Origin of the sequence: Actinomadura sp. 7K507 (assembly GCF_004348425.1) — a bacterium.
Lineage (GTDB): Bacteria > Actinomycetota > Actinomycetes > Streptosporangiales > Streptosporangiaceae > Spirillospora.
The window spans coordinates 1-45,486 of record NZ_SMKK01000046.1; the positions used below are offsets into that span (position 1 = coordinate 1).

Here is a 45,486-nt window from a genome sequence, read left to right on the forward strand (position 1 = left end):
CCCCTGCCCGGCTCCGGCGCCGCCCCCGCCGGCCCCCTCGCCGGCGTGCGCGTCCTGGAGTTCACCACCGCCTGGGCAGGGCCGTTCGCCGGACGCTGCCTGGCCTACCTCGGCGCCGACGTGATCAAGGTCGAGGCTCCCGGGCATCCGGACTCCTGGCGGGGCCCCCGCAGCGGCGGCGCGCCGATCTACTACCCCGACTCGGTGCCGGGGCCGGACCCGCAGAACAGCAACATGCTCTTCAACTCGCAGAACATCGACAAGCGGTCGATCGGGCTGGACCTCAAGCAGCCCGGTGCCATGGACGTCATGCACGACCTGGTACGCCGCTCCGACGTGCTGCTGGCGAACTTCACCCCCGGAGTCCTGGACAGGCTCGGCGTCGGGCGCCGCGACCTGGCCCGGGTCAACGACCGCATCATCGTCGTGGAAATGCCCGCCTTCGGGGAGGGCGGGCCGTCGTCCTCCCACCAGGGGATGGGCAAGACCATGGAGCCCGCCGCCGGCATGACCTCGCTCATGGGGTACCCCGACGGCACCCCCGTGCTCACCGGACCCGCCATCATGGACCCCACCGGAGGGCTGAACGCCGTCGCGGCCGTCGTCTCGGCCCTGGAGCTGCGGGAACGCACCGGGCACGGCGCCGGAGTGGTCGTGCCCCAGGTCGAGGCCGCCGCCTCCTGGATCGGCGAGTACATCCTGGAGCAGGTCGAGACCGGGTCGACCTGGGTCCCCGACGGCAACCACGTGGCCGACGCGGCCCCGCACGGGGCCTACCCCTGCGCCGGTGACGACGAGTGGATCGCGATCGCGGCCCACGACGACCGCCAGTGGCGGGCGCTGTGCGCCGCCCTCGGCGCGCACGGCCTCGCCGAAGACCCCGCCTTCCACCGGCTCACCGACCGCCAGGCCGCCCAGGAACTGCTCGACGACGTCCTGTCCGAGCTCACCGGCGCGCACGACAAGACGACGCTCGCCGAGCGGCTCCAGGCCGCGGGCGTGCCCGCCGCGCCCGTCCTCGGCGGCGACGAGATCGCCGGGAGTCCGGCGATGCGGGAGTGCGGGATGCTGGTCGACCTCGACCACGCCGCCGTCGGCCGGCGCACCTACGGCGCGCTCGGCTTCCGGCATTCGCGCAGCGCCGGCTCCCACCGCCGCGCCGCCCCCCTCTTCGGGGAGCACAACGACGAGGTGCTGCGGAACCTGCTCGGCTACGACGCCGAGGACCTGGCCGCGCTGCGCGGCGCCGGTGTGGTCGCCGACGCCCCCACGGCCGATACCGACACGCCGCGCGTCTCCCGGGTCGATCCCGCGGCGGCGGCCGGAGAGGAGACGCGCTCATGACGGCACCCGGTCCGGACGTCTCACCGATCGAGTACAGCGGCACGGCCCTGGAGTTCCGCGACGAGATCCGGGACTGGCTGAAGCGCAACGCCCCCGACGACCTGCGGGGAGTGCCGGTGCCGCGGGTACCCGATCCAGAGCTCAAGGCGCACCTCGACCGGTGGGGGGACGCGCTCACCGACGCGGGGCTCATGTGCGTCGCCTGGCCGGAGGAGTACGGCGGGCGCGGGCTCTCGGGCGTGGAGGTCGCGCTGATGAACGAGGAGTTCGCCCGCGCCGGCGTTCCCCGCCTGACCCGCGGGATGGGCGAAGGGCTGGTGGGGCCCGCCGTCATCGCGCACGGGACCGAGGAGCAGAAGCGGCGGATGCTGCCGCCGATCATCAGCGGCGAGCACGACTACTGCCAGGGCTTCTCCGAGCCCGACGCGGGCTCGGACCTGGCCGGGCTGCGCACCCGCGGCGAGGTCGACGGCACCGACCTGGTCATCAACGGCCAGAAGACCTGGACCTCGGGCTATTACAAGGCGAACTGGATGTTCTGCCTCGTCCGTACCGATCCCGCCGCGCCGAAGCACCGGGGCATCAGTTACGTCGTGCTCCCACTCGAGGTCGACGGCGGCCCCAACGGCGTGGAGTTCCGGCCCATCATGCGGATGACCGGCCAGGCGCTGTTCGGCGAGAGCTACCTCACCGACGCGCGCACCCCGCTCGGCAATGTCATCGGCGGCCTCAACCAGGGCTGGAAGGTGGCGATGACGACCCTCGGCAATGAGCGCGGCGGCAGCGCCACCACGCAGCACGTCGCGTTCGAGGCACAGTTCTGGCGGCTGGTGGAGGAAGCGCGCAAGCGCGGGCTGCACGACGACGTCCGGGTGCGCGAGCAACTGGCGTGGGCCTGGTCGCAGATCCAGGTCATCAAGGCGACCGGCCTCGGACTGGTCGCCGACCTCGCCGCCGGACGCTCCGGCGAGGGGCTGGCCAACGGCTCCACCAGCAAGATCCGCTGGTCGGAGTTCCAGCGCCGGCTGGCGGAGATCGCGATGGACCTGCTCGGGCCGGACGCCCTGCTGACCGGCGCCGGCTACGAGCTCAGCGAATGGCAGGACGAGTTCCTGGCCACCCGCTCGCACACGATCTGGGGAGGCACCGCGGAGGTGCAGCGCAACATCATCGGGGAGCGGGTCCTCGGCCTCCCGAAGGAGCCCAAAGCCGCGAAGGAGGCCGCGCGATGAGCCTGGCCACCACCCAGGAACAGCACGCCCTCCAGAACACGACCCGGCGCTTCCTCGCCTCCGCGAGCCCGCTGACGCGGGTGCGGGCGGTCATGGACACCCCGACCGCCTTCGACGCGGAGCTGTGGGAACGGATGTCCACCGAACTCGGGGCGGCCGGCCTGGCCGTGCCCGAGGAGTTCGGCGGCGCGGGCCTGGGCTACCAAGAGGTCTCCTACCTGGCCGAAGAGGCGGGCCGCGCGCTGGCACCGAGCGCCCTGCTGGCCACCGTGGGTCTCGCCGTACCCGCCCTCATGACCGCACCGGACGAGGCCCGCGCCGCGCTGCTGCCGAGGATCGCCGACGGGTCGGCCGTCGCCACCGTGGCGTGGCAGGCCCCCGGCGACTCGTGGTCCGCGTCCACCACCGCGGCCCGGGCGACCGCCGGCACGCGCGGATGGACGGTGTCGGGCGCCTTCTCACCCGTCCTCGACGGTGCCGCCGCCGCCGTGCTGCTCGTGCTGGCCGAGGCTCCCGGCGGCCCGGCGATGTTCGCGGTGGAGGCCGGCGATCCGGGCGTGCGGATCCAGCCGCTCGCGGCCCTCGACCAGACACGGGGTCTGGCCAGGGTCGATCTCGTCGATGCGCGGGCGACGCTCGTGTCGTCTCCCGGGGGAGGCCGCGAGGCGCTCTCCGCCGCGCTCGCCCATGCCGATGTCGTCCTGGCTTCGGAGATGGTCGGCGGAGCCCAGGCCAGCCTGGACATGAGCGTGGCGTACGCCCGGGTGCGCGAGCAGTTCGGCCGCCCGATCGGGTCGTTCCAGGCCGTCAAGCACAAGTGCGCCGAGGCCCTGGTCGAGATCGAGGGGGCGCGTGCCATGGCGAGATACGCCGCGTGGTGCGCGGAGGCAGCCCCGCACGAACTGGAGCAGGCGGCGGCGGTGGCGAAGGCGACCGCGGCCGAAGCCTACTTCCGCGCCGCCGGCGACAACCTCCAGATCCACGGGGGCATCGGCGTCACGTGGGAGCACGACGCCCATCTCTACTTCAAGCGGTCCAAGGCATCGCTGATGCTCTTCGGCGACGTGGGCGCCTACCGGCGGCGCATCGCCGACCTCATCGGCATCTGATCAAGTCCCCTGATACAGGAGGAAGCATGACAAGCGCTCCCGAACAGACCTACGAGTCGATCCTCGTCGACAGCGACGGCCCGGTCGGCACCATCACCCTCAACCGGCCCGACCAGCTCAACAGCTGGGACTGGCTGATGTCGGCCGAGATCGGTCACGCGCTGGGACGCTTCGACGCCGACGACGGCATCCGGGCGATCATCCTGACCGGCGCGGGCCGGGCGTTCTGCGCGGGTGCGGGCCTGCTTCCCGCCGGCCGCACGTTCGACGGCTCGCTGACCCGGGAGGAGGCCGAGGCCAGGTACCCCGGCCCGCGCCGTCCCGCCGACCGCATCCGCACGCCCGTCATCTCGGCCGTGAACGGGCACGCGGTCGGGGCGGGGATGACGATGGCGCTCCGTGCCGACATCATCGTGGCGGCCGAGGAGGCCAAGCTCGGTTTCGTCTTCAACCGGCGAGGCGTGATCCCCGACGCCGACCTGCTGTGGAGCCTGCCACGGCTCATCGGCTACTCCCGCGCCATGGACCTGCTCCTGACCGGCCGCATCTTCTCCGGGACGGAGGCGGTCGAGCTGGGCATCGCGTCACGGGCGGTGCCGGCCGCGGCGGTGGTGGAGACCGCGAACCGGATCGCGGCCGACATCGCGGCGAACGTCGCACCCGTCTCCGCCGCAATCACTAAACTGGTGGCGCGGCACTTCCTCGAAGAGACCGACCGGAACGCCGCGCTCGAACTCGAGCGGGATCTCTTCAGATGGGCGGGCCGGCAGGCGGACGCCCCTGAAGGCGTCAACGCATTCCGCGAGAAGCGCGACCCCCGGTGGACGTTGTCCAAGACGAAGGACTTCCCCGTCGACCTCTTCGACGACCGCATTTGACCGCGGCAGCCCGTCCGGGCCGGCGGGGGATGCGTGCATCCGCCGCCCGCCATCCAGTTGACCAGAGCGATTCCCGCAGGAGGTACGGCGACATGAGCTCGCGGGAGGAAGCCCCGCCCGGGCAGGTCGCCGACGGCCGGACGTTGAGGTCGCGGCGGACCAGGGCCTCGATCGTCGACGCCAACATGGCGCTGATGATGGAAGGCAACCTGCGGCCGACCGCGGCGCAGGTCGCCGAGCGTGCCGGAGTGTCCCTCCGTACCCTGTGGAGCCATTTCCCCGACCTCGAGCACCTCTTCGCGGCCACGGGGGAGAAGACTCTGGAGATCCAGTACGCCCACCATTCGGTCATCCCGGCCGCTCAGCCATTGCAGGAACGGGTGCGCGCCTTCTGCCGGCAGCGGGCCATGATGCTCGAGTCGATCGCCGGCGCCTCCCGCGCGGCGCAACTCCGGCTCCCGTTCTCGGCGCAGCTGAGGCGGAACCGCAGACGGCACAACGAGCGCCTGCGCACCGACATCGGGCAGACGTTCGCGCCGGAGATCGCGCTCGCCGGGGCAGACGCCGAGGAGCTCGTGAGCGCACTGCTGGTGGCCTGCACCTGGCCCGCGTGGATGGGCAGCCGCGACGACCTCGACCTGTCCTTCGACGAGGCCGCGCGCGTCATGGAACGCACGGTGAAAGCGATCTTCATGGATATCCCGGGCATGGCGGACGAATGACCCGGCAACCGGTCCCGCGCCACCGGCACGCGCGCGAGAACCACCTTGATGCCCCGCCATGTCAGGTGGAACGCCGGTAGTCGTCGACTTCGCGCGCTGGAGGTCTCTTGCGGAAGGGTCATCCGCTCATCGAAGCGGCCAAGGCCGGGGATCTGGATCGGGTCGCCGAGGTGCTGGACGCCGAACCGGAATCGGTGAACGTCCGGGGGTGGATGGGCATCACTCCGCTGATCGCCGCCGCGTGGTACGCCGACTCCGCGCCGATCGTCCGGCTGCTGCTGGAACGCGGCGCGGATCCGCTCGCGGTGCGGTCGGACGGAGACGGGGCCCTGCACTGGGCCGCCGGCGGCGAGGTGGCGGAGTTGGTCGCCACCGCCGCCGGTACGGCCGGGTTGGCGGCACGGTACCTGTTCGACCGGACACCTCTGCACGTCGCGGTCGAGAACGATCGCGTGGACGTGGTGCGGGCCCTCCTCGCGGCGGGCGCCGAAACGACCGCGCGCCATTCGCGCGGGCGGACACCGCTGGACGTGGCCGATGACCCCGGCATCGCGCGGCTCCTGGTCGAGGCCGGGGCCCCGCTTCGGCCCGGCCTGCCGGCCAGGCCGCTTCACCACGCGAGCGAGCGGGCCGCTCTCGATGACGACTGGGTACCGGTGGTCGATCTGCTGCTCGAACGCGGCGCCGACCCGGGACGGCGCGACTGGTCCGGTGCGTTGCCATCGGATCTGATCGGTGACGGCGGTCCACGCGAACTGCGAGAACGGCTGGTCGCCCACGTGGAGGCATCCGGCCGTCCGGTGGAACTGACTCTGGAGGAGGTCGCGCGGAGCCCGCAGGGCCGCGTCGTCGTCCACCCCGAGTCACCGGAGGCGCTGACGACCATGTTCTCCGGCACGGTCCTCGTGCGGTGGCGGCTGGTGCCGTCGATCGAGCCTGTCGAGGTCATCCGTGTGAGCAGGCGGACGGCCCTCGACGGGCCCCACGGCGGGGGCCCCGGCTTGGCCTTCTCCGGCGGCGACTCGGTGTGGTTGCGTGATTGGGCCGACCTGCGGCAGGCCCGTGAGGTGGCCGCGGAGCTGCTTCCCGACGGCCTCTACGCCAACCCGGTGCTGTCGCCCGACGGGCGCCGGCTGGTCGTCGCCTCGTGTGAGCGCCTCCGCCTGATCGACCTCGATCGCGGCGAGGTGGCCGGCGAGAAGGAAGGCTTCGGCGACTGGAGCGTGGTGCCGCGGTTCGCCCCCGGCGGGACGGCGCTCGCGGTCGGGAACTCGATGCAGGGCTCCTGGTGGCTGACCATGCTCGATGCCGACGGGGACGGGCTCCGGCTCCGCTACGAGCGCGAGACCGGGCTCCCCGCAGGCCCCCGGTCCGGCATCGTCACCGATGTCGCCTTCGCCCCGGACGGCCGCAGGTTCGCCACCTGGGTCCGTCCCGACCACGGCCACCGCGGCCTCCACGGCTATCGCGGCCTCGTCGCCACCACCTGGACGCACTCCGGCGAACCCGCCTGGCATCAGCACATCGACGACGACAACGACGGCACTCGGGATCACGGCGCGTCGGCGTCCCTGTGCTTCACTCCCGACGGCTCCCGGCTGGCGGTCGGCCTGGACTCAGGTGTCGTCTGGCTGGACGCCGAGACCGGCCGGCCCCTGGACCGGGACCACGCCACCGGAGCGGTGAACGCCCTGACGCCCCATCCCACCGCCGGGATCCTCGCCGCCACCGACCGCGGACTGCGCCTTCTTCCACCTCCCGGTCCGTGACCGCGCGCCAGCCGACCGCCGTCGGGGTTCTCTGTTCTGTCACCCAAGCACGTCCGCCACTCCACCGAGCCCAGGCCGTGATCGCCGGCTCCGGCGATCGGGCGGCACCGGCCGAGGCGCCGCACGGCGGCGACGGGCGTTCACCGTGCTGCCCGCGATCCCCGCCGCCGGGGACGCCGAGCATCGCCGGCCGGCCGTCAGTCCCGGGAACCCGGCAGGCTCAGCCCCAGCGGGTGAGCTCTGCGGTCGCCGCGAGATCATCGGTGACGCTGAGCAGGTTGCGCTGCACCGGTCCGTCGGATGTGGGCATCCAGGCGACGACGGTTTCGGTCTGATCGCCGGCCAGTGGTACGAACACCACCCCGGTGCGGCGGACGCTGTCGGCCGAGAGGGCCAGCCGGGTCACGCCGACCCCGGCGGCGACGAGCCCGAGCAGGTTCGCCACCCCGGTGGCCCGCTGGACGACCCTGGGGGTGAAGCCGGCGGCGGTGAAGTCCCGGTCGTACTTGTCGTGCCAGGGCGGCCACGACGCTCGCGGCGAAAGTACCCAGTCGTCCTCGGCCAGGTCGGCGAGGCGGAGTTCGGCCCGAGCGGCGAGCCGGTGCCCGGCCGGCAGGACGGCGCAGACCGGTTCGGTGGCGAGCGTCCTGGTGGCCAGGTCGGCGACGAGTGGCGGCCGGGTGAACGCCGCGTCGAATCGTCCGCCGCGCAGTCCGGCGACCAGTTCGTCGATCTGCACGTTGTGGGTGGTGAGTTCGAGGCCGGGGAGACGTTCCCGCAATGCCTTGACCACAGGCGGCAGCATGTAGTTGGCGGTGGAGGTGAGGAACGCCAGGTCGAGGCGGCCGATCTCGCCGCGGGCGGCGCGTTGCGCGACGACGGCGGCGGCGTCGGCGCGGGCGAGAACGGCGCGGGCCTCGGGCAGGAACACCCGCCCCGCTTCGGTGAGACGGGTCCCGCGGGTATCGCGGTCGAACAGGCGTACCCCGAGATCGCGTTCGAGCGCACCGATCTGCTGCGACAGCGACTGCTGGGCGAGGTGAAGGTGCTTTGCGGCGCGGCTGAAGCTCAGGTGGTCGGCGACGGCGACGAAGTACCGCAGATGACGCAGCTCCATGGTCACAGGATCTGACTGTAGCCGCCGGAAGAAGCGTGTGTTGGCCAGGGCATGGCCGCCCCGGCCAGGGTGGAGGCGACGGTGCGCAGACGAACCGGACAAGGGGTGCGGGCAACGATGACGGAGACTGGTCGCGTGTGGTTGATCACCGGTTGCTCGACTGGATTCGGCCGGGAGCTGGCATTGGCGGCGCTGGCACGCGGCGACAGGGTGATGGCGACCGCGCGGCGGCCGGACCGGCTCGCCGATCTCGTCGCGGCCGGCGGAGGGCGGGTGCGGACCGCTCGGCTGGACGTCACGCAGGAGGAACAGGTGACCGCCGCCGTCGCGCAGACTCTCGCCGAGTTCGGCCGGGCGGACGTGGTGGTCAACAACGCCGGACACGGCAGCGTCGGCGCCGTCGAGGAACTGGACCTGGCAGACCTGCGGGCCCTGATGGACGTCATGTTCTTCGGAGCCGTAGCGGTGACCAAGGCCGTCATGCCGCTCCTGCGCGCACAACGCCAAGGGGCGATCGTCCAGATCAGCTCGATGGGCGGGCAACTGAGCATGCCCGGCTTCGGCGCCTACTGCTCGGCGAAGTTCGCGCTCGAAGGTCTCTCCGAGGCACTGGCGGCCGAGGTCGCCCCATTCGGCATCCGCGTGTTGATCGTGGAGCCCGGCTCCTTCCGCACCGAATTCGGTGGCCGGCGGATGCACCGGTCGCCGGCCATCGAGGAGTACGCCGCCGCGACAGGTCCGACCCGCGCGGCCGTCGACGGGATGGACGGCACCCAGCCCGGCGACCCGCGCAAGGCGGCCCAGGCCATCATGCGAATCCTCGACAGCCCCGACCCGCCACTGCGGCTGGCGCTGGGCAACGACGCCGTCGACCACATCGCCGCCCACCACGAACTGCTCCGCGCCGATCTGACCCGGTGGGAGAAGCTAAGCCGCTCCACGGACCTGGACTGAAGCCCCGTCACACCGGACCCGGCACCCCTGCAGTCCTGGAACGACCGTCCCGAGAGCAATCGAGACCGGTATGGACGACGCCGGGCGAGGCGTACTTTCATGCCGCGGACGGGGTGTGGGTGGCCCTACGTCGAGCCAACCTGGGCGTATTGGACGGAGGGACGGCGTCGGTGGTGCCGCCAGGGCCGGTCGGCGGGTCTCGAACGCCATCTGGCAAACGACGAGCGAACACGCTCAGGCAGAGCCGGCACGCAATTGGGCGCGGCCCCTTTGTGAGGGCCGGCGTGCCGACGCACGTCGTCATGCCCGCCGCGTCCGGCATGTGAACGCCGACGCCGCCCGGCGCGCCGGGCGACGGGAAACAACTGGCCAACTGCCGCCAGCGTGATGCCCCCTGCCCGGACCGAGGCTTCGTGACTCGGCGGCCGCGAGATCGTGCCGCGGATCCGAGGTTGCGTCTGCGCCGCTTTATTGTGATACTCCAAGTATCTGAGACTCAAAGTCTCAGATGAGACCCGAGCGTCCAGACCGGACTCGTCCACGCTGATGAGCGGGTGAGTCGCCAGACGTTGGCCAACGGGCGTCGCAAACCTTCCGAAGGGATCGCCATGTCTGTTTCCGCAGATGCCGGTGTTGACAGTGAGGTGTTGGTCGTAGGGGCGGGGCCGACGGGTCTGCTGCTGGCGGGGGATCTGGCCATGGCGGGGCTGTCGGTACGGTTGATCGAGCGGCGCCGGGCCGAGATCAGCAATCTTTCGCGGGCCCTGGTGGTGCATGCCCGTACGCTGGAGCAGTTCGATGCCCGGGGTATCGCCGACGAAGTCGTGGCCGGCGGGCATCGCGTCTCCGCGTTGCAGCTGTTCCAGCGGGTGCGGCTGGATCCGTCGCGGCTGCCGACGCGTTTCCCTTTCGTGCTGTTCACGCCGCAGTACGAGGTGGAGCGGGTGCTGGAGCGGCGGGCTCGTGAGGCCGGGGTGGTCTTCGTGCACGACACCCGGGTGGCGGATGTGGAGCAGGACGACTCGGGTGTGCGCGCTCATGTGACCACGGGGGAGGGGACGGGTGCGGGAGCGCCGTCCTCGTACCGTGGATTGTTCCTGGTCGGTACCGATGGGGTGCGCAGCTCCGTGCGGGAGTCCCTCGGTCTTCCGTTTCCGGGGACGACCCTGCTGAGTTCGCTGATCCTGGCCGATGTGCGTCTGGCGCGGTCACCCGAGCGGGCGTTCACGGTGAACGCCGTCTCGGACGGTTTCTGCCTGCTCACTGAGATGGGGCAGGGCTGGTACCGGATCACCGGATGGAGCCGCCGCCACCAACTTCCCGATGATGCTCCGCTGGACCTGGCCGAGGTCAAGGAACTGCTGCGAACCAACTTCGGCACCGACTACGGGCTGTCGGAGTGCCGGTGGAAGTCGCGTTTCCACAGTGATGAGCGCCAGGCTCCCGCCTACCGTGCCGGCCGGGTGTTCCTGGCCGGCGATGCCGCACACGTGCACTCTCCGGCCGGTGCCATGGGCATGAACACCGGGTTGCAGGATGCCGCCAACCTGAGCTGGAAGCTGGTGGCTGTCTTGCGTGACGGGGCCGATGACCGGCTGCTGGACACCTACGAGGGGGAACGGCACGCGGTCGGCAGAGTCGTACTGCGGATGAGCGGCATGCTCGTCCGGGTGGGCGTCCTGCGTGCAGGGCCGGCACGGCTTGCCCGCTCGGTGCTGGGCGCGGTGCTGACGCGCGTCCGTCCCGCCACCGACAGGGCCGCTTCCATGATCTCGGGGATCGGTTTCGCCTACCGTGCGGAACGCGGCTCCCACCGCCTGGCCGGAAAGCGCGCCCCCGATCTGGAACTGGCGGAGGGGCGCCTGTACGAACTGCTCCGCGGCGGCAAATTCGTCCTGGTCACGCCTGATGGCGGCCTGCCGGACACACTCGCGGTTCCCGCGGGTGTCACCCGCGCACGCTGGAGCCGCGACCCGGAGTCCACCATCGACCGGCGGGCCGCCATCGACAGGCGCACCACCGTCCTGGTCCGCCCCGATGGATACATCGCCTGGGCCACCGGCAAACCCGACACCGATGCGCTGCGCACCGCCCTGATCGCCTGGACCGGAAGCAGCGCCTAGGACGACGCACCTGTCCCGGCCGACCTCGGCCCTGCTCAGCACGCATTGGTCCCGCATAGACGAAGGAGAGGTAAAGAGATGAGTGCGGAGACGGCGGTTGCCGCGAGACAGAGTAAGCGGCTTTCGTTGGACAAGCGCGCGCTGACCCGGCGGAGCGGTCTGTCGTTGCCGGCGGCGTTGCCGTTGGGTTCCTGGGTGGACATCGGGCGGCAGATCGCTGTGATCGCGGATGCCTCGGCGTGGTGGCTGGGGGATTGGCTGCTGTACGGGCAGGAGTGCTATCCGGATCGGTACCAGCGCGCCATCGATCAGACCGGGCTGTCGTATCAGACGTTGCGGAACTACGCGTGGATCGCGCGGCGGTTCGCGGTGTCGCGGCGGCGGGACGCCCTGAGCATGCAGCACCATGCCGTGGTCGCGGCGTTGAGCGATGAGGAGCAGGAGGTCTGGCTGGATCGCGCCGAGCGTGAGGGGTGGCCGGTGAGCCGGTTGAAGAGCGGGGTGCGTGCCGCTCGCTCGCGTGCGGCGCCGGTGAGTGATCCCGTCGTCGTCTTGAAGATGCCGGTCGATCCGGGGTGCCGGCGACGCTGGGAGCAGGCTGCCGAGCAGGCCGGAACCGATCTGGCGTTGTGGGCCTCGCAGATTCTCGACCAGGCCGCGCTGCGCGTCCTCCAGCCGCCGCCTGACCCGGGTTGAACCTGCGAGAGACCGGCCGTGCGGGCGAAAGCGGCGCGCAGGGAGCAGACCGCCACCCTCGGCGAGTCCGGTGCGGGTCTGTCGCCGTGGCCGAACGCGTCACGCGCGCTGGACGCGCTCGGCGTGGGCGAGGTGGCCCGCACCGCCGGAGCCTCGGCTGTCTCACGGGGCGGGCTGCGCCGTCCGTCCGGGCGGTGGCTGCGGCACCCGCGTCCGGACGACATCGCGGTGCTGATGGTGCATCGCGCCGACCTGTACCGGACGCTGCTCGACGCGCTGCCGGCGGGCCGGGTGCGCACCGGCGCTCTGGTCATTCGGCATCGAGGAGACCGCGCACGGCGTCACCGTGACGTACCGCACCGGCGACGGCGTCCAGCGGACGGACGCCGAAGTGGTCGTCGCCGCCGATGGTGTGCACTCCGCGATCCGGCGGCAGTTGTGGCCCGGGAGAATGGGGCCGCGCTTCGACGGCCGCTCCGCCTGGCGCGGGGTCACCGAAGGTGTCCTCGCACCGGGGGAGGAGGGCATCACCTTGGAGCGCGAGCAGCAGTTCGGGCTGCTGCCGCTGCCCCACGGCCGCCTCTACTGGTGCTCGCCCTGGGGCTGCCACGGCGCCGGATCCGGTCCTACGTCGGGGCGATCGTGCTGGAGTCCTGCCTCGGCTTCGCCGCCGCCGGCTACTTCCTCGTCACGCTGCCGCGACCGCACTGGTCCGCGATCATCCATGTGTTCGTTCTGGGGAGTGCGCTCCTCACGGTGTTCTTGCTTCTGTCGGCGCCGGCGCGGACCTTCTTCCACAGGGGCTGACCGGAGCCGCGGACCCGCGGCGGGGCCTGCGGCTCCGGCCGCGGTGCGGCCGGGCAGATCGGCGAGCGGTGGCGCCGCTTCCTGCGGGGGTTCGAGCCGTCCGAGTCGGGTCCGGTGGGCGGCCAGTGCGGGTGCGTCCGGTGAAGCCGAGGCCGGAACGCGAAGGAATTCACCGGCGAGGCCCATCATTCGAGTCTGAATCGACCAGCATCGATGATCTATGCCATGGGTCGAATGGTAGGGATCCCCGCAATTCAGAAGCGAAAGTGCGGCGTCCCCGGCATGTTGCTGTTTCCTCCGGAATATCGCGTCGATGGGGCAACGCCGCGCTCGTCGTCGCCTGCGGCGATCTGCCGCCGCTCGTAGAACTCCCGGTTGTCGGGCACATAGGACTGGGTGACGGCGCCGTCGGCTTCGGGGTGTACAGGGCTTCCAGACCGGAATCGCCGTTCATGCGGCGGCCGGTGCGGAATCGATCGTCGAACCCGTCCGGACCCGGGCGGCGATGGCGCCCACATGCGCGCTCTACGTGGCCGGTGATCGAACTTCTGCGAACCCGATGACGGGTACTCTCGGGTCGAACCTATTCTGAGACTGGCAATCTAAGATACTTGGACTATCAGTATGACGCCCCGTGGACGCAAACCCGATCCCGACCTCGACGCACGCATCGAACAGGCTGCGGTGAGCCTGCTGGCCAGCAAGGGGACCTCGTTCACCATGGACGAGGTGGCAAGCGCCGCCGACGTGGGCAGGGCCAGCGTCTTTCGCCGCTACGCCACCAAACGCGACCTGTTCCTCGGCGCGCTCACCGTGGCCATGGATGCCCAGGTCCCGTTGGCCCCGGATACCGGGTCTCTCGAAGGCGACATGCTCGTGATCGTCACCGAGACGCTCGCCGTCTGGAACTCGCCCGAACTCGCCGAACAGACCCGGCAGATCTTCGGGGAGGCGGGACGGGACCACGCTGTCGCCGAGATCATCCGCACCGCCATGCGCGACCGGACGGCACGCGGCGGCGCGATCTTCGACCGTGCCGTCGCAAGAGGCGAGCTGGCCCCCGACGCCGACCTGATGCTCTTCAGCGACCTGCTCGTCGGCCTCACCATCTACCGCGGCCTCCTCGACATCCCGCAACCGGACCCGGCGAAAGTGCTCCGAGCACTCCTGCACGGCTTCCTCCGATGAGCGCCCAACAAGGCTCCTCGTCGGCGGTGTGAGGGTCCGGGGTCGCGTTTCCGAAGCGGCGTCGTGATACCGCAGGTATCAGGGATTGCCAGTCTCGAAATCGTGGCGACCGGGCGGGCGAGCGGGCGGAGTAACCTGTATTTGACGCGGTAGGGGTTACTCCATGCGATGCCGGCGCTCAGGTCGCCTGGCAAGGGGAGGGGCGCGGTCACCGCATGGACGAGCCATCACCAGGGGAGGGTGACCGCGCATCTCGGCCCTGCCGGATTGGACGGTGCAGCGATGAACAAGACCAGCGAACGATCGGCGTCCGGCTCCCTCGCCGTCAGAGAACTCACCGAAAAGACCTGGAGCGACTTCGAGGCGGTCCTCGGGACCAACGGGGGCGCCCGCGGGTGCTGGTGCATGCACTGGCGGCTCTCCATCGCGGAGTGGATGGAAGGAAAGGGCGAGGGGAACAAGCAGGCGATGAGGGACCTCGCCCAGGGCGATCCGGCTCCCGGCGTGGTCGTCTATCAGGACGATGCGCCGGTGGCATGGTGCGCACTCGGGCCACGCGCCTCGTTCCCGAGACTGGAGCGCTCGCCGATGCTCGCGAACCTCGATGACAAGCCGGTCTGCGCGATCACGTGCGTCTTCGTCCCGAGGAAGCACCGTGGTTCCGGGCTGCTTCCGGGCATTCTCGAAGCCGTCTGTGAATATGCCGCGTCCTCCGGTTACACGACCGCCGAGGGCTATCCGGTCGAGCCCGGCCCTGGAAAGCGCGCGGGCCCGGATACGGCGATGACCGGAATAGCGAGCGGCTTCCTCGATGCCGGATTCTCCGAGGTGGCCCGCCCGCGTAAGGATCGGCCGATCATGCGGCGGACGCTTCGCAAGGCCGGATGACGTGAAGCGGAGCGGGCGGTAGATCAGCGTCGCGTTCGAGTCCGGCGGTGCCGGCTCGCCTTCTCGCGATTCCCGCAGGTACTCATACTGCACCAGCGGCGACGCCCACCGCGCGAGGAATCCAAGAACAACCAGCCGCACCTGCCGCATTCCCTGATCCGGTCCGGCGGAAGGGTGTAGAGCGCATGAACCGCCAGCAGTGCCAGGACCGCGGGAATGGCTGCCGGAGCCGTCCAGTCCGCGGTGAAGTGGTCGAGCGGAGAATCGGGCCGCTGAACGTACCCGGCCCGTACGCCCGTCCCCGCACGTTCGAGAAGTGCGCCGAAGGCCTCGGCCGGGACCGCCGAATCGCGTGCGACCGCGCTGAACACGGCCCACGCCTGCTCGCGAACGGCCTGAACCTCTGCCACGAGGCCGTCCGCCTCCGCGAGAGGCGGAACCCGATCGAAGAGGCCCGCGGACGCGCACCACGTCAGGACGTCCGAGGGCGTCTCCAGCAGCTCGCCGTCCTCCGTCGGGTGCGCCCGGTCGAAGACGGCGTTCGTGAGGTCCAGGACCGGGTGGCCGCCGATGAACTGGGCGTCCTGCCAGGGCGGCCGGGCCTTGGCAGGAGTGGACGTAACCATTGAAACGATGTTATACGGTTTCCTGGTCCGCCGCCCCTCCTCGGCGCCGTTCGTGCCCGCAATGCTCGTGGCGATCAGCCTCGTGTGCGGAGGCCCGGTGACATGGAGCTGTTACCGCGGATGGACTCCCGGAAAAGATCTTCTGGTCGGTACCGTTGGGTGCGTCGGAACCGCGAAGGAGATCCGGGATGCCTGAAGTGAGCGGCCAGGCCGCCGTGATCTCCCAGATGGTCGCCGAGGCGCTGGGGCGTCCCGCCCTGCCGGAGGAGAACTTCTTCGAGGCGGGGATGGACTCGCTCGCCCTGGTGGAGATGCACGAGCGGATCACCGAGCGGCTGGGCCTGGAGTTCCCGATCACCGAGCTGTTCGCCAACCCCAATCTGGCGGCGCTGCTCGGGTTCGTGGGCGCCGCGGGGCGGCCGCCGGACGCCCCGCGGCGCGGCGACACGGCGGCGCGGCGCAGGCGGTCGGCGTCGTCGCGCCAGGCGCGGTCGCGGAGCCGGCGCGGGGACGCACGCTGAAGGCGGGGAGCATGGACGGTCACGCGCCGGAACCGATCGCCGTGGTGGGCGCGTCCTGCCGCCTGCCCGGCGCCCCGGGGCTGCGGGAGTTCTGGGAGGGCCTGAGCGGCGAGCGGGAGGCCGTGACCGCACTGGCCGACGGCGATCTGCTGCGTGCCGGGGTGAGCCCGGAGGAACTCGCCGACCCGTCCTACGTGCGGGCGGCGGCGCTGATGCCGGACGCCGCCGGGTTCGACGCCGCGTTCTTCGGCATGACGGCCGGGGAGGCGCGGCGCTGCGACCCGCAGGCGCGGGTCTTCGCCGAGCTGGCGCATTCCGCCCTCGAAAGCGCCGGTCTGGACGTCTCCGCGGTGGGCGAGCGCACCGGGGTGTTCGCGGCCTGCGGGACGGGCCGCTACCGGGACCTGCACCTGCGTGACGATTCGCCGGGGCCCGATCCGGCCGCTTCGGTGGCGGCGCTTCTCGGGCTGACGGGGCCCTGCGTCGGCATATCGACCGGGTCCCTGGCGGCCGTGCATCTGGCGTGCGAGGCGCTGCGGTCGGGCGACTGCGACATCGCCGTCGCGGGCGGCGGCCATATCCGCATGCCCTACGGTCACGGCTACCGGTGGGCGCCGGGCTCGCGGTACGCGCCGGACGGCCGGTGCCGCCCTTTCGACGCCCGCGCGGCCGGGACGGTCCCCGGCAGCGGCGCCGGCGTCGTGGTGCTGCGGCGGCTCTCGGAAGCGATCCTGGACGGTTCCCGGATCCTCGGGGTCGTTCGCGGCGGGGCCACGTCGCACGATCCGGCCGGGCCGTCCCGTTGCATCGCCGAAGCGCTGGACGCGGCCGCCGTCGACGCGGACGCCATCGGGTACGTGGAGGCCCACGGATCCGGCGTACCGGCCGAGGACCTCGCGGAGCTGGCCGCGCTGGGCGAGGTCATGGAAGGGCCGGTGCGGCTGGGGTCGGTGAAGTCCGCGGTGGGCGACCTCGCGTCGGCCGCGGGCGCGGCGGGGCTGCTCAAGGTCCTGCTGTCACTGGAACGGGGCAGGATCCCGGCGACCGTCAACGCCCGCACCCCGCATCCCGCGATCCGGTCGGGCCCGTTCGACATCGTCGGTGAGAGCCGCGCCTGGCCGCGCGCGGACGGCACGTCCCGGCAGGCCCTGGTGTGCGACCGGGCCACGGGTGACGTGCACGCCTGCCTGGTCGTCGCGGAGGGACCGCCCGCCCCCGCGCCCCTGCCGGATCGCAGGCCGCGGCTGGTGGTCTGGTCCGGGCACGACGCCCGCGCGGCGGACGAGGTGCGCGCGGGCCTGGCCCGGCACTTCGCCGGAGGCGCCGGGGACTTCGAGGACGCGGTCGCGACCTTGCAGCAGGGCCGGGCGACCCGTTCCCATCGCGGCGCCGCGGTCTGCTCCGATGCCGCCGAAGCCGCGGCGGCGCTCGCCGGGGAGGCGCAGGCGACCGAGGCGGGCGCCCCGAGGGTGGCGTTCGCGTTTCCCGGTGCCTTCGCCGGACCGCTCCCGCAGGGCCTCTACGGCACCGAGCGCACCTTCACGGAGACCGCCGACGTCCTGCTGGAACGGTTCGAGGACGAGGGACTGGACATCTACGACCTCTGGACGTCGGGAGAGATGCCGGAGGACGGGCCAGAGGCCCGAGCGCTCCTGTTCACCTTCGAGTACGCCCTGGCGCGGATGTGGCAGGCATGGGGCGTGCAGCCACACGCGCTGGTGGGCCACGGCGTGGGCGAGGTCGTCGCTGACGTGGTGCGTGGAACGCGCGAGCTCGGCAGCGTGATGGCCACCGACCTACCCGATCTGATCACGCCGTCCGTGGGCGACCACATGCGGGAGGTGCGCGCGACCGGGGCCGAGGTGGTCCTGGAGGCGGGCCCGGGAGACGCCCTCACCCGGCTGTTCCCGGACGACGGTCCCGTCACGGCTCTGGCGTCGTTCAGGGCGGACGGTCGCGGCGGCACACGCCCCGTGCTCGAAACCCTCGGGCGGTTGTGGACGATGGGCCGGCCGGTCGACTGGGCGGCGCTGGACTCCGACCGTCCGCCGCGCCGCGTCCCGCTGCCCGCCTACCCCTACCGGCGCGAACGGCACTGGGCCGTCCCCGGCTCCGGCCCGGCCGCTCCGAAGACCGGTACCGCCCCGGCGCGGGAGACCGCGATGGACCCGGAGATCACGCAGGTCCCCGGCCTGCCCGCCCCGGCCGAGCCGCTGCGCCCGCTGTCGCGCACCCAGCACGCGTTCTGGATGCTGGAGCGGCTCGCCCCCGGTACCGGCGTCTCCAACATCGGCATCGCGTTCCGCACCGCCCGCCCCCTCCGCTGGTACCCGCTGCAGACCGCGGTGGAGCGGCTGGTCGCCCGGCAGCCCGCACTGCGGCTGCGGTTCCCCGAGGTGGACGGCGTCCCGCTGCGCCACCTGACCGGCCCCGGCGACGCCCGGATCGAGGTGCCGACCGACACCACCACCGAGGAGACGCTGATCGGCGATCTCCAGGCGTTCCTGGACGAGCCGTTCGACCTGGGCCGCGACCCGCTGTTCCGGGCCGGGCACTTCGTCCTGCCGGACGGCGCCAGCGTGGTGTGCCTGGCCGCCCACCACATCGTGATCGACGCGCCCGCCGTCCAGCTCCTGGTCGAGGAGATCGGGCGGCTGTACGACGCCGTCGCCGAAGGGCGCGCCGTCCCGGAGGACCTGGCCGGGCCCGCGCCGCTGCTTGCCGAGCCGGAGCCCGACCCCGCGTCCCTGCGCTACTGGACCGACCGGCTGCGCGGCGCCGAACCCGAGGCGATGGTGCTGCCGGGCACCCGGCTGGCGCCGCGGCGCCCGACGTTCGCCGGGCACACCTGCAGCTGGGAGATGGCGGCGTCCGCGCGGGACGCGCTGGAGCGGCTGCGCGGCCGGCTCCAGGTGACCGACAACATCATCCTGATGAGCGCGTTCGCGCTGATGCTGCTGCGCCACGGAGCGGGCCCCGACCTGGTGATCGGGATACCGGTCACCACCCGGCGTCCCGCCACCCGCCGCAGTGTCGGCTACGGGGTCAGCACCCTGCCGCTCCGGGTGCGCCCCGACCCGGGCGCCGGGTTCGCCGACCTGGTCCGGCAGGTGGCGGAGGCGTTCTTCGAAGGCGTGGAGCACGCGGACGTCTCGGTGGAGACGGTGATCACCGAGCGGGGGCACGGCACCGGCGACTGGCGCGTCCCGCTGTTCCGGCACATGTTCAACTACCGGCCCTGGACCGACGAGCGGATCGCGATCACCGGTGAGGTGCCCGGCTACATCGAGGACCTGTTCGACCGCAGCCGGCTCGACCTGCAGTGCGTCGCCGTCCCCGAGCCGGGCCGCTTCACGCTGCGCGCGTGGCACAGCACGGAGGTGCACGACGAGGCGGAGATCGCGTCGTACATCGCGCGGATGCAGGTGCTGCTGGAGGAGGCGGCCGAGGACGCCGGCCGTCCGGTAGCGGAACTGGGCCTGGCCTCGGCGGGCGACCGCGCGGTGCTCGACGCCCTCAACGGCACGGAGCGGACGTGGGACGGTCCGGGAACGCTCGCGCAGCGCATCGCCCGGCGGGCCGCCGAGTCGCCGGACGCCGCCGCGGTCGTGGACGGCGACGACACGGTCACCTACGCGCGGCTGGTCGCGCAGGCCGTCGCGGTACGCGACCTCCTGCGCGAGCACGGCACGGAGCCGGGAGACGTCGTGGCGCTCGCGCTCGGCCGGTCGGCGGCCATGGCGGCGGCGGTGCTCGGGGTGTGGGCGGCGGGCGCGGCGTACCTGCCCCTGGACGCGCGGCAACCGGAGATGCGGCTGTCCTACCAGGTCGAGGACGCCGGCGCGCGCGCAGTGCTGGTGCGGCCCGGCGAGAGCGCCGGATGGGCCGGCGAGCGGCCGGTCCTCCCGGTCCCGGACGCCACCGGGCCGGGTGAGCTGCTGGACCGGGGCGCCCCCGAGCCGGGGGCCGCCGCCTACGTGATCCACACCTCGGGGTCGACGGGCCGCCCCAAGGGCGTCGCGGTCTCCCATCGCAACCTGCTCAACCTGGTCTGCGACTTCGCCGAACGGCTCGGGTGCGGGCCGGGCGAGCCCGTGCTCTGGTCGACCACCACGTCCTTCGACATCTCCTGGCTGGAGCTGTTCCTGCCGCTGCTGTGCGGGGCCCCGCTCGTGGTGGCGCCGGACGAGGCGCAGCTGAAGCCGTCCGCCTTCCTGGGACTGGTCGAGCGCCACGACGTCGCCGTGATCCAGGCGACGCCGACCGCGTGGCGGCTGGTCGCGGCCGAGGCGGCCGGGGAGCTGAGGGGCCGCACGGTGCTGTGCGGCGGGGAGCCGATGCCCGCCGCGCTCGCCCGCCGGCTGCTGTCGGCGGGGTGCCGCCTTTTCAACGTGTACGGCCCGACCGAGACCACGATCTGGTCGACCGCCGCCGAGATCACCGGAGCGCCGGAGGATCCCGTGCCGGTCGGCGCCCCCCTCGCCAACACGCGGGTCTTCGTCCTGGACGAGGCGGGCCGGGAACTGCCGCCCGGCGTGCCGGGGGAGCTGTGCGTCGCGGGCGACGGGGTGAGCCTGGGCTACCCGGCGCGGCCGGACCTGACCGCCGAGCGGTTCGGAGACCATCCCCGGCACGGGCGGTTCTACCGGACCGGCGACCAGGCCCGGGTGCGGCACGACGGTGCCCTGGAGCTGCTCGGACGGGCCGACCGGCAGGTGAAGCTGCGCGGCCACCGCATCGAGCTGGGCGAGGTCGAGGCGGTGCTGCACGAGCACCGCCGGGTCCGGGCCGCCGCCGTCACGCTGGCGGGCGACCCGCAGGGCGACGGGCGGCTGGTCGCCTACGTCGAGCCGGACGCCGCGCCCGGCGACGGGCTGGCCGAGGAGTTGTGGCGGCACGCCCGCGCCCGGCTGCCCGGCTACGCCGTGCCCTCGGGATTCACGCTGCTGGACGGCCTCCCCGCGACGCCCAACGGCAAGATCGACTACGCCCGCCTCCCGGCGCCGGAGGAGGCTCCCGCGCCGGCCGCCGCGCCGTCCCCGGGCGACCCCGGGCTGGTGGAGCGCCTGGTCGGGCTGTGGCGGGAGACGCTGCGACGCCCCGGCCTGGGCGCGCGCGACAACTTCTTCCTGCACGGCGGGCATTCGATCCTCGCGGTGCGGCTGGTGAGCGCCCTGGAGGAGATCGCGGGCACCGAGGTGGACGTGCGGACGGTGTTCGAGTATCCGACCCCCGCCGAACTGGCCGCGCATCTGGGGGAGAGGCCATGAGCCCGCCGCTGTTCGTCCCGGTCGAGGCGCGTCCCGAGGCGCGGATCCGGCTGGTGGTCTTCCCCCATGCCGGCGGCGGGCCCGCGTCGGCCGGCTCGCTGGCCGGCCGCTTCCCCGGCGACGTCGAGGTCTGGTCGGTCAGCCCGCCGGGACGGCAGGCCCGCCTGGCCGAACCGCCCCGCACCGACCTGGATCCGTTCGTGGCGGACCTCGCGGCCGACCTCCCCCGGCACGTCCCGGAGCCGTTCGCGCTGTTCGGTTACTGCAGCGGCGCCCTGCTGGCCTTCCTGACGTGCCGGGCGCTGGACCGCCCCGCGGCACGGCTGATCGTCGGCTCGTTCGCCGCCCCGGACGTCGCGGTGCTGCCGCGCCGGCTGCACGCGCTGCCCTCGGACCTGTTCTGGGACGAGCTGATCGAGATGGGCGGCGTCCCGGACGAGATCGCCGCGCGGGAGGCGCTGCGGCCGGTGCTGGAACCGGCGCTGCGCGCCGACTTCGGCCTGCTCGCCGGATACCGGCACCGCCCGGCCGCCGCCCCGCTCGGCACGCCGGTCACCGTCCTGTACGGGCGGCACGACACCTCGCTGACCCGGGGCGGGCTGCTGGGCTGGCGGCGGCAGACCGCGGACCGCCCCGTCCTGCGGGGGCTGGACGCATCGCACTGGCTGGCCGAGACCGCCCCGGACGAGCTGGCCGCCGTCATCGCCGAGGAACTCGGGAGCGCCGGATGCGTCTCGGATACAGCCTGAGCTACTGGGGCAACACCGGGCTGCGGCCCGCCGACCACCTGGAGCTGGTCGCCGAGGCCGAACGGCTCGGCTACGACTCGGTGTGGGCGGCGGAGACCTACGGCACCGACCCCGCCGCCCTGATGGCCTGGCTCGCGGGCCGCACCGGTCGGATCGGGCTGGGCACCGCGATCCTCCAGATGCCCGCGCGCCGCCCCGTCGCCGCGGCGATGACCGCGGCGACGATCGACCAGATCTCCGGGGGACGGTTCCGCCTGGGGCTCGGCTTCTCCGGGCCGCAGCTGGTGGAGGGCTGGCACGGGCTGCCCTACGGCCGTCCGCTGGCGGAGTCCCGCGACTACGTCGCGGTCGTCCGCAAGGCGCTGGCCCGCGAGCCGGTCGTGCACGAGGGCGAGACGCTGACCGTCCCCCTGCCGGGCGGGCAGGGCAAGGAGATGTCGCTGGCCGTCTCGCCGGTCCAGGAGGAGCTTCCCGTCTACCTGGCGACGATCGGGCCGAAGGCGGTCGCGCTCACCGGTGAGATCGCCGACGGCTGGCTGCCGCTCAACGTCCCGCCGGAGTACCTGGACGGCTGCCGCGGGCTGCTGGAGGAGGGCGCGGCCCGCTCCGGCCGGTCCCTGGACGGCTTCGACACCGCCCCGATGATCCTCACCCTCGTCGAGGACGACCTCGACATCGCCTACGACATGATGCGCCCGATGCTGGCCCTGTACCTGGGCGGCATGGGCTCGCGGAAGACGAACTTCCACAACCGGCTCGCGCGGCGGCTCGGCTTCGCCGGCGAGGCCGAGGCGATGCAGGAGGCGTTCCTGGCCGGACGGCAGGCCGAGGCGATCGCGGCGATGTCGGACGAGCTGGTCGACGCCATGACCATCTGCGGGCCGCCCGAGCACGTCCGCGACCGGATCGCCGCGTACCGCGAGGCGGGCGCCACCACCCTGATCGTCGGCCTGGTGCATCCCACGCTGCGGCTCCGGATGGAGCAGCTACGCCTGATCGCCGAGCTGGCCGGAGTCTAGCCGGGCCCGCGCCTCCTCGTCGGTGAGCCGGTCGATCTCCTCGGCGAGCAGCCGCTCCACCTCGGCGGCGAGGTCCCGCAGGGTGCGGTGGGCGAAGACGGTCCGGACGGGGACGTCCAGTTCGAGGGTCGCGCCGAGCCGGGCGGTCACCTTGGTGGCCAGCAGCGAGTGCCCGCCGAGGTCGAAGAAGTCGTCCGAGGTCCCGGCGCGGTCGATGCCCAGCACCTCGCACCAGATCTCGGCGACCAGGTCCTCGGCGGCCGTTTCCGGGGGCGTGTGCTCGCGATCCCTGCTTCCCCGTTCGGGTGCGGGCAGTCCGGCCCGGTCGAGCTTGCCGTTGGGGGTGAGAGGCAGCCGGTCCAAGGGGACGAAGGCGGCCGGGAGCATGTAGGCGGGCAGCACCCGGCCCAGATGCCCGCGCAGCTCGTCCGCCCAGGGCCGCGCACCGGCCTGGGCGACGACGTACGCGGTCAGCCTGGGGTCGCCCGGAAGGTCCTCCCGCACGACGACCGCCGCCCCGGCCACCTGCGGGTGCTCCAGCAGGACGGACTCGATCTCCGCCGGCTCGATCCGGTACCCGCGCAGCTTCACCTGGTCGTCCGCGCGTCCCAGGAACTCCAGCGCGCCGTCGGGCCGGTACCGGGCCAGGTCACCGGTCCGGTAGAGGCGGCCGCCCGGGGGCCCGAACGGGTCGGGGACGAAGCGCTCGGCGGTCGTGGCGGGACGGCCGCGGTAGCCGCGGGCCACCCCGTCCCCGCCGACGCAGACCTCCCCGGCCGCGCCGATCGGCACCGGATCGAGCCCGCCGTCCAGCAGGTGCACGCGGGTGCCGGGCAGCGGGCGCCCGATCGGGGGTCGCTCCTCCGCCCGGCCGGGATCCAGCTCGGCGGAGGTGGCGATGATCGTCGTCTCGGTCGGGCCGTAGGTGTTCACCAGCCGCACGCCGGTACGTCCGAGGCGCGCCCATGCGGCCAGCGCCGCGCCCGGCAGCGGGTCCGCGCCGAGGATCAGCAGCCGCAGGCCCTCCGGCCAGCGGATCCGCTCCCCGTGCGAGACCAGCTCCAGCCAGTACGACGTGGGCAGGTCGAGGACGGTGAGCGCGGCCCCTTCGGACGTGCCGAAGAAGTCCGGGAGCGGCATGCCCGCGGGAGGCAGGACCAGCGCGGCCCCCGAGGCGAGCGCCGGGTAGATCTCCTCGGCGTGCGTGTCGAAGCCGATCGAGGCGAACTGGAGCACGCGGTCTCCCGCGCCGAGCCCGTAGTCGTCGCGCATCCTGCGCACGCGGGACGCCAGCGCGCGGCGCTCGACCTCCACGCCCTTCGGCCTCCCGGTGGTTCCGGAGGTGTAGCAGACGTAGGCCAGATCGGCCGCCGCGGCGGCGGTGGACGGCGCGGGGCCCGCCGTGTCCTCCGCGTCCAGCGGCAGCGCGGCGACTCCCGGGACGTGCGCCGACCCGTCGGTGAGCAGCAGCGCGGCGCCGCTGTCGCGGACCATGTACTCCAGCCGGGCGGGCGGATGGGCGGGGTCGAGCGGCAGGTACGCGGCACCCGCCCGCTGCACGGCGAACAGGGCCGCGACCAGGTCGGGCGAACGTTCCCCGCAGACCCCCACGACCGTGCCGGGGCCCGCGCCGGCCGCGCGGAGCGCACCGGCGAGACGGCCGGCCCGCGCGTCCAGCTCGGCGTAGGTGAGGGTGCGCCCCTGCTGGCGCACCGCGACCGCGCCGGGGGTGCGGGCGGCCTGCCGGGACAGCGACTCATCCGGGGCATCCGGGGCGACCGGGGAGCTTGCGGGGCGGGGACCCGAGGCGAACGTCAGGAGCGTGCGGCGCTCCTCGTCCCCGAGCATCTCCCGGTAGAGGGTGGACAAGGACGGGTCGCCGCCGTCGGCCACGAGCTCCAGCAGGCGCCGGAAGTGGCCCGCCATCCGCTCCATGGTGGCGCGGTCCCACAGGTCGCGGTTGTAGGACAGGAAGGCGAGCATGTCTTCCGGCCGCCGGGTGACGTCCAGCATGAGGTCGAACTTGGCCTGGCGGACCCCCGGCTCGAACGGTTCGCAGGCCAGGCCGGGCAGGTCCGCGGTCGCCGCCTCCGCGTCCTGCATGGCGAACATCGCCTGGAAGAGCGGCGTCCGGCCGGTGTCGCGCCGCGCCCCCAGGGCGGTGATCAGCTCCTCGAAGGGGAGGTCCTGGTGGGCGAAGGCGTCCAGGGCGGTGCCCCGGGTCCGGTCGAGCAGCTCGCCGAAGGAGGGATCGCCGGACAGGTCGCCGCGCAGCACGATCGTGTTGGGGAAGAACCCGATCAGCGGTCCCAGTTCGGGACGGTCCCGGCCCGCGACGACCGAGCCGACGCAGACGTCGTCCTGGCCGGCGTGCCGCGACAGCAGCACCTGGAACGCGGCGAGCACGGTCATGAACAGCGTGGCCCGCCGGGTGCGCCCCACCCGCTCCAGCCGGCCGGCCAGCTCCGCGGGCAGGACCAGGGCGACATGGTCGCCCGCCGAGGTGCGCACCGCGGGACGCGGGCGGTCCGTCGGTATCTCCAGCGTCGGCGCTCCGGCCAGCGCGCCCGACCAGAACGCCAGCTGGTCGCCGTCGGCGCCCTGCTCCCGCCGGGCGCGCCGCCAGGCCGCGAAGTCGCCGTACTGGATCGGCGGCGGCGGCAGCGGCGACGGCCGCCCGTCCAGGGCCGCCCCGTACAGCTCGGACAGCTCGGACAGGAACACCTTCAGCGACCAGCCGTCGGCGACGATGTGGTGCAGCACCGCGCAGAGCACGTGGTGGTCCTCGCCGAGCCGCAGCAGGTGCGTTCTCAGCAGGGGCCCCCGCTCCAGGTCGAACGGGCGGTTGGTGCGGTCGGCAACGAGTTCGCGGGCGCGGGCCTCGCGTTCACCGGCGGGCAGCCCGGTCAGGTCGAGCCGCTCCGGCTCCACCCGCGCGCCCGCGCCGACCTCCTGGACGGGCCGCCCGTCGCCGGCGGCGGGGAAGCGGGTGCGCAGGATCTCGTGCCGCCGGACGATCTCGTCGACCGCGTGCCGCAGCGCCGGCCCGGCAAGCCTGCCCCGCAGCCGCAGGACGATGAACATGTTGTAGGACGCGTCGTCCGGGTCGAACTTCTGGAGGAACCACAACCGTTCCTGGCCCGCGGTCAGCGGGACCGGGGTGCCGTCGTCCGCCCGCCGGGGGATGCCCGGCTCCCGCGCCCCGGGCGGGGCGGCGCCCAGCCTGCGTTCGAGCGCGGCCCGCTGCTCCGGGCTCAGCTTGGCCAGGCGCTCACTCAGGTCGCTCATGGTCCGGGCTCCCCGGCGACGTCGTCCAGCAGCCGGTCGAGGTCCTGCCCGCCGAGCCGACGTTCCAGGATCTCCAGGGCGTACCCCTCGACCGTGGTGATCTCGAAGCAGCGGCGGAGGGGCAGCTCCACGCCGAAGGCCGCGCGGACGCGGTTGATCAGCTCCACCACCAGCATGGAGTGGCCGCCCAGCTCGAAGAAGTCGTCCAGCGCCCCGACCCGGTCCCGGCCGAGCAGGTCCCGCCAGATCGCGCACAGCTCCTCCTCCATGGGGGTGCCGGGGGCCCGGTAGCCGGTTCCGAGCGTCCGGCGCCCGGCGCCCGCGGGGGAGGGGAGCGCCGCCCGGTCGAGCTTGCCGCTGGACCCGGCCGGCAGCGCCTCCACCGGCACGAACGCCTGCGGGATCACGGTCGGGGGCAGCCTGCGGGACAGGTGGTCGCGCAGCACCTTGGTGATGTCGCCCGGGTCGCCGGACCACACCGCGTAGGCGACGAGGCCCGGCCCGCCGGGGGCGTCCTCGCGGAGCGCCGCCGCCGCCCGCTCCACCCGCGAGTGCTCCGCCAGCGCCGTCTCGATCTCGCCCAGTTCAACGCGGACGCCGTGCGCTTTGACCTGGGTGTCGGCGCGGCCGAGGAACTCGATCGCGCCGTCGGCCCGCCGCCGGGCCAGGTCGCCGGTCCGGTAGAGCCGCGAGCCCGGCGGGCCGAACGGGTCGGGGACGAACGACGCCGCGGTGCGCCCGGGCCGCCCGTGGTAGCCCCGGGCGAGCTGGACGCCCGCGATGTGCAGTTCGCCCGGCATCCCGGCCGGGACCGGCGCCATCCGCTCGTCCAGGACGTACAGCGCGGTGTTGGGCACGGGACGGCCGATCGGGACGGGCCCGGACGCCCGCGGTTCGCACCGCCAGGCGCTGACGTCGATGGCGGCCTCGGTCGGCCCGTACAGGTTGTGGAGTGCGGCGTCCGGGAGCCGGTCGGCGAAGCGGGCGGCCAGGTCGCGGGGCAGCTCCTCGCCGCTGCAGATCACTTGGCGCAGCGACCGGCACTCCTCGACGCCCTCGGCGGCCAGGAACGACGCCAGCATCGAGGGCACGAAATGCGCGGTCGTCACCCGCCGCTCCTTGATGAGGTCGCGCAGGTAGGACGGGTCCCGGTGGCCTCCGGGCGTGGCGAGGGCGAGGGCGGCGCCGCAGACCGGCGGCAGGCACAGCTCCCACACCGAGACGTCGAAGCTGATCGGGGTCTTGTGCAGGACGACCGCGCCCGGAGGGTGGGAGCGCCGCATCCACTCCAGCCGGTTGACGATCGCCTCGTGGGTGGTGACGACGCCCTTCGGCCTGCCGGTCGTCCCGGAGGTGTAGAGGAGGTAGGCGGCGTCGCCGGGGCGGTTGACCCGTGCGGGCTCGCCGTCGGGCAGGTCGCGCCACGCGGCGTCCTCGTCGAGGGGTACGAGCCGGGCGGGCAGGTTGCGCAGGCGGCCGGACAGGTGCGACTGGGTGAGCACGAGGCGGGCCCCGCTGTCGGCCACCAGGGCGGCGAGCCGCTGCCAGGGATGGTCGGAGTCGAGCGGCGTGTAGACGCCGCCGGCCTTGAGCACCGCCAGCACGCCGGCCACGAGTTCGGGAGAGCGTTCGGCGCAGACCGCGACGGGCGTCTCGGGGCCGACGCGCTGGGAGCGCAGCCAGTGCGCCAGCCGGTTGGCGCGGGCGTGCAGTTCGCCGGAGGAGAGCGTGCCGCCGTCCGGCGCGATGACGGCCGTGGAGCCGTCCGGTGCGGCACCGGTCAACAGGTCGCCGAGGACCGTGCCGGCGCCGAGCGGCATCGAGGGGCCGCGGGAGGCGGCCAGGATCCGCTCGCGTTCCCCCGCGTCCATCAGCGGCAGCGCGGAGATCGGCCGGTCGGGATCCCGCACCGCCGCGGCGAGGAATTCCTGGAACCAGCCCGCGAGCCGTTCTGCCGTTCCGGCGTCGAACAGGTCGGTGGCGTACTCCAGCCGCCCGTGCATCCTGCCCTCGCGGACGTTGAGGTCCAGGCTCAGGTCGACCTTGGTGGTGCCGTTGGCGATCTGCCCCCGGGTGTCGGACGGGACGAGGTTGAACGCCACCTGGAACAGCGGCGGACGGCTGAGGTCACGCTGCGGCCGCAGGGCCTCGACCAGCCGCTCGAAGGGCATCTCCTGGTGGTCGATCGCGTCCAGCAGGGTGCCCCGCACCCGCCGCGCCGCCTCCCGGAAGGACGGGTCGCCGGACAGGTCCGTGCGGATGAGGACGGCGTTGACGAACATCCCGATCAGGGGTTCGAGCTCCGGCAGCACCCGTCCGGACATCGGGCAGCCGACGGTGATGTCGTCCCGCCCGGCCCAGCGCGCCAGCACCGCCTTGAACGCGCCCAGCAGCGCCATGAACGGGGTCACGCCCAGCGCCTTGGCCAGCCGGTCGACCCGCGCGGTCAGCTCGGGCGGCAGCGAGAACAGGTGCAGTCCGCCGCCGTAGGTGCGGACGGCGGGGCGGGGGCGGTCGGCCGGCAGGCCGAGGTCGGCGGGCAGGCCGTCCAGGCGCCGCCGCCAGTACCGCAGTTCCCCGGCCAGGAATTCGTCGGTGAGCCGGCCGCACTGCCAGGCGGCGTAGTCGGCGTACTGGATCCGCAGTTCGGGCAGGTCCGGGGGGCGCCCGGCGGCCGCCGCGGCCAGGACCTCGTACAGCTCGTCGACGAAGATCGCCGAGGAGGCGCCGTCGAAGACCGTGTGGTCGCAGATCCACACCAGCCGCAGGTCGTCCTCGTCCAGGCGGACCAGCCGGGCCCGCCACAGCGGTGCGGTGTCCAGCGCGAACGGCCGGCCCGCGTCGTCGCGGGCGATCCGGTCGAACTCGGCCTCCCGCTCCGGGGCGGGCAGCGCGCCGAGATCCGTGGTGGCGAGGGCGGCCGGCACCCCGGCGTGGACGAGCTGGACGACCTGCCCGTCCCGGAAGTCGAACGTGGTGCGCAGCGGTTCGTGCCGCTTCGCCAGCGCCGCCAGCGCACCCTCGACCAGTTCGGGGTCCGCGTCCCGCGGCATCGGCATCCACAGGCAGACGTTGTAGACCGCGAGGTCGGGCTCGAACCGGCTGAGGAACCACATCCGCTCCTGACCGGACGAGACGGGGAAGACGTCGACGCTCATACGGTGCCCTTCCTGGGGGTGGGCCCCCAGACCCCTCGAACGGCTTCGCCGCTCATACGGTTTCCTTCCTCGGAGCAGCCGCTCCCGCGCGCTCGCGGAGGGCCTGGCGTCCGACCAGGTCGTCGGGCGGGGCGTCGGGGACGTCCCGGTCGAACCGGCCCAGCGCCCTGGTCCGCATGGCCACCGTGACGGCCACCGCCATGAGCAGGCCCAGGACGAGGTACATCAGTCCGAGCCCGCGTCCCGTCCCGGTGCCGATCACCTGCCCGAAGGTGGGGGCCAGCGCGCCGTCCGCGGCCATCAGCGGCTCCAGCAGCCGCGCGCCGAGCGGCACGGCGACGGCGAAGCCCAGCGGCAGCGTGGACCAGGCGATCATCTGGTTGACCGCCAGGATCCGGCCGTGGAAGCGCTGCGGGAACTTGAGATGGATGAGCGTGACGTAGATGCCGTTGTGGACCGCCAGCCAGAAGTACAGGAAGAACGCGCACACCGCCACGAACACCGGGTCCGGCCGTATCCCGGTGAGCATCGCGAACGCGGCCAGCAGCAGCCCGGTCACCATCACGCCGTGGACGCGGCGCTCCCTGGGACCGCCCCAAACCGCGATCGCCAGCCCGCCCACGGCCACTCCGGCGCCGCCCACGACCGCCACCTGCCCGGCGGTCGACACCGAACCGAATCCCAGCACCAGCGGTGAGAGCGACATCAGCAGCGGGGACAGCAGGACGTTGAACGCCGCGAAGAAGCAGAGCAGCGCCCGGATCGGACGGTGCCGCCACACCAGGCGGAACCCGTTGACCAGTTCCTCCCACAGCGTCTCCCGGCGCACCTGCCCCAGCCTCCTGGGGAACCGGACGAACGCCAGCACGGCGACGGCGACGAAGAAGCCGGTCACGCCCAGCACCAGGACGCCGCCCAGCCCGACGGTGGACAGCAGCCAGACCGCCGCCAGCGGGGCGCCGAACTGCGCGATGCCGTTCACCATCTGGGCCACCCCGTTGGCGTGCCCGAGGAAGTGCTTCGGCACCAGCTGGGGGATCGCGGTGGTGTAGGCGAGCCGCTGGAAGACGAACACCACCGACAGGCAGGCGATCAGCGGGTAGACGTGCCAGATCCGCAGGGTGCCGGTCCACACCAGCGTGCCGAGGAACAGCTGCACCGCCCCGGCCGCGCCGTTGCTCCACAGCATGACGGTCCGGCGGCTCAGCCGGTCCACGACCGCTCCGGCCAGCGGGCCCGCCAGCACGCCCGGGACGATGGCCAGCGTCGCGAACAGCGCGAACCGGGCCAGCGACCCCGTGGTCAGGTAGATCCAGATCGGCAGGGCGAAGTCGGTGATGGCCGAACCGGTGATCGCCGCGAGCTGCGCCGCGGTGACCGCGAGGAAGCGGCGCGGACCGGGCTCGGGCGCGGCCCGCACGGCCGGCTCTCCGGGCCCGCCGCCGGGCCGGGTGCCGTCGTCGGCGTCCTCCAGCCACCAGGTGGCGGCGGGACCGCGCGCCTCCCGCCGCAGCGCTCCGGCGGTCCCGGCGGCCAGCGCGTCGTGCGTGCCGGCGACGATCTCGGCCGTCTCCTCGGCCCGGTACCGGACGAAGTAGTGCCCGGCCTCGTCCAGCACCACCAGCGCGACCGAGCCGGAGAGGAACCGCCACTCCCGGTAGCGCTCCTGGTACATGTCGGTGACGCCGTCCTGCGCGCCGACCAGCGAGATGATCGGAGCGCGCAGCGGCGCCACCCGCTCGTGCAGCAGCCGGGTGAAGTACTCCTCGGCGAGCACGGTGTCCCGGCGCATCGCCCTGGCCATGAACCGGACCTGCGCGTCCTCAAGGCCCGCCACGTCCGTGCCCAGCGCCCGCATCCGGATCTCGTACATACGGTCGCCCAGGACGCGCTCGCGCAGCCGCAGGACCGGGTCGGCGATCCGGCCGCGGGGGCGGGCGAACGGGAAGATCGCGCCGAGGTAGACCGCCGTCACCTCGCGGCCCGCGGCCTCCAGCAGCCGGGCCAGCTCGACGGCCGGCGCGCCGCCGGCGCAGTGCCCGTACAGCGCGAGCGGACCGTCGACGCGCTCCAGGATCTCCGCCGCGCACCGCCGGGCGAGGTCCTCGACGGATTCCCCGGACCGCTCGCCTTCCAGGGACGGATCGCTGCCGGGGACGGCCACGGCGTACACCGCGCGGTCGTCCGGGAGGGCGCCGGCGAGGTCCCGGAAGGCCAGCGGCTGGCCGCCGGCGTACGGGACGCAGACGTAGCTGAGCGTGCGCCGCCCCGGCGGCGGCGCCTTCAACTCGTGCAGCAGGCCGGAACCGCGCTCCCGCGGGTCTTCCAGGAGCCGCGCGAACCGCCGCACGGTCGGGTTCCGGAAGAGGTCCATCACGCTCACCGACCAGTCCCCGCCGGCGAGGACGCGCCGCAGCCGGGTCAGCGCCTTGATCGCGGCGAGCGAATGCCCGCCGCTCTGGAAGAAGTCGTCGTCGGCGCCGAGGCCGGGGTCGCCCAGGACCTCCCGCCATACCTCCGCGACCGTCCGCTCCAGCTCCGTCGCGGGCTCGGCGGACGGCTCCGGGGACGCGGGCGAGGTGCCGGCGAGTTCCGCCGGGGGGACGGCCAGGGCGTTGCGGTCGACCTTGCCGTTGCGGCTGAGCGGCAGCCGCGGCAGCGTCCGGTACCGGCCGGGGACCATGTGGCCCGGCAGGATCCGGGCCAGGTGGGCGCGCAGCGCCGCCGCCGCGGGTTCGGCCCCGGGTGCGGCCACGACGTGCGCGACCAGCTCGCCGTCCTGCGCCGTGACGGCGCATTCGGCCACGTCCGGGTGGGCGGCCAGGTGCGCCTCGATCTCGCCGAGCTCGACCCGGTGGCCGCGGATCTTGATCTGCGCGTCCCGCCGGCCGCGGAACTCGATGACGCCGTCGGGGCCGAACCGTCCCAGGTCGCCGGTCCGGTACAGCCGTTCCCCGCTGGACGGGTGCCGCACGAACAGGGCCGCGGTGCGCTCGGGGTCCCGCCAGTAGCCGCGGGCGACGCCTGCGCCGCCGACGTACTGCTCCCCGGTGACGCCGACCGGCACCGGGGAGAGGTCCTCGTCCAGGATGTGGACGGTGTGGTTGGCCAGCGGCCTCCCGTACGGGATGGACCGCCACCCTGGATCGACCTCGCCGATCGGGTGCTGGACGCACCAGATGGAGGTCTCGGTCGGCCCGCCCAGGCCGATCACCTCGGCGTTCGGCGCCACCGCCCGGATCCGGCCGGGCAGCCCGACCGGGATCCGGTCGCCCGACAGCAGCACCAGCCGCAGCGAGCCGAGTTCGGCGTACCCGTGGTCGGCGTACTCGTGCTCGGCGTGCTCCACCAGCAGCTCCATCAGCGCCGGGACGGAGTTCCACACGGTGATCCGCCCGCGCTCGACCCAGCGGGCCCAGGCGGCCGGGTCCCTGGCGGCGGCGGGCTCGGGCATCACCAGGGCCGCGCCCGCCGCCGGCGCGCCGAACACGTCGAACACCGAGAGGTCGAAGCCGAGCTCGGCCAGGGACAGCACCCGGTCGTCCGGCCCGACGGCGAAGCGCCGGTTGATCTCCAGGCAGGTGTTGGCCGCGTTCCGGTGCTCGATCATCACGCCCTTGGGCGCTCCGGTGGAGCCGGAGGTGAACAGCACGTAGGCGAGGTCGTCGGGGCGCGAGGGGCCGAGTCCGCCGGCCGGTTCCGGTTCGCCGCCGGACGGCGGGACGACCTGGCGCACGTCGAGTCCGGGCGGCCAGGAGACGGTGCCCGCCAGGCGGGGCTGGGTGAGCGCGACCCGGCATTCGCCGCGCTCGATGAGATGCCTCAGCCGCCGCTCGGGCAGGTCGGGCCCCACCGGGAGGTACGCGCCGCCCGCCCGCTGGATCGCCTGGACCGCGACGATCTGCTCCCAGCCGCGCTCCATGACGACGGCCACGAGTTCTTCGCGTTCCACCCCGGCCTCGGCGAGTTCCCGGGTGAGGAGCCGGACCCGGTGCTCGACCTCCGCCCGGGTGAGCTCGCCGCCGGGGTGCACGACGGCGACCTCGTCCGGACGGGTCCGGGCCCGCTGCGCCAGGAGCCCGTGCAGCGTCGCGGGCGGGCCGAGGTCGGCGGCGGTGTCGTTCCACCGCGCACGCTCGGCCCGCTCGTCGCCGGTGAGCATCTCCAGCTCGCTGAGCCGCGCGCCGGGGCGTTCCGCGATCGATCCGAGCAGCGTCTGCAGGTGCCCGGCCATCCGCGCGATGGTGGCGGCGTCGAAGAGCCCGCGGTCGTAGACCAGCACGCCGTCCAGCGCGCCCGAGGGCCGGGCGGCGACGTGCAGTTCCAGGTCGAAGCGGGTCGTGCGCTGCGCGACCGGGAACGGTTCGGCCGCGAGGCCGCCGGGCTGCCCGTACGGGGGCGGGGGCGGGTCCGGGTCGTGGAAGGTGAAGGTCACCTGGAACACCGGTGACCTGGCGGCGTCCCGTTCCGGCCGCAGGTCCCGCACGAGCTGCTCGAACGGGAGGCCCTGGTGGGCCAGGGCGTCCAGGGCGGCGTCCCGGGTGCGGGCGAGCAGCCCGGTGAACTCCGGGTCGCCGGTCAGGTCCGCCCGCAGCGTCACCATGTTCACGAAGAGGCCGACCAGGCCCTCCAGCTCCGGCAGCGGGCGGCCGCCCACCGGCGTGCCCACGGCCGGGTCGCGGCGGCCCGAGTGCCGCGCCAGCACGATCTGGTAGGCGGCCAGCAGCGTCATGAACGGCGTCGCGCCGTGCGCACGCCCGATCTCCCCGAGCCGCCCGGCCAGGCCGGGGGACAGCCGGAACGGGTGCGTGCCCCCGGCGAAGGCCGGATCGGCGCCGCGCGGACGGTCGGCCGGCAGCTCGACGGGCTCCAGTCCGTCCAGCCGCTCCCGCCAGTACTCCAGGTCGCGGTCCAGGGCGCCTCGCGACAGGTGGTCCCGCTGCCAGGCCGCGTAGTCGCCGTACCGGACGGGCGGGCCGGGCGCGGGCGGGGCGTCCGGGCCGGCGGCGTAGCGCTCCTGGATCTCCCGGGCCAGCAGTCCCGCCGAGATGCCGTCGATCACCAGGTGGTGCGCGGTGACCAGCAGGACGTGGTCGTCGCCGGCGACGCGCACCAGCAGGGCGCGCAGCAGCGGCCCACGGGCCACGTCGAACGGCCGTGCCGCCGCGCGGGCCACCAGTCCGCGCGCCTCCTCCACGTCCCCTGAGACGTCCGCGCGTTCCAGCGCCACGGGGGACGGGTCCGCGATGACGACGAGCGGCGAGCCGTCCGGTCCGGCCGGGAACCGCATCCGCAGGCTCTCGTGCCGGGCCGCCGCGCAGTCCAGGGAGGCGCGCAGCCGCGCCTCGTCCAACTGCCCGCGCAGGCGCACCGCCAGCGGGACGTTGTAGGCCCCGGTGCCCGGCGCGAACTGCTCCATGAACCACAGCCGCTCCTGCGCGAACGACAGGGGCGGCGGCACACCGTCCGGCAGGCGCTCGATCACGGGGCGCGCCGCAGCGGGCGCCCGGCGCCGCAGGCGCTGCTCCAGCAGCGCCCGCTTCGCCGGGCTCAGCCCCTGCGTGTCGCTCACGCCCCGACGCCTCCCGTACCGGAGTCGGTGCCGCGGGGCAGGCGCGGGATGGTGGTGCCCCCGTCGCCGGACGCCCCGGGGTCCGGCGGGGACGCCTCGTCCGCGCCCGGATCCGCGGCCACCAGCGCGGCGAACGCGGCGATGGTCGGCGCCTCGAACAGGGTGCGCATCGGCAGCCGGACGCCGATCTGCTTGCGCAGCAGCGCCAGGAACTGCACGCCGATGAGCGAGTTGCCGCCCAGTTCGAAGAAGTCGTCCTCGACCCCGATCTCCTCACCGCCCAGCACCTCGCCCCACAACCGGGCCAGGGCGGCCTCCGTCTCGGTTCGCGGCGCGACGAAACCATCGGACGCGCGGCGGGCCGGTGCGGACGCGGCGCCCTCGCCCACCGCGGTCTCGACGGTCTCCTGGGTGAGCGCGCGGGTCTCCTCCAGGATCGCGGGCAGCGGCGTCGCGGTGACCGCCACCTGCGGGCCGAGCGGGGTGGCGAGCATCCGGGTGAACGCCTCGGCGCCGTCCGCGGGCCGGATGCCCGGCCCCTGCGCCGCCCCCGACCGCTCCTGCCGGGCGGACGCGGGCGCCGGTTCCTTGCCGGTGGTGTCCTTGCCGGTGGTGTCCTTGCCGGTGGTGTCCTTGCGGGTGACGACGCCCATCACCCGGTCGGGGTCGACGCGGCGCAGCACGTAGTCGGCGATGGCCACGACCTCCCGGCCGTCCTCGTCGTACAGCGTCACGTCGGCGACGATCACCTCGTCGGTGCCGCTGTCGCGGAACACCAGGTGGCTCCACATCCTGGCGGGCATCGGGCCGCGCACCACCACGCGCCCGTAGCTGAGCGGCAGGTAGTGCCCCTCCACGCTGATGCGGGCGAAGGAGGTGGCCTCGTCCAGCATGCCGGGGTGCAGCACCCAGCGGTCCAGGTCGGCGGCCACGATGCCCTCGGCGTGCAGGAACGCCAGCGCCTCGCCGTCGCCCATGTACCAGCTGCGCAGGTTGCGCCAGTGCGGCCCGTAGCTGAGCAGGCTGGACAGCGGGACGCCGCCGCGCCCGTCGGCCCGGTCGCAGCGCGCCTGGACGGCGGCGATGTCGACGACCGGCGCCGGACCGGGGTCGATCCGGCCGGCGCCGCCCCGCACGTGGTCGCGGACCTCCCCGCCGACGCGGCTGGAGATCCGCATGTCGATCCCGTCGGCCTCGGGCGTGATGGTGACGCGGATCTGCGCCGCCTCGCCGTCCGGCACCGGCATGGGCTCGGTGAACGTCAGGTCGCGCAGCTCGACGGCGGTGCCGTCGCCGTCCACGGCGGGCAGCGCCGTGGCGGCGGCGCGGTGCGCGGTCTCGACGTACCCGGTGCCGGGCATGACCGGGACGGGCGCCATCCGGTGCTCGTCCAGCACCCAGTGGGTCTGGGCGGACACCTCGCCCGCGGCCCACGCGGCGCCCCCCTCGCCCGACAGCATCTCGGTGACGATCGGGTGGTCGACGGGCGTGGACCGCATCCCGCGCTGCAGGGCGCGGAACGCGGACGGGGCGTCGGCCTCGGCGGCCATGCCGACCTCCAGCCACCCGCCCCAGTCCAGCGAGACCACCCGGCACGGCCAGCCGTGGCCGCCGGACGCGTGCGCGTCCATGAAGGCGTTCGCGGCGCAGTAGTCGACCTGCCCGAACCCGCCCGCGACGGCGGTGACGGACGAGCACAGCACCACCGCGCGCAGGCCGAGGCCGCCGAACGCCTCGCGGAGCGCGAGCGTGCCGCCGATCTTGGGCGCCAGCACCCGTTCGGCGGCGGCGCGCTCCTTGACCTCGGCCATCCCGCCGCCTGGCACGCCGGCCGCGTGCACGATCACGTCCAGCCGGCCGAAACGGGCGACGATCTCGTCGCGGGCCCGGTGCAGCGCCGCCGCGTCGGTGACGTCGGCGGCGACCACCATGACCTCGGCGCCCGAGTCCCGCATCCGGCGCACGGCGGCGATGGCCCGCGCGGTGGGCCCGCCTTCGGCGGCGCGGGCGTCCCATTCGCTCTCGCGCGGGAGACCGGAGCGGGACGCCAGCACCAGCCGGGCTCCCGCGCGCAGGGCGAGGTCCTCGGCGAGCGTGATGCCGACGCCGCCGAGGCCCCCGGTGACGAGGACGACGTCGTCCGGGCCGGCCGGCGGCGGCGCGCCCTCGGCGGCGCCGGGGACGGTCACGCGCTCCCATTCCTCGATCCAGCGGCGGCCGCCGCGCAGCGCGACGTCCGTGTCCCCGCCCAGTTCGGCCAGCACCGCGGCCGGGTCGGCGAGCGGCTCGACGGGGTCGAGGTCCACGTGCCGGACGGTCAGCCAGGGCGCCTCCAGCGGCACCACCCGGACGATGCCGGCGACGGTGGCGTGCTCGGGCCGGGTCACGTCCCGTCCGGTGACGGCCCGCGTCCCGGCGGTGAGCACGTCCAGCCGCGTTCCGGACGGCTCCGCCGCGGTCAGCGCCTGGACGAGGGCGAGCAGGCTGAAGAAGCCCCGGTCCTGGGCCCGCAGGGCCGCCTCGGGCCCCTCCGCGGGTTCGCCGGACAGCGACCAGGCGTGGACGACGCGGCCGGGGACGTCCCCGAGGTCGGAGACGAGCGCCTCGTAGTCGGCGGGCTCGGCCGGGCGGACGGTGTAGACGCCGTCGCCGGCCTTGCCGTAGGCGTCGCCGGGACGGACCTCGACGACCTCGGCGCCCGCCTCGCGCAGCGCCGCGCCGAGCTCGCCGGAGCCGCCGTCCACGAACGCCAGGCAGCGGCCGATCGGCTCCGGCGCACCCGGTGCCCGCGGCGCCTGCCGCCAGGCGGGGACGGTGAACCACTCCTCCAGGGGCAGGTTCGCCTCGCCGCCGATGTGCGGGACGACGGCCAGCGGCCCGGCGCCCTCCGCGGGCTCGATCCAGGCGCGCTTGCGCTCCCAGGGGTAGCCGGGCAGCGAGACGCGGCGGCCTCCGGCGGCCGGGCCGGAGAGGTCGATGCCCCGCGTCCAGAGCGCCCCGGCGGCGGCGTAGACGGTGTGCGGGCCGGAGACCTCGTCGCGCGGACCCGGCAGGCTCGGCGCCGGGCGGGCCGCGTCGCGGCCCAGCTGCATCCGGACCAGGCTCGACAGCTGGCGGCCCGGCCCGCACTCGACGAACAGCCACTCGCCGTCGTTCAGCAGCGTCTCCACGCCCGCGCCGAACCGGACCGCCTCGCGCAGGTGCCGCGCCCAGTAGGACGGGTCGGTCGCCTCCTCGGCGGTGATCCAGGTGCCCGAGACGTTGGAGACGAACGGCATCCGGGGCGCGGACCGGGGCGTCTCCTCCACCAGTTGCCGGAACCGGCCCAGGATCGGCTCCATCATCGGTGAGTGGAACGCGTGGGAGGTGCGCAGCGGCGTACCGGCGACGCCCTCCTGCGCCAGTTCGGAGGCGAAGGCGTCCACGGCCTCGGCGGGCCCGGAGACGACGCAGGTGCCGGGCGCGTTGACGGTCGCGACGGCCAGGTCGGCGGGGAGCCGCGGGCGGACCTCCTCCTCGTCCAGCGGCACCGCGAGCATCGCGCCCGGCGGCATCTCCTGCATCAGCGCGCCGCGGGCGGCGACCAGCCGCAGGGCGCCGGGCAGCTCGAACACCCCGGCGAGCGTCGCGGCGGCGTACTCGCCGATGCTGTGCCCGATCATCGCGGCCGGCTCCAGGCCCCACGACAGCCACAGCCGCGCCAGCGCGTACTCGACCGTGAACAGGGCGGGCTGGGTCAGGCGGGTCTGGCGGAGCCGCTCGTCGCCCTCCTCGCCGCGGGTGAGGAGCGGCTCGCGGATGTCCTCGCCGAGTTCGCCGGCGAGGATCGCGGCGCACTCGTCGACGGCGTCCCGGAACACCGGCTCGGCCTCGTGGAGTTCCGCGCCCATGCCCGCGTACTGCGCGCCCTGCCCGGAGAACAGCAGCGCGACCTGCGGGGCGCGGCGGGGCACGGCGCCGGTGACGAGGCGCCGCGGGTCGCGGAGCGCGGCGACGGCGTCGTCGATGCCGGCGGCCGCCACCGCGGCGCGGCGGCCCAGCCTGCGCCGCCCCTCCCGCAGGGTGAAGGCGACGTCGGCGAGGTCCAGGTCGCGGTTGCCGTCCAGATGCGCGGCCAGCCGCTCGCACGACGCCTCCAGCGCGGTCTCCGTGCGGGCGGAGACGTGCAGCAGGTGCAGCGGGCGCGGCTCCCGGACGGGGCGGTCCAGGGCGGGCGCCTCCTCCAGGACGAGGTGCGCGTTGGTCCCGCCGATGCCGAAGGAGCTGACGCCCGCCCGCCTCGGGGCGCCGTTCGTCTCCCACTTCGCGGGCGAGGCGTTGACGTAGAACGGGTTCTCGCCGAAGTCGATCCTGGGGTTGGGGGACTCGTAGTGCAGGCTCGGCGGGATCATCCCGTGCTCCAGCGCCAGCACCGTCTTGATCACCCCGGCGATCCCGGCGGACTGGCCCAGATGCCCGATGTTGGTCTTGACCGAGCCGATCGCGCACCAGCCGGTGTCCGGACTGGCCTGGCCGAACACGTTCGACAGGGCGCCGACCTCGATCGGGTCGCCCAGCGCCGTCCCGGTCCCGTGCGCCTCCACGTAGGACACGGTGCGGGCGTCGACCCCGGCGACGCCGAGCGCCTGCGCCACCACCGCCGACTGGCCCTCCACGCTCGGTGCGGAGAACCCCACCTTGTTGGCGCCGTCGTTGTTGATCGCGTTGCCGAGGATCACCGCGCGGACGTTGTCGCCGTCCTCCAGCGCGTCCGCCAGCCGCTTCAGCACGACGATGCCGCCGCCGCTGCCCCAGATCGTGCCCTTGCCCCCGGCGTCGAAGGCGCGGCAGTGCCCGTCCGGCGAGGTGATGCCGTCGTCGTCGTAGATGTAGCCGTGCCCGGCGGGTACCTCGATGGTCGCGCCGCCGGTCAGCGCCATGTCGCACTCGCCGTTGCGCAGCGACTCGCACGCGGTGTGGACGGCGACCAGCGAGGTGGAGCAGGCGGTGTGCAGCGTGACGCTGGGCCCGCGCAGGTCGAGCTTGTAGGACGCGAGCGTGGCGCAGTAGTCGGCGTGGTTGCTGACCATCACCGCGAGCCAGCCCGCGTTGGCGTACGCCTTGGGATTGCTGCGGATGTTGATCCACTGGTAGACGTCCGGTCCCACCCCGCCGTACACGCCGATCTCGCCGGGGTAGCGGGCCGAGTCGTAGCCGGCGTCCTCCAGCGCGGTGTGCGCCAGTTCCAGGAACAGCCGGTGCTGCGGGTCGCGGATCTCCGCCTCGCGGATCGACATGCCGAAGAACGCGGCGTCGATGGAGTCGTGGTCGTCCAGCACCATCGCGGCCGGCACGAAGTTCGGGTCGTTCAGGACGTGCTCGGGCACGCCCAGCTCGCGCTGCTCCTCCGGGGAGTAGTAGCGGATCGCCTCCGCGCCTCCGGCGAGGTTGTCCCAGAACCGCCGGGCGTCGCCGGCGCCGGGGACCCGGCAGGCCAGCCCGATGATCGCGATCGGCTCCACGGCCTGCTCGTCCTGCTCGCCGTGCTCGTGCCGCTCGTGCTGCTCGTGCCGCCGGTCAACCGGGGAGGCTGGATGGGGGGTCGTCATGGTCCGCGTCCTTCTGGTCGCCGTGCACCGGTCGCGTGGATGGAGAGGGGCGGTCGTGCCGCCGGGAACGGGAGCGGCGGGCGGCGGCCCGCCGGGTCGCCCGGTCGAGCCCGGGGCTGTGGCGGGCGCCGCCTTCGAGGAAGGCGGCCAGTTCCCGGACGGTGGGGTGGCGGAACAGCTCGACCACCGGGACCCGGCGGCCGAGGGCCCGGTCCAGGCGGGCCTGCACGGCGACGATCGCCAGCGAGTGGCCGCCGATGTCGAAGAAGTTGTCGCGCGGCCCGACCCGCAGCCGCCCCAGCACCGCGCCCCACGCCTCGGCCACGACCCGTTCGGTGGGGGTCAGCGGCCCGCCGGACGCGGGCGGGAGCGGGCGCCGCCGCTGCCGGGGCAGCGCGGAACGGTCCACTTTGCCGCCGCGTGTCAGCGGGATCGCCGGGACCAGGCGCACGTCCGCCGGGACGGCCGCGTCCGGCAGCTTCGCGCGCAGATGGGCCAGCAGGCCGGCCGGGGTGAGACCGGGATGCTCGGGCACCGCGTAGCCGTGGACGACGCGCGCGCCGGACGCGTCCAGAGCCGTGGCGGCGGCGGCCGCCCGGACTTCGGGATGGTCCAGCATCGCGGCCTCGACGGCGCCGAGCTCCACCCGGTACCCGCGGATCTTCACCTGGTCGTCGGCGCGTCCCGCCAGCTCGACGGTGCCGTCCGGCGCGTACCGTCCGAGGTCGCCGGTGCGGAAGATCCGGTCGCCGGGATCGGCGGCGCCCGGCGTGGCGCCGAAGCGGCGCGCGGTCAGCGACGGGTCGAGGTAGCCGCCGGCGAGGTGGCGGCTGCGGATCACCACCTCGCCCAGCTCGCCGGTCCCGCAGATCCGGTCCGCGGGGTCGACGACCAGCAGGCGGCTGCCGCGGACGCCGCGTCCGACGGGGACGGGACGCGCCGTCGCGGTCAGCCGGGCCGGATCGATCTCGTGGCAGGAGTGGCCCTGCGGGGTCTCGGTGGTGCCGTACAGGTTCAGCATCCGGGCGTTGGGGGCGAGGACGGCCAGGCGGAGCGCGTCGTCCTCGGTGAGGCGGTCGCCCGCGAGCGCGATCAGCCGCAGGCCGGGGACCGGCCCGGCGGCGGCCGCGCAGAGCATCCGCGCCATGGGCGGGGTGAGGTGGGCGACCGTGACGTGCTGCGCGCGCAGCCATTCCGCCAGGCGTTCCGGGTCGCGCACCATCGGCTCGCCGGGCACGCACAACCGGGCCCCGGCGGCGAGCGGGACGAACATGTCGCGCAGCGCGGGGTCGTGGGACAGGCCGGACAGCAGCGCGACGCGGTCGCCGGGGCCGATGCCGTGAGCGGCCGTGTACCAGTCGACGAAGCGGGCCAGCGGGCGGTCCGTCGTGACGACGGGCTTGGGGTCGGACGTGGTGCCCGAGGTCAGGGAGATGTAGCCGCGCGGCGATTCGGCGTCGTCGGTGGGGCCGTCGTCCTGGACGAGGACGGCCGGGAGGTCGCGGAGGGCGCCGTCGTCCCCGGCGGTGCCGGGGCCGCGCAGCCGGGCGCGGGCGCCGGCGGCGCGGGCCTGCGCCCGCCGTACGTCCGGTGGATCGGACGGGTCCAGGATCACCCAGCGCGCCCCGGAGGCGAGGACCCCCAGCAGCAGGCCGGGCAGGGCCACGTCCCTGACCGCCGGCACCGCCACCGTCTCGCCGGGGCGGACGCCCGCCGCGCGGACGGCGGCGGACGTGCGGCGGCTCAGGTGGGTGAGGTCGCGGTAGGTCAGCTCGCCCCCGGCCCCGGACGCCGCGACGGCGTCCGGCGCCGCCCGGCGTACCCGTTCCAGGACGCCCGGCCCCGTCCATTCCGGGAGCGGCTCGTCCCAGCCCGGGGCGGCCCTGTCGCGCAGCGACGCCTCGCGCACCGGCGCGTGCGGGCGGGCGACGAGTTCTCCGAGCAGCCGCAGGTAGCCCGAGAGCAGCGCCTCGACGCGGCCGCCGTCGAACAGGTCGGGGTTGTGGACGACCTGGAACGCCAGCCCGCCGGGAGTCCGGTCGGCGTACATGGTCAGGTCGAACAGCGAACCGGGCAGCCCGGCCTCGACCGGTTCGGTGGTGCAGCCGGGAAGGCGCAGCCGCGGCTCGGCGAACCCGAACATGTTGAACGCGACCTGCGCGAGCGGTCCGCGGCCCAGGTCGCGCGGGACGCCCAGCGCCTCGACGATCCCCTCGAACGGAAGGTCGCCGTGGGCGCTCGCCTGGGCGAGCTCGTCCCGGCAGCGCCGCACGTGGTCGCCGAAGTCCGCGGCGCCGTCCGGCCGCAGCCGCAGCGGCAGGATCCGCAGGCAGCAGCCGACCAGGTCCTCGAACGCGGCGTCCGGGCGGTCGGCGTACGGGGTGGCGACGACCAGGTCGTCCTGGCCGGTGAGCCGGTGCAGCAGCACCCCGAAGGCCGCCAGCAGGACGGCGTACGGGGTGGCGCCGAGCGAGACGCCGAGGGCGTCGACGGCGGCGGCGAGCTCCGGGCCGGTCCGGGCGGTGACGCGTTCGCCGCGGAAGGTCTGGACGGGCGGGCGGGCGCGGTCGCGCGGGAGGTCGAGCACCGCCGGCGCCCCGGCCAGGTGGTCCTTCCACCACGCGGCCTGGTCCGCGCCGTGGCGCCTCGCCCGCTCCAGCGACCGGCCGACGTAGTCCGCGAAACTCGCGCGCGGCGGCGCGGCGGGCGTTCCGGCGTACGCGGCGGCCAGATCGTCGGCGAGGACGCCGTGGGACCAGCCGTCGAACACGATGTGGTGGACGGTCAGCGCCAGCACGTGGTCGTCGCCGCCGAGCCGGATCAGCCGGGCGCGCAGCAGCGGCCCGGCGGCCAGGTCGAACGGCGTGGACGCCTCGGCCGCGAGCGCCTCCTCCAGCGGGGACCCGCCGAGCTCGGCGACGGGCAGCGGCACCTCGCCGGGCGGGTCCACGACCACGTAGGGGACGCCGGACCGCTGCCGGACGCGCCAGCGCAGCACGTCGTGCCGGGCGGCCACGGCGGTCAGCGCCGTGCGCAACGCGTCCGCCGAGACCGGGCCGCGCAGCCGCTCCGCGATCGCCACGTTGTGCACGGGCGTGCCCGGCGCGAGCTGCTCGACGAACCAGAGCCTCCGCTGCATGGGCGACAGCACCGGCCCGTCCGGCGCGGCGCGCACCGGGTGGCCGGGCAGCGGGGGAGCCGTCGCCACCCGCGCCTGCAGACCGGCGAGCGTCCGCCCGGCGAAGACGTCCTCGACGGTGACGTCGCGGCCCGTCTCGGCTCGCAGCGCGGAGACGATCCGCATGGCGCGCAGCGAATGGCCGCCGGACTCCAGGAACCCGTCACCGGGCCCGGGAGCCGGTGATCGCAGGACGCGCGCCCAGATCCCGGCCACCGTGCCGTTCCCGCTCGGGGACGGCGCCGGTTCCGGGACCGCGCGGGCGCGCAGCGCGTCCAGGTCGACCTTGCCCGCGGTGTTGAGCGGCAGCGCGCCGAGCCGGACGAGCCGGGTCGGCAGCATGTAGGCGGGCAGCCGGTCGGCGCAGTGGCCGCGCAGCTCGTCCAGGCCAGGCGCCTCGCGGGGCGCGACGTAGGCGATGAGCTCGTCCGCCGCGACGTCGGCGACCGCCTGGAGGACGCCGGGATGGCCGCGCAGCACGGTCTCGACCTCGCCGGTCTCGACCCGCTGGCCCCGGATCTTCACCTGCCGGTCCAGCCGTCCGAGGAAGGCGATCCGTCCCTCCCCGTCCAGCACCGCCCGGTCGCCCGTGCGGTACAGCCGCGCGCCCGGTCCTCCTCCGAACGGGTCGGGGACGAAGCGTTCGGCGGTGAGGCCGGGGCGTCCCAGATAGCCGCGGGACACCTGCGGGCCCCCGATGCACAGCTCGCCCGCGACGCCCGGCGGGCAGGGCCCGCCCCGCTCGTCCAGGATGTGGGCGTGGCAGCCGGGAAGCGCGCGGCCGATCGGGAGCGGGCGGTCCCAGCGGCCGGTCAGCTCCGTCCCGACCACGCACACGGTCGTCTCGGTCGGGCCGTACCAGTTGTGGAACCTCCGCTCCGGCGGCTTCGACCAGCGCTCCACCTGCTCCGGGCCGGCCGGCTCGCCCGCGGTGACGAGGTCGCGCAGGTGCGGCATCCCCTCGGGATCCAGCAGCGGCAGAAGAGCCGGGGGCAGGAAACCCCACGTCACCTCGTGCTCGTCCAGGAAACGCTGGAGCCGGCCGGGGTCGTCGCGGTCGCCGTCGCCGACGAGCTGCACGCTGCCTCCCCTGGTCAGCGGGGCCAGCATGTCCAGGACGGACACGTCGAAGCCCAGCGCGGAGAACGCGATCGAGCGGCACGTTTCGTCCAGCCCGAACCAATCGGCCGCCATGGTCACGAACGCCGCGGCGCTGCGGTGGGCGACCGTCACTCCCTTGGGTTCGCCGGTCGACCCGGACGTGTAGAGGACGTAGGCGGCGTTCTCAGGCAGGGCGGGGGTCGGCGGTGGGGGCGACGGTTCGTCCAGCGAGGGGACGAGCACGCGCGGGCCGGGACCGTCCAGGAGTTCCCGGCCCGTCTCGTCGGCCACGACGACGTCGATGGCCGCGTCCGCGATGAGGCCGGCCAGCCGCCTCCGCGGATGGGACGGGTCGAGCGGCACGTAGGCGCCGCCCGAGAGCAGCACGCCGAGGACGGCCACGGGCATGAGCGGCGTCCGCCGCAGGCACACCCCGACCCTCCGCTCCGGGCCGATGCCGAGCCGCCGGAGGTCCCGGGCCAGTGTCGCGGCGGCTCCGGCCAGGACACGGTAGGTGAGGGTGTCGTTCCACTGCCTGACGGCGATGGCGCCGGGGGTCCGGGCGGCCTGGGCCGTGATCATGTCCCCC

The 45,486-nt window shown here is 74.2% G+C and carries 24 protein-coding genes; 16 read left to right on the forward strand and 8 right to left on the reverse strand.

The features are described from left to right. The 6 genes from E1285_RS13110 to E1285_RS13135 all read left to right on the forward strand — a co-directional run. A partial coding sequence (locus E1285_RS13110) for a CoA transferase (RefSeq protein WP_132151618.1) occupies window positions 1–1,344 on the forward strand: 1,344 nt, incomplete at its 5' end. After that, complete coding sequence (locus E1285_RS13115; protein ID WP_132151620.1) at window positions 1,341–2,576, forward strand: acyl-CoA dehydrogenase family protein; 1,236 nt, start codon at window positions 1,341–1,343, stop codon at window positions 2,574–2,576. The genes E1285_RS13110 and E1285_RS13115, both read left to right, overlap by 4 nt. Further along, entirely contained in the window at window positions 2,573–3,685 is a 1,113-nt protein-coding gene (locus tag E1285_RS13120; protein WP_132151622.1) for an acyl-CoA dehydrogenase family protein, read from the forward strand. The genes E1285_RS13115 and E1285_RS13120 overlap by 4 nt, the downstream gene beginning before the upstream one ends. A 26-nt stretch (window positions 3,686–3,711) precedes the next feature. Further along, window positions 3,712–4,563, forward strand: coding sequence for an enoyl-CoA hydratase-related protein (locus E1285_RS13125; RefSeq protein WP_132151624.1), 852 nt, complete (start codon window positions 3,712–3,714; stop codon window positions 4,561–4,563). A gap of 92 nt (window positions 4,564–4,655) precedes the next feature. Next, on the forward strand, window positions 4,656–5,285 hold the full coding sequence (locus tag E1285_RS13130) for a TetR/AcrR family transcriptional regulator (protein WP_132151626.1): 630 nt from the start codon (window positions 4,656–4,658) through the stop codon (window positions 5,283–5,285). Window positions 5,286–5,392: 107 nt separating this feature from the next. After that, entirely contained in the window at window positions 5,393–7,054 is a 1,662-nt protein-coding gene (locus tag E1285_RS13135) for an ankyrin repeat domain-containing protein (RefSeq protein WP_132151628.1), read from the forward strand. Between the two features lie 220 nt (window positions 7,055–7,274). Here the strand turns inward: E1285_RS13135 and E1285_RS13140 are convergent, their stop codons facing one another. Continuing rightward, window positions 7,275–8,171 carry a LysR family transcriptional regulator gene (locus E1285_RS13140; protein ID WP_243722747.1) on the reverse strand — a complete coding sequence of 299 codons (897 nt, stop codon included), beginning with the start codon at window positions 8,169–8,171 and terminating at the stop codon, window positions 7,275–7,277. 117 nt (window positions 8,172–8,288) lie between these two features. Between E1285_RS13140 and E1285_RS13145 the strand changes: the two genes are divergently transcribed. The 3 genes from E1285_RS13145 (at window position 8,289) to E1285_RS13155 (ending at window position 11,944) form a co-directional block, all read left to right on the forward strand. After that, window positions 8,289–9,125, forward strand: coding sequence for an oxidoreductase (locus E1285_RS13145; RefSeq protein ID WP_132151632.1), 837 nt, complete (start codon window positions 8,289–8,291; stop codon window positions 9,123–9,125). A gap of 554 nt (window positions 9,126–9,679) precedes the next feature. Further along, the gene (locus E1285_RS13150) at window positions 9,680–11,248 is read left to right on the forward strand and encodes an FAD-dependent monooxygenase (RefSeq protein WP_243722748.1); all 1,569 of its coding nucleotides are present in this window, start codon (window positions 9,680–9,682) and stop codon (window positions 11,246–11,248) included. A 78-nt stretch (window positions 11,249–11,326) separates the two neighbouring features. Continuing rightward, window positions 11,327–11,944 carry an LmbU family transcriptional regulator gene (locus E1285_RS13155; protein WP_132151634.1) on the forward strand — a complete coding sequence of 206 codons (618 nt, stop codon included), beginning with the start codon at window positions 11,327–11,329 and terminating at the stop codon, window positions 11,942–11,944. A 162-nt stretch (window positions 11,945–12,106) separates the two neighbouring features. On the opposite strand, the gene E1285_RS13160 is transcribed toward E1285_RS13155, so the two are convergent. Then, window positions 12,107–12,439 (reverse strand): hypothetical protein, encoded by a 333-nt coding sequence (locus E1285_RS13160; protein WP_132151636.1) that lies wholly within the window; start codon window positions 12,437–12,439, stop codon window positions 12,107–12,109. Window positions 12,440–12,532: 93 nt separating this feature from the next. On the opposite strand from E1285_RS13160, the gene E1285_RS13165 reads away from it, so the two are divergent. From E1285_RS13165 to E1285_RS13180, 3 genes are all read left to right on the forward strand, one after another. Beyond that, on the forward strand, window positions 12,533–12,751 hold the full coding sequence (locus E1285_RS13165; RefSeq protein WP_132151638.1) for a hypothetical protein: 219 nt from the start codon (window positions 12,533–12,535) through the stop codon (window positions 12,749–12,751). Between the two features lie 624 nt (window positions 12,752–13,375). Further along, the gene (locus E1285_RS13175) at window positions 13,376–13,939 is read left to right on the forward strand and encodes a TetR/AcrR family transcriptional regulator (protein WP_132151642.1); all 564 of its coding nucleotides are present in this window, start codon (window positions 13,376–13,378) and stop codon (window positions 13,937–13,939) included. 405 nt (window positions 13,940–14,344) lie between these two features. Then, on the forward strand, window positions 14,345–14,827 hold the full coding sequence (locus tag E1285_RS13180; RefSeq protein WP_165966596.1) for a GNAT family N-acetyltransferase: 483 nt from the start codon (window positions 14,345–14,347) through the stop codon (window positions 14,825–14,827). A 23-nt stretch (window positions 14,828–14,850) separates the two neighbouring features. Here the strand turns inward: E1285_RS13180 and E1285_RS13185 are convergent, their stop codons facing one another. Further along, window positions 14,851–15,453: a CGNR zinc finger domain-containing protein gene (locus tag E1285_RS13185; protein WP_132151646.1), complete on the reverse strand. Its 603-nt coding sequence runs from the start codon at window positions 15,451–15,453 to the stop codon at window positions 14,851–14,853. A 188-nt stretch (window positions 15,454–15,641) separates the two neighbouring features. On the opposite strand from E1285_RS13185, the gene E1285_RS13190 reads away from it, so the two are divergent. Genes E1285_RS13190 through E1285_RS13205 form a run of 4 tightly spaced genes read left to right on the forward strand, consistent with a single transcriptional unit; the run spans window position 15,642 to window position 23,012 of the window. Continuing rightward, a complete protein-coding gene (locus E1285_RS13190; protein WP_132151648.1) occupies window positions 15,642–15,974 on the forward strand; it encodes an acyl carrier protein in 333 nt (110 codons plus the stop codon). A gap of 11 nt (window positions 15,975–15,985) precedes the next feature. Beyond that, window positions 15,986–21,244 (forward strand): non-ribosomal peptide synthetase, encoded by a 5,259-nt coding sequence (locus E1285_RS13195; RefSeq protein ID WP_132151650.1) that lies wholly within the window; start codon window positions 15,986–15,988, stop codon window positions 21,242–21,244. Next, window positions 21,241–21,993: a thioesterase domain-containing protein gene (locus E1285_RS13200; protein WP_132151652.1), complete on the forward strand. Its 753-nt coding sequence runs from the start codon at window positions 21,241–21,243 to the stop codon at window positions 21,991–21,993. Before E1285_RS13195 ends, E1285_RS13200 begins: the two co-directional genes overlap by 4 nt. Continuing rightward, complete coding sequence (locus tag E1285_RS13205; protein WP_132151654.1) at window positions 21,972–23,012, forward strand: LLM class F420-dependent oxidoreductase; 1,041 nt, start codon at window positions 21,972–21,974, stop codon at window positions 23,010–23,012. Before E1285_RS13200 ends, E1285_RS13205 begins: the two co-directional genes overlap by 22 nt. Here the strand turns inward: E1285_RS13205 and E1285_RS13210 are convergent. From E1285_RS13210 to E1285_RS13230, 5 genes are read right to left on the reverse strand one after another with little or no spacing between them, the layout of a single operon-like run. Continuing rightward, a complete protein-coding gene (locus E1285_RS13210) occupies window positions 22,980–26,300 on the reverse strand; it encodes a non-ribosomal peptide synthetase (protein WP_132151656.1) in 3,321 nt (1,106 codons plus the stop codon). The two genes, E1285_RS13205 and E1285_RS13210, sit on opposite strands and share 33 nt — an antisense overlap. Beyond that, entirely contained in the window at window positions 26,297–29,458 is a 3,162-nt protein-coding gene (locus tag E1285_RS13215) for a non-ribosomal peptide synthetase (protein ID WP_132151658.1), read from the reverse strand. The genes E1285_RS13210 and E1285_RS13215 overlap by 4 nt, the downstream gene beginning before the upstream one ends. Window positions 29,459–29,510: 52 nt before the next feature. After that, window positions 29,511–35,030, reverse strand: a complete 5,520-nt coding sequence (locus E1285_RS13220) for a non-ribosomal peptide synthetase/MFS transporter (RefSeq protein WP_132151660.1) — start codon at window positions 35,028–35,030, stop codon at window positions 29,511–29,513. Further along, window positions 35,027–40,618 carry a type I polyketide synthase gene (locus E1285_RS13225; RefSeq protein ID WP_132151662.1) on the reverse strand — a complete coding sequence of 1,864 codons (5,592 nt, stop codon included), beginning with the start codon at window positions 40,616–40,618 and terminating at the stop codon, window positions 35,027–35,029. Before E1285_RS13225 ends, E1285_RS13220 begins: the two co-directional genes overlap by 4 nt. Then, window positions 40,587–45,479 carry a non-ribosomal peptide synthetase gene (locus E1285_RS13230; protein WP_243722749.1) on the reverse strand — a complete coding sequence of 1,631 codons (4,893 nt, stop codon included), beginning with the start codon at window positions 45,477–45,479 and terminating at the stop codon, window positions 40,587–40,589. Before E1285_RS13230 ends, E1285_RS13225 begins: the two co-directional genes overlap by 32 nt. Window positions 45,480–45,486 lie beyond the last annotated feature (7 nt).

Excerpts from the sequence above, each read along its gene's own strand:
- E1285_RS13115 (WP_132151620.1), top strand. The coding sequence starts at position 1,341 with ATGACGGCACCCGGTCCGGACGTCTCACCGATCGAGTACAGCGGCACG.
- E1285_RS13120 (WP_132151622.1), top strand. The coding sequence starts at position 2,573 with ATGAGCCTGGCCACCACCCAGGAACAGCACGCCCTCCAGAACACGACC.
- E1285_RS13125 (WP_132151624.1), top strand. The coding sequence starts at position 3,712 with ATGACAAGCGCTCCCGAACAGACCTACGAGTCGATCCTCGTCGACAGC.
- E1285_RS13130 (WP_132151626.1), top strand. The coding sequence starts at position 4,656 with ATGAGCTCGCGGGAGGAAGCCCCGCCCGGGCAGGTCGCCGACGGCCGG.
- E1285_RS13140 (WP_243722747.1), bottom strand. The coding sequence starts at position 8,171 with ATGGAGCTGCGTCATCTGCGGTACTTCGTCGCCGTCGCCGACCACCTG.
- E1285_RS13145 (WP_132151632.1), top strand. The coding sequence starts at position 8,289 with ATGACGGAGACTGGTCGCGTGTGGTTGATCACCGGTTGCTCGACTGGA.
- E1285_RS13155 (WP_132151634.1), top strand. The coding sequence starts at position 11,327 with ATGAGTGCGGAGACGGCGGTTGCCGCGAGACAGAGTAAGCGGCTTTCG.
- E1285_RS13175 (WP_132151642.1), top strand. The coding sequence starts at position 13,376 with ATGACGCCCCGTGGACGCAAACCCGATCCCGACCTCGACGCACGCATC.
- E1285_RS13180 (WP_165966596.1), top strand. The coding sequence starts at position 14,345 with ATGCACTGGCGGCTCTCCATCGCGGAGTGGATGGAAGGAAAGGGCGAG.
- E1285_RS13185 (WP_132151646.1), bottom strand. The coding sequence starts at position 15,453 with ATGGTTACGTCCACTCCTGCCAAGGCCCGGCCGCCCTGGCAGGACGCC.
- E1285_RS13190 (WP_132151648.1), top strand. The coding sequence starts at position 15,642 with ATGCCTGAAGTGAGCGGCCAGGCCGCCGTGATCTCCCAGATGGTCGCC.
- E1285_RS13195 (WP_132151650.1), top strand. The coding sequence starts at position 15,986 with ATGGACGGTCACGCGCCGGAACCGATCGCCGTGGTGGGCGCGTCCTGC.
- E1285_RS13200 (WP_132151652.1), top strand. The coding sequence starts at position 21,241 with ATGAGCCCGCCGCTGTTCGTCCCGGTCGAGGCGCGTCCCGAGGCGCGG.
- E1285_RS13205 (WP_132151654.1), top strand. The coding sequence starts at position 21,972 with ATGCGTCTCGGATACAGCCTGAGCTACTGGGGCAACACCGGGCTGCGG.
- E1285_RS13210 (WP_132151656.1), bottom strand. The coding sequence starts at position 26,300 with ATGAGCGACCTGAGTGAGCGCCTGGCCAAGCTGAGCCCGGAGCAGCGG.
- E1285_RS13215 (WP_132151658.1), bottom strand. The coding sequence starts at position 29,458 with ATGAGCGTCGACGTCTTCCCCGTCTCGTCCGGTCAGGAGCGGATGTGG.
- E1285_RS13225 (WP_132151662.1), bottom strand. The coding sequence starts at position 40,618 with ATGACGACCCCCCATCCAGCCTCCCCGGTTGACCGGCGGCACGAGCAG.
- E1285_RS13230 (WP_243722749.1), bottom strand. The coding sequence starts at position 45,479 with ATGATCACGGCCCAGGCCGCCCGGACCCCCGGCGCCATCGCCGTCAGG.